The 57,671-nt window shown below is 46.7% G+C and carries 34 protein-coding genes and 1 rRNA gene (1 of these 35 running past the window's edge); 9 read left to right on the top strand and 26 right to left on the bottom strand.

Annotated features, from left to right (window positions below):
• The 15 genes from ACMA1I_RS11625 to ACMA1I_RS11555 all read right to left on the bottom strand — a co-directional run.
• Positions 1–1,091, bottom strand: partial view of a glycoside hydrolase family 32 protein gene (locus ACMA1I_RS11625; RefSeq protein ID WP_337068504.1) — the 5' portion only. It extends 568 nt beyond the left edge of the window; the window shows 1,091 of its 1,659 coding nt (coding positions 1–1,091); it begins with the start codon at positions 1,089–1,091; its stop codon lies off the left edge, out of view.
• Between the two features lie 245 nt (positions 1,092–1,336).
• On the bottom strand, positions 1,337–1,693 hold the full coding sequence (locus tag ACMA1I_RS11620; RefSeq protein ID WP_337068659.1) for a glycoside hydrolase domain-containing protein: 357 nt from the start codon (positions 1,691–1,693) through the stop codon (positions 1,337–1,339).
• Positions 1,690–3,021 carry a SusC/RagA family TonB-linked outer membrane protein gene (locus ACMA1I_RS11615; RefSeq protein ID WP_337068503.1) on the bottom strand — a complete coding sequence of 444 codons (1,332 nt, stop codon included), beginning with the start codon at positions 3,019–3,021 and terminating at the stop codon, positions 1,690–1,692. The genes ACMA1I_RS11620 and ACMA1I_RS11615 overlap by 4 nt, the downstream gene beginning before the upstream one ends.
• A 67-nt stretch (positions 3,022–3,088) precedes the next feature.
• Entirely contained in the window at positions 3,089–4,030 is a 942-nt protein-coding gene (locus tag ACMA1I_RS11610; protein WP_337068502.1) for a carbohydrate kinase, read from the bottom strand.
• 70 nt (positions 4,031–4,100) lie between these two features.
• Positions 4,101–5,468 carry a sugar porter family MFS transporter gene (locus ACMA1I_RS11605; protein WP_337068501.1) on the bottom strand — a complete coding sequence of 456 codons (1,368 nt, stop codon included), beginning with the start codon at positions 5,466–5,468 and terminating at the stop codon, positions 4,101–4,103.
• Between the two features lie 709 nt (positions 5,469–6,177).
• Complete coding sequence (locus ACMA1I_RS11600) at positions 6,178–8,943, bottom strand: substrate-binding domain-containing protein (protein ID WP_337068500.1); 2,766 nt, start codon at positions 8,941–8,943, stop codon at positions 6,178–6,180.
• Positions 8,944–9,168: 225 nt separating this feature from the next.
• Positions 9,169–12,006: an alpha-amylase family glycosyl hydrolase gene (locus ACMA1I_RS11595; protein ID WP_337068499.1), complete on the bottom strand. Its 2,838-nt coding sequence runs from the start codon at positions 12,004–12,006 to the stop codon at positions 9,169–9,171.
• 311 nt (positions 12,007–12,317) lie between these two features.
• Positions 12,318–13,697 (bottom strand): MFS transporter, encoded by a 1,380-nt coding sequence (locus ACMA1I_RS11590; RefSeq protein WP_337068498.1) that lies wholly within the window; start codon positions 13,695–13,697, stop codon positions 12,318–12,320.
• 55 nt (positions 13,698–13,752) lie between these two features.
• On the bottom strand, positions 13,753–15,339 hold the full coding sequence (locus ACMA1I_RS11585; RefSeq protein ID WP_337068497.1) for an alpha-amylase family glycosyl hydrolase: 1,587 nt from the start codon (positions 15,337–15,339) through the stop codon (positions 13,753–13,755).
• A gap of 266 nt (positions 15,340–15,605) precedes the next feature.
• Positions 15,606–16,697, bottom strand: coding sequence for a SusE domain-containing protein (locus ACMA1I_RS11580; protein ID WP_337068496.1), 1,092 nt, complete (start codon positions 16,695–16,697; stop codon positions 15,606–15,608).
• Between the two features lie 74 nt (positions 16,698–16,771).
• Entirely contained in the window at positions 16,772–18,367 is a 1,596-nt protein-coding gene (locus ACMA1I_RS11575; RefSeq protein WP_337068495.1) for a RagB/SusD family nutrient uptake outer membrane protein, read from the bottom strand.
• A 20-nt stretch (positions 18,368–18,387) separates the two neighbouring features.
• Positions 18,388–21,420 (bottom strand): TonB-dependent receptor, encoded by a 3,033-nt coding sequence (locus tag ACMA1I_RS11570; protein WP_337068494.1) that lies wholly within the window; start codon positions 21,418–21,420, stop codon positions 18,388–18,390.
• Between the two features lie 1,009 nt (positions 21,421–22,429).
• On the bottom strand, positions 22,430–24,037 hold the full coding sequence (locus ACMA1I_RS11565) for a DUF6377 domain-containing protein (RefSeq protein WP_337068493.1): 1,608 nt from the start codon (positions 24,035–24,037) through the stop codon (positions 22,430–22,432).
• Positions 24,038–24,418: 381 nt separating this feature from the next.
• Positions 24,419–24,859 carry a hypothetical protein gene (locus ACMA1I_RS11560; protein ID WP_337068492.1) on the bottom strand — a complete coding sequence of 147 codons (441 nt, stop codon included), beginning with the start codon at positions 24,857–24,859 and terminating at the stop codon, positions 24,419–24,421.
• Between the two features lie 36 nt (positions 24,860–24,895).
• Positions 24,896–25,210 (bottom strand): hypothetical protein, encoded by a 315-nt coding sequence (locus ACMA1I_RS11555; protein ID WP_337068491.1) that lies wholly within the window; start codon positions 25,208–25,210, stop codon positions 24,896–24,898.
• Positions 25,211–26,163: 953 nt separating this feature from the next.
• On the opposite strand from ACMA1I_RS11555, the gene ACMA1I_RS11550 reads away from it, so the two are divergent.
• From ACMA1I_RS11550 to ACMA1I_RS11530, 5 genes are all read left to right on the top strand, one after another.
• A complete protein-coding gene (locus tag ACMA1I_RS11550) occupies positions 26,164–27,468 on the top strand; it encodes a rhamnogalacturonan acetylesterase (RefSeq protein ID WP_337068490.1) in 1,305 nt (434 codons plus the stop codon).
• A 467-nt stretch (positions 27,469–27,935) separates the two neighbouring features.
• Entirely contained in the window at positions 27,936–31,310 is a 3,375-nt protein-coding gene (locus tag ACMA1I_RS11545; RefSeq protein WP_337068489.1) for a TonB-dependent receptor, read from the top strand.
• 27 nt (positions 31,311–31,337) lie between these two features.
• Positions 31,338–33,491, top strand: a complete 2,154-nt coding sequence (locus ACMA1I_RS11540; RefSeq protein ID WP_337068488.1) for a RagB/SusD family nutrient uptake outer membrane protein — start codon at positions 31,338–31,340, stop codon at positions 33,489–33,491.
• A 297-nt stretch (positions 33,492–33,788) separates the two neighbouring features.
• Positions 33,789–34,160 carry a hypothetical protein gene (locus ACMA1I_RS11535; protein WP_337068487.1) on the top strand — a complete coding sequence of 124 codons (372 nt, stop codon included), beginning with the start codon at positions 33,789–33,791 and terminating at the stop codon, positions 34,158–34,160.
• A 231-nt stretch (positions 34,161–34,391) separates the two neighbouring features.
• Complete coding sequence (locus ACMA1I_RS11530) at positions 34,392–36,053, top strand: FAD-binding protein (RefSeq protein WP_337068486.1); 1,662 nt, start codon at positions 34,392–34,394, stop codon at positions 36,051–36,053.
• A gap of 189 nt (positions 36,054–36,242) precedes the next feature.
• On the opposite strand, the gene ACMA1I_RS11525 is transcribed toward ACMA1I_RS11530, so the two are convergent.
• The gene (locus ACMA1I_RS11525; RefSeq protein ID WP_337068485.1) at positions 36,243–37,247 is read right to left on the bottom strand and encodes a transposase; all 1,005 of its coding nucleotides are present in this window, start codon (positions 37,245–37,247) and stop codon (positions 36,243–36,245) included.
• 315 nt (positions 37,248–37,562) lie between these two features.
• Between ACMA1I_RS11525 and ACMA1I_RS11520 the strand changes: the two genes are divergently transcribed.
• From ACMA1I_RS11520 to ACMA1I_RS11510, 3 genes are all read left to right on the top strand, one after another.
• Complete coding sequence (locus ACMA1I_RS11520; RefSeq protein ID WP_337068484.1) at positions 37,563–38,828, top strand: PAS domain-containing protein; 1,266 nt, start codon at positions 37,563–37,565, stop codon at positions 38,826–38,828.
• A gap of 46 nt (positions 38,829–38,874) precedes the next feature.
• The gene (locus ACMA1I_RS11515; protein WP_337068483.1) at positions 38,875–39,234 is read left to right on the top strand and encodes a histidine kinase; all 360 of its coding nucleotides are present in this window, start codon (positions 38,875–38,877) and stop codon (positions 39,232–39,234) included.
• A 185-nt stretch (positions 39,235–39,419) separates the two neighbouring features.
• Positions 39,420–39,830, top strand: coding sequence for a hypothetical protein (locus ACMA1I_RS11510; protein ID WP_337068482.1), 411 nt, complete (start codon positions 39,420–39,422; stop codon positions 39,828–39,830).
• A gap of 691 nt (positions 39,831–40,521) precedes the next feature.
• On the opposite strand, the gene ACMA1I_RS11505 is transcribed toward ACMA1I_RS11510, so the two are convergent.
• From ACMA1I_RS11505 to ACMA1I_RS11490, 4 genes are all read right to left on the bottom strand, one after another.
• Entirely contained in the window at positions 40,522–41,649 is a 1,128-nt protein-coding gene (locus tag ACMA1I_RS11505; RefSeq protein ID WP_337068481.1) for a Gfo/Idh/MocA family oxidoreductase, read from the bottom strand.
• A 30-nt stretch (positions 41,650–41,679) separates the two neighbouring features.
• The gene (locus tag ACMA1I_RS11500; RefSeq protein ID WP_337068480.1) at positions 41,680–42,585 is read right to left on the bottom strand and encodes a sugar phosphate isomerase/epimerase; all 906 of its coding nucleotides are present in this window, start codon (positions 42,583–42,585) and stop codon (positions 41,680–41,682) included.
• 15 nt (positions 42,586–42,600) lie between these two features.
• Positions 42,601–44,151, bottom strand: coding sequence for an MFS transporter (locus ACMA1I_RS11495; RefSeq protein ID WP_337068479.1), 1,551 nt, complete (start codon positions 44,149–44,151; stop codon positions 42,601–42,603).
• Between the two features lie 83 nt (positions 44,152–44,234).
• On the bottom strand, positions 44,235–47,852 hold the full coding sequence (locus ACMA1I_RS11490; RefSeq protein WP_337068478.1) for a PVC-type heme-binding CxxCH protein: 3,618 nt from the start codon (positions 47,850–47,852) through the stop codon (positions 44,235–44,237).
• A gap of 491 nt (positions 47,853–48,343) precedes the next feature.
• Between ACMA1I_RS11490 and ACMA1I_RS11485 the strand changes: the two genes are divergently transcribed.
• Positions 48,344–49,228 carry an AraC family transcriptional regulator gene (locus ACMA1I_RS11485; RefSeq protein ID WP_337068477.1) on the top strand — a complete coding sequence of 295 codons (885 nt, stop codon included), beginning with the start codon at positions 48,344–48,346 and terminating at the stop codon, positions 49,226–49,228.
• A 232-nt stretch (positions 49,229–49,460) separates the two neighbouring features.
• On the opposite strand, the gene ACMA1I_RS11480 is transcribed toward ACMA1I_RS11485, so the two are convergent.
• The 6 genes from ACMA1I_RS11480 to rrf form a co-directional block, all read right to left on the bottom strand.
• Positions 49,461–52,403 carry a DNA polymerase III subunit alpha gene (locus ACMA1I_RS11480; RefSeq protein ID WP_337068476.1) on the bottom strand — a complete coding sequence of 981 codons (2,943 nt, stop codon included), beginning with the start codon at positions 52,401–52,403 and terminating at the stop codon, positions 49,461–49,463.
• A gap of 326 nt (positions 52,404–52,729) precedes the next feature.
• A complete protein-coding gene (gene dinB / locus ACMA1I_RS11475) occupies positions 52,730–53,923 on the bottom strand; it encodes a DNA polymerase IV (RefSeq protein ID WP_337068475.1) in 1,194 nt (397 codons plus the stop codon).
• A gap of 825 nt (positions 53,924–54,748) precedes the next feature.
• Positions 54,749–55,018: a hypothetical protein gene (locus tag ACMA1I_RS11470; protein ID WP_337068474.1), complete on the bottom strand. Its 270-nt coding sequence runs from the start codon at positions 55,016–55,018 to the stop codon at positions 54,749–54,751.
• A 913-nt stretch (positions 55,019–55,931) separates the two neighbouring features.
• On the bottom strand, positions 55,932–56,723 hold the full coding sequence (locus ACMA1I_RS11465; RefSeq protein ID WP_337068658.1) for an alkaline phosphatase D family protein: 792 nt from the start codon (positions 56,721–56,723) through the stop codon (positions 55,932–55,934).
• The gene (locus tag ACMA1I_RS11460) at positions 56,724–56,960 is read right to left on the bottom strand and encodes a hypothetical protein (protein WP_337068473.1); all 237 of its coding nucleotides are present in this window, start codon (positions 56,958–56,960) and stop codon (positions 56,724–56,726) included.
• Positions 56,961–57,586: 626 nt separating this feature from the next.
• Positions 57,587–57,671, bottom strand: a 5S ribosomal RNA gene (gene rrf, locus ACMA1I_RS11455); the annotation flags it as partial.

Raw genomic sequence — 57,671 nt, 5'->3', positions numbered from 1 at the left:
ATGGCGCTGCGCCAGTTTTCGGTAGGTACTACGTTGGCATAATCCCAGTTGCTCATCCAGCCCATAAAGAGCCTTCGCCCATCCTGCTCCGGCACGTTTGCCCAGGTTACGCCGGCGTAATTATCGCGCCCAAAATCGAGCCAAATGCCTTCGTGCCCTTTTTTATCTCCGGTGGTAGCGGGCTTACTGCGCAGGCTGGCCTCGAACTGCTTGTCCATCACGAATTTGCTGCCGTCGAAGTCGCCGATAAAATATTGTGTAGCCGATCCGCCGTTCGGCCCGCCGGGGTTAATGCTTACCAGCAGCACCCACTTTTCCTGATCGGAGCCTTCCACCTTCAGCTTGAACAGGTCCGGGCATTCCCACACTCCACCGTGCGCACCTATGCCCTGCCCAAAATCACTCTCCAGCTTCCAGTCTTTCAGGTTTTTGGAGGAATAAAAGCTGATTTTATCGGCTACTGCCAGAGCCATGATCCATTTGTTGCCGGCCTCGTACCAGCTTACTTTGGGATCTCTGAAGTCGCGTATGCCCGGATTTTTCAGGACAGGATTAGCTTTGTATTTCTCCCAGGTGCGGCCATTGTCGAGGCTGTAGGCAATGCCCTGCGTCTGGTAATCTGTTCGGCCGGCCTTCTCTCCTTCCATGTCGTGGTAAGTATAAATGGCCACCATCGCGGGGTTTTCTTTAGTACCCAGCCCCGATGTATTGTTGATGTCTACTACAGCACTGCCTGAAAAGATCATGCCCAGGCTATCGGGGTACAGGGCAACAGGCAAGTGCTCCCACTGCACCAGGTCTTTGCTCACAGCATGGCCCCAGTGCATGGGCGCCCACACGGTGGTATCGGGGTTATGCTGATAAAACAGGTGGTATTCACCGTTGTGGTACACCATGCCATTCGGATCGTTCATCCATTTAGCCGGTGGCGTAAAATGGAACTGCGGCCGGTGCTGCTCCACTACTAAGTTCTCTTTTTGCTGTGTCTGCTCAGAGGCGGTGGTTTCGTTTTTGCTGGTGCCAGAGTTACAGCTAAAGGCTGTAGCAGTTAGTAGTGTCACCAGACCGTTTACTATTATTCTTCCTTTCATCTTAATGTAGTGTTTCTGTTGAAAATTTAATGATGCGCTGTCAGCTGTACCTCATAGTTTTTAGGCAAGCGAAAGCTCTACTCAAGGAGGTATAGAGGCAAGAATGCTGTTCCTCTTATCCGAATAGAAAATTTCAAATTAGCCTATACCTAAATTTTTAATAATTAGCTCCGGAAGGCAGTTTTCATTAAAAAAATTCTTCACTAGCTTAATTTCTTTGCCTATCGGGCTCTTCAAAAGTGATGCTACTCCGGCGCATGTATTTGCACTTCTTTGAATTCTGTTTGTGTTCCTTTAGCAAATATTCCCCATTCCTTGCCAGCCAAGCCGTAGATGCGGCTGCTCAATGCTGCCTTCCCATCAATATACACTACACATATTGTCCCATCTATTACTACTTCCACCTTATATTCCGAATCTGCCCTAAAACCGAAAGGTACACGGGTCACTTCCTGTTTATTACCTCCTGCAACCTGATAAGCGGCCACACGGTCGTGCTGTGGTTCAAATTCTATCCTAAAGGCTGGTTCCGCAGGGTTTTCAGCGTTAAAGATCAATCCAGTGGTTCCGGCAGTATGATCAAACGTGAAGGTAAAGTCTATTTTTCTGGAGCCATTAATTGGGTTAAAGGTTTGACTAGCTGCCTGTCATTCATTCCCCCCACAGGACCACCCCACCCTGTGCCGTCTACAGTGCGAACCGGGATAATCGGCAAGGCCTGCATCGCTTCATTCATTGGGCCTGCACCCACTTCTGCAGATTTGGTGAGGCTTAAGTTCTGGCCAATGGTGATTCTGCCTTTAAGAACTTTATAATCAGAATTTAAACGGGCAGTTAAGCGGTCGAACTCCGAAGTTTTGATCACCCCTCTATTATTGAAGTAGCCTACAGATAAAAGGTAGCTGCCGTTTTCGGTTCCATTTGACAATGATAAATCATAATTCTGGATTACTCCGATACGCGAAATCTCATCAAACCAATCAGTATTAGAAGATTTCATGGTTCTGTTGGCATCCAGATACTCCGGAACCATGACTTTGTTTAAAACAGGACTCCCTGTCTGCGGGTTAACTCCCCAATCGAATAGGTACTGCACGCTGTTAGCGTTTGGGTCTGTACCATTGTTAATGTTTGCCTGCCACAGCGCTCTACCATACCCTTCGGTATCTAACATCCTGGTGCGTGTAGTAAAGGAAGAGATGGAGGTATATACATTCGCATTGAGTTGAGTTTTTCCCGCCTTCCCCCGCTTGGTCGTAATAATAATGACACCATTTGCGGCTCTGGAACCATAAATACTGGTTGCAGATGCGTCTTTAAGTACCTGCAGCGACTCTATGTCGGCAGGGTTTAGCTCGTGCATGCCAGCTTTGGTTGGCACTCCATCTATTATGTAAAGCGGGTCGTTGTTGTTAAGTGTTCCGATACCTCTGATGCGAACAGTAGCAGGAGCACTTGGCGATCCGTTGCCAGTGATGTACATGCCAGCTACCCGCCCTTGCACCCCTTTAATCGAGTTAGCAACGGCCTGCCGGTTCATGTCTTCCACATCGACTACACTTACAGCACCGGTCAGGTCTTTTTTCCGTTCGGTCTGGTAACCTGTCACGACCACCTGCTCAAGTGTTACCCGGTTTTCTTCGAGGGTAATGGTAATGTTAGCTTGGTTCCCAACAGCTACTTCTTTGGTAATATACCCTAAATAGGAAACAACCAACACATCGGCGGGGCTTGCCTGAAGACTATAGTTACCGTCTATATCTGTGGCAGTCCCCCTATATGATCCTTTAACACCTATGTTTACACCTGGCAAGGCCTCGTTGGTTTTTGCATCTACCACCTTACCACCAACTGTACCTTGCTGGGCAAAGCTTACAAACGATTGTAAAAGAAAAATGCAAAGCAAAAAAAGAAAAATATGTTTTTTCATGGTTTAAGCGATTTAGGTAAGCTTTTACTATTTTGCATCAGTGCGATCATCAGTTGTATTCTTTGCCTCATTTTCTTCCTCCTTCCGAGCTATTTTCCTCCATAAAAACTTCCTGCTCATTTTTTAGAAACACAGCTTTCTTCTCCTCCACCTCCACTGGTTTGTAGGCAGGTGTGGCACCATGTTGTGTGGCTACAAAAGCACCCAACAGACAGGCTTTTTCCAATGCCTCTGCCATAGGCCTTTGCTGCAGGTAGTGTGTCAGGAATGTGGCAAGAAAGGCATCCCCGCTGCCAATAGTATCTTCCACCTCGACCTGGTAGCCGGCATGTTCATAAAATCCATTGTCGTCGAGCACGGCAGCGCCTTGTGCACCTCTTGTTACAATAATTAATTTTAAGTTAAACTGCTGCCTTACGTGCTCCATCTGCTCCTGCTGGCTTCCGGAAATTTGAAGCCATCCTGCAATTTCTTCCAGTTCCTGGTGGTTCATCTTTACGATGTCCGACTGCTGCAGCAGTTCAGAGAGCAACCGCTGGTTGTAGTGGGGCGGGCGGAGGTTTACATCAAACACTTTGAGCTTGGCCAGCGGCAGGTACCGTAGCAAAGTAGCGCAAGTGGTGATGCTCCGAGCGGCCAAGCTCCCGAAGATGAATACATCGCTCTGGCGCACCAGCTCTGCCGTTTGCTCGTCATACTGAATGTAATCCCAGGCGACAGGCTCCACAATTTTGTAGGTAACCTCGTTTTTGTCAGAAATATTGGCTTTTACTACACCAGTCAGGTGCGTTTCTCCCTGCTGTATCCAATCTGTAGGGATCGCTTTTGAATGTAAAAACTGTAATAATTCCTTTCCTAAGTCATCGTTCCCAACCCTGCTGATGACGCTGGTTCTGAAACCGTTGTACGACAGGTGAATAGCCACATTCATGGGAGCGCCACCAGGCATTTTTCCGGTCGGGAGGATGTCCCATAAAGTTTCTCCAAAACAAATTATATGCTGTGTCATGTGTATGTTAAATGTTTGAGTTAGTTCAACAATTTAGAAGTGGTAATGGCCATAGGTGGCTTTTTAGATTTTAGTACACTTTAGTTGCTTTGATCAGGTCGCCACTTTCTTTTGATTCGGTCTGCTGCCCGATTTCCTCCAGCGATACGCCTTTTGTTTCGGGCATCAGGCGCCAAACAAATAGCAGCTGCAATACCATCATGATAGTGAAAATGAGGAAGGTAGTGCCACCGCCGAGTGTGGACGTAATGTAAGGGAAGGTAAAAGCAATAACGGCTGCCATAAACCAGTGTGTAAAACTGCCAAGGGCTTGTCCGCTGGCTCGCACGCTATTAGGAAAAATTTCAGAAATGAACACCCAGATGACGGCTCCCTGCGAGAAAGCAAAAAACGCAATGTAAGCAAACAGGCAAAGAGGCACCATCAGGCTACCGAACTGAGCAGTGTAAAAAGCCCAGGACACTAATCCTAGTGTCAGGATGAGTCCCATTGAGCCAACTATCATCAGAATTCTGCGCCCTATTTTATCGATCAGGCTCAGGCCTATAAGGGTAAAAATAAGGTTTATTACTCCGACGCCTGTAGTAGAAAGCAGGGCTGCGTCTTTGCCCAGACCAGTCATTTCGAAAATACGGGGTGCGTAATAGATAATGGCGTTTATGCCTGACACCTGGTTAAAAATTGCGAACAGTACCGCCAGCATCACGGGGAAGCGGTGCTGCTTTGAAAAAAGACGAGCTGCGGAAGGGCTACGCTGCTCCTGCAGGCTAGCCTCACTAATGGTTTTTAATTCCTGATCTGCTGTGGCAGGATTAATCAGCATCAGCACTGCTCTGGCTTTCTCCAGGGCTCCTTTCTTTACGATCAGCCAACGAGGGCTCTCCGGCACCAGTACAACCAAGGCCACAAACAAAGCAGCTGGAAGGCCTTCTATGCCCAGCATCCAGCGCCACGCATTGGGGCCGCTGTTCTGCAACAGGTAATTAGAGAAATACGCTATCACAATGCCAAGCACCACATTAAACTGAAACATGGCCACCATGCGACCTCTTTGTTTGGCAGGCGCTATTTCGCTTATATACATAGGAGCCGCCACAGAAGAAGCACCAACACCCAGACCGCCAATAAAGCGAAAGAACAGGAAGGAGTACCAATCTGTAGCCAATGCGGAGCCTAAGGCAGAGATCAAGTAAAGCACACCTATCCAGAACAGTGTGTTCTTGCGGCCAAACCTGTCGGAAGGAATACCTCCAAAGAGGGCGCCTAACACAGTCCCGATTAAGGCAATAGAAACTGTGAGACCATGCTGAAACACGTCCAATTGCCAGACTGTTTGTATGGATTGTTCAGCCCCTGAAATTACAGCAGTGTCGAAACCAAACAGGAAACCGCCCAGTGCTACTGTTACAGACCAAAATAGAATTCTTCTCTCGTTCATCGCAACTTGTTATTTTTTATCAAAACTAGCGGCATGAGGCAAAAAGACCTTTCAGATTTGTATCAATAAGTTTTGGAAATGAATCTTTCCTGAATTTGGCTCTGCAGAAGCCCTAAACAGTATTTTTAGCAACTTTTTGAGTAGAAAAGTTTTGAAACGCACTTTTAAAATTGTTTCCTGTTTTCAATTTTTGATCACTTTTAACTTACAACTGTTCGTGATTCGCAGAATAAGTCTTTCTAAATAACATTCGTACCACAGAAGCCGGTGCCTATAAGTCTTCTGGTTTTGAAGATGGACTGGCTACAGGTAAACCTGCAGGCAATAATCTGCTAAAGGAAACATGTCGAAGGTGCTACTTTAGGTGGCAGATGTAGAAGAAGTGAATATTTATTGCCACACAACAGGAATATTTAGCTTAAAAAATGAGCTGAGCCCTAAGCCTGTTTTCAATAGATTTGGCTCTGGAAGGCTTATTTCATTGAAATAATTGGTAGTAGTAATGGCTCACGCGAGTTGAACATTCGCATTGTTTAAAACTATTAGCTGAATGCTCGTAGCAAAATCTTAAAGGGCCGCTCAATTACCATGAACCAATTAAAATAGGGCCCATTTCTAACAGGTAATTATCAATGATCAGCTACAAATTCTTCTAATGAAAATGCCCCTCAGGAGGTTAAAATAGGTTAAACAGCGAAGGGCTTGCAGTTTAGGATTGGGGAACGTGGCTACCTTGGCCGGAGGAACGAGCTGCCTTAAAATCAGAAGGGCTCATGTCGAAATGGTTTCTGAAGGCCGTAGAGAAATAAGCAGGCGAGGAAAAACCCACTTCATAAGCTATTTCAGAAATGTTACGATCGGTATGCAGCAAAAGGTGCCGCGCTTTTTTAAGGCGCATGTTGTTTACGTAGTCGTTGACCGTGAATCCAAGAAGCGCTTTCATTTTGCGGTATACCTGCACTTTAGACATGCCGAGGCTGGCGGCTATGCTGTTGGCATTTAACTCGGGGTTCGAAAGGTTCTTTTCTACCACCGCCATCACCTCATTCATAAATTTCTTATCAAGTTGCTTAGGTGGGGAAACTGTTTTGGTTTCAACGGAAATCTCGCTGCTGTAATGCTCCTTTAGCAGTGCCCGGTTTTTGAGCAGTCCTTTTATTCTTTCGAGCAGGTAGAGGTAACTAAAGGGTTTGGTTACATAAAGATCGGCCCCTGATTGTATGCCTTCTATTTTATATTCGACCGTATCTTTAGCGGTAAGCAATATGACCGGGATATGGGATGTGCGCAGGTCGTTTTTTAGGGTGGCGGTTACCTCCAAACCATTCTGTTTTGGTAGCATTACATCACAAATCACCAGATCCGGCACTTTACCGAAGGCTTGCTGCAGCCCTACTCCCCCATTTGGTGCCTCTATTACATTAAAGCTTTTATCCAGCCTCATTTTCAGATACTCTCTTAGCTCCTTGTTATCTTCTATCAGGAGAATGGTATGCTCCTTGTGCGCGGATTGATCGGCCGATGGTGCAGCATCAATAACGGTTACCTGCTGCTCCGCCTCCATAACACCCGGAACAAGCTGAATAGCATTTTTGCCTACATCCGTCAGCAGCTCCTCTGTTTTTAGATGGTCTTGGCCCAATGGCAAACTTATTACAAATTTGGTTCCTTTCCACTCCTCGCTCACCACCGTTATCTCCCCGTGGTGTAGCTTCACAAATTCTTTAGACAGTGCCAGCCCAAGGCCTGTGCCCAGGTTACTGCTGTCTTCGCCGGTATGGAACCTGTCGAAGGCACGTTCGGCATGCTGCAACGACATGCCCTTGCCATTGTCTTCCACAGTAATCACAACCTTGTCGTGCTGCTCGTTCACCTGCAACCCTACCATAATCACTCCCCCATCGCTGGTAAACTTAAAGGAGTTAGAGAGGAGGTTAAACAGAACTTTATCCAGTTTATCTGTATCGAAAAATACGGGCAGTTCCGGCATGGAGGTTTGGAGCCTGAACCGAATGTTCCGCTTTTGAGCCAGGCGTTCAAAAGAAGCGGTAATATCTTTTATAAAGGATACTATGTCGCCTTCCGCAGCCTGCAGCTTCATCTTTTTGTTGTCAATCTTGCTGAAGTCCATCAACTGGTTCACCAGCCGGAGCAACCTGATGGCGTTTTTCTTCACCAATTGCATGTCCTTCTTCAGATCTGCCGATATGGGGCTGTGCAAGGCATCTTCCACGGGACCTAATATAAGGGTAAGCGGAGTACGAAACTCGTGCGAAACATTCGTAAAGAACTTTAGCTTAGCCTCTGTTGCCTTGTCTGCTTTTTTAGCCATGCGGGCAATCTCGTTTCGTTGCTGCATCACCTCGTTATTTCTGGCGAGCAACTCTTTATTGGCTTCTTTCTTGGCGTGCAACGAGAGCAGGGCCAGAGCTCCCATAATAATACTGCCAACCAGGCTGGCCAGCAAAAAATAAGAAAGTGTGCGTTGGCTATTAAACAACTGAATTTGCTCGTAAAGCAAGTGCTGCTGCCGCTCAATGTTTTTCTCCTGCGCCAGAATTTTGTCCGACTGCTGTTTCATGATGTGCACATTGCGCTCATCAATGACAGTTGTGCTAAGAATATTTTCTTTTTTATAAGGTTTGCCGTGCAAAATGTCGTAAGCCAGCTGCATTATTTCTTCCCCGCCAGTTGGGTACAAAAAAGTGGCGTCCAGGATACCATCCTGCACAAACTGCAAGCCGCCGTTAGGGCCCCCTAGTCCATCGAACCCGATAAACTTTAGGCGCTTTTGCTCCTGCGGGTTTCTGATGCTTTCGTAGGCACCTAAAGCCATTACATCATTATGAGCAAAAACCAGGTCTACCTCCTGTTGCTGTTCATATATGGCCGGAAACTTCCGTTTGGCAACTTCCTTTTCCCATTCTCCATTAACTTCCGCCACTATCTGGATGTCCGGGTAAGCAGCAATGGCAGCGGCAAAACTGTTGTGGCGCTCAATGGCCGGCGAGGAGCCCCGTAGCCCCCACACCTCCACAATACGCCCCTTCCCATTCAGCAGTTTGGCAACATATTCTCCTGCCAGCTTACCGATCTGGTAATTATTGGCTCCTACATAGGCCGTGTACATAGAAGAGCTGGTTTTGCGATCGACTACAATGACCGGAATTCCTCTATGAAAAGCTTCTTCTACCACAGGGGTAATAGGATCGGCCTCGTTGGGAGAAACAATAAGCAGGTCCACTCCCTGTTTCATAAAATCCCGGATATGCTCCACCTGCACCTGGCTGCTGTTTTTGGCATCTCTTATTTGCAGCTTGAGCTCCGGATAAAAAGAGGCCTCCCGCTCCATTTCCTCGTGCATGGCTTTGCGCCAGGCATCGCCCTCCGTGCATTGTGAAAAACCGATAGTAAACGACTTATCTTCTTCTGTCTGTTGACAGCCCGTCAGCACCGCCACAAACAGCAGTAGCACAGATGTCAGAAGTTTAGTTGCCGAATACATTTGCAATTTAAGATCAGGAAGTTGAGATTCTCTAAATTCGAATCTAACCTAAATTAGTTAAATATCAAAACAAGCGTTAGTCATTTTAAACGATTAAGCAACTTCCCTGTAAATAAGTATACCTGCCGTAGTAGCTTGTGGAGCCGCTACGGCAGGTATTCAAAGGGTTTCAAAACTAATTACTATTATAAATATTTATTCCACTTTTAATAGCTTTAACACCGTCCGCTCAGTTCCTTTTTCGATCTGGAGGTAATAAAGCCCTCCGGCTAAAGAGTGCAGGTGGAGCTGGTGCTGGAGCATCTGGCCCTGTTTGGTTGCCTTAGCTGTCCGGAGCACCCGCCCTGCGGTGTCGGTTACTTTCAGGTGCACAGCTCCACGGTAGGCACCGCTTACTTCTACCAAGGCGTTGTTCTGGGCCGGGTTCGGATACAGCAGCACTTCTTCTCTGGATAGTTGCGGCTCTTTTTCTGAGAGCACCAGTCCTTGCCACGGCAGTAGCTCCGGTATTGGTGCCGGCAGTTTAACGGTCGTAAACAAGCGGAACTCACCAGGCTGCAGCGTCAGCTTTTCGGCTGTATTGGCAAATACTACTTCTGCTCCTCCTGCAAAGTAGTCGTACCAGCTGCTTGTTTTAGGAAAGTTTGCACTAACACTTTGCGATTTGGTATCGAAGTTTCCGATAAGGTGTACATCCATGGTTTCGTGGCGAAGGGTAATCCTTTTCACCAGAGCACTAAAATCGAGTGTAAAGTCGGAGGTCTGGAAGGCGGGTTGGTTAAGTTTGAGGTTAATAAGAGCGGCGTACACCTGGTATAGCTTTTGCCGCTCCGGGTCCTGCTGGTACTCCCACCGAATGGGCTTTTCGCCAGTGCGACCGTTAAAGTCGATGGACACATCGTAGCCTAACTCTCCGAATTGCCAGATAAGCTTTGGCCCCGGAACTGGTAAAAAAAAGGCGGCTGCGAGTTTAGCTCTGTTCAACGCAGTGGTAAGGGTACGGGTATTATAGCTTCCCTCCGACCGACCCGCCTGCAGCACATCGTAAAGCAAGCGCTCCTCATCGTGGCTTTCGAGGTAACCAACTACATGCGGTTTCTGCCAGTTGCGCTGCTTAAACGAAATCCAGGTTGGGCTGGCCTGCACCCCTTTGGCTATGTTCCGGTAGTCGTGGTTATGGTTGCCCCAGAAAAGCATGCCATAGTCCGCTAGTTCTTTTTCTTCCTGGTTGTCGGCAAAATGCTCCAGCATCACATAGGCGGTGGCATCGTAGGCACGAATCTCATCGTAGATTCTTTTCCAGGTGGCTATGCGGCCAGCATCGTAGGCACTCCAGGAACCAACATTGCTCCCACTGTTTTTCTGCGTAAACCCTTTCGAAAGGTCAAACCGGTAGCCATCTATGTTGTACTCCTCGAGCCAATACCGGTTTACCCGCTGTACCAGCGCCTTGGTCGCTTCGCTTTCGTGGTTAAAATCAAAAAATACATTAAAGGGGTGCGTGGCTTCCTGATTGAAATAGGGGCTGTTGGCAGCAGGTTTTGATCCATCCCAATAAAGCTTTACATATGGAAATTCATAATCGGCCTGGTTCAGCACCATATCCAGGATAACGGCCATACCGTACTCATGGCATTTGTCTATAAAAGCTTTAAGATCGTTTTTGGTGCCATAGGCTTTGTCTGGGGCAAAATAGAAGATAGGATTATAGCCCCAGGAGTTGTTGCCGGAGAACTCATTTACCGGCATCAGTTCAATAGCATTTACGCCAAGTCGCTTCAGGTATGAGAGTGTATCGGCCAGGGTTTTGAAGTTCTGGGTACCTACAAAGTCACGCACCAGCAGTTCGTACACCACCATGTTGGCAGGGTCTGGCCGCTGAAAATTTTGTATGCGCCAGGTATAGGGTTGCTGGTTGGTTTGCAGCACCGACACAATGCCGGTTGCACCAGCTGGGTAAGCTTTCAGGTTTGGGTACGTAGCAGCCGGAATATACTGGTCGTTGTTAGGGTCCAGCAGTTTGTCGGCATACGGATCGGCCACGGCTATGGTGCCATCTACCAGGTACTGGAAAGCTACTTCCTGCCCTGCTGGTAGAGCGCTTACTTCCAGCCAATAGCGGGTGCCATCGGGAGTTTGTTTCATCAGGTAGTCCGGAGAAGGTGTCCAGTTATTAAATTCACCGATGGCATACACAAAGCTCTTATCCGGTGCAAAAAGCGACAACAGTACTTTGTCGGCACTCATGTAGTTAATACCATCCTGCATTCCGGCTGGCAGCTGCGCAATTATAGGTTGTGGCTGCACTGTAAAGTAGAACGTTTGAGTAGCTGTTTCGGTGGCAGTTTTAGCTTCTATCTCTACTTTTCTGCGTACACCAGCCTGCGTTCCAGTGTTCAGGTTGTATGCTATAGTTGTATTTTGCTGTACCGAATGCACCACCACATTATCCACCCTTATTATTATATCGGCAGTTGCAGAGGCAGTAGCCTTAACAGGAATGACAGCATTGGCCTGCACAAAAAAAGAAGCCTGGGCTGGTGCCTGAATAGCCACTTGTAATCCACTGGAATAAATAGGTAGAATAAAGTCTTCGGTCTGGGCCGAGCCATTGCCGTTTTTTAACAGTAATCCCAGCTTTACAATAGGTTTATCTGCCGGTACGCCAAAATAGGTTCTAGGCACCAGCTTAATCTCCCAGCGGTCGTTGCCGAGCGAGGTCATGCGGCCTGGCTCGAAAGGAGCCGCCCAGGTGGTTTGGCCGGACGGTGTATACTCATATGCTGCTCCGGAAGTTGTAGTGCCTGCTCCTGACCAGAGGTACACATCCTTTGTTTTACCCAGCAATGCCGCCGCCCTTGTGTCCTTTGCCTGCTTCAGGTCAAAAACGATAGTTACCTCCTGATCTGCGGTAGGAAATGCAGGAATTGTTGTTACTGCCTGGGCAAGTAGGTTGGCCTGGGCCATTGTTAGCACCAGTAGCAGGAGGAACAGGTTGCGCAACGTGAATTTTAGTAGAGGTGTAGGTTCCATAGAAATAGATTTTATACTGTTAGTATAATTTGTTTTGCTCTCTTGATTTAGGAAGCTTTTTTATATTAGTTCTAATACTCTTTGCAACAGTTTCATCCTGTGCCCTCATACAGAATTGTTGCATTGCTCAAGCTCCGAGTGCTCCAGGCTGGGGAAAGGGATCAACCCAAGAACTGGGTTAAGTACTGCGAGCCAGCTATAGTATCCTGTTTAATTATGGAATCAGTAACCAGCAATTATTCTAATGAAAAAGGTCTTCCGGAGAAGTTTTAGCAAAAAAGAGTTTAGGGTATACCGGCTGGCAATGGCCATTATAGGTTGTCTTTTTTGCTCCAGGGGAACATCAGGCTATAGGGTCTGTCCTCATCTTTAACAAACATGACGGCCACTGCCGCTAACACCATAAAAACCCCAGCTATAACAATGGCATAAATGGCTTCACCGCCAAAAACCCGCGTTACCAGCACTCCGCCAAAAAGGCCATTTACTATTTGCGGGAAGGTGATGAAGAAATTAAAGATGCCCATGTACACCCCCATTTTTTTAGGGGGCAGCGAACCGGATAGAATGGCATAAGGCATGGCCAGAATGCTGCCCCAGGCAAGGCCGATGCCGATCATGGACAGCACCAGGTACAGAGGATCCGTAATGAAGAAAATCGACAATAAGCCTGCTCCGCCGCAAACCAACGAGAATGCATGAGTTATTTTGCGAGTAGTGGCTCTGGCAATGGCTGGCAAAAAAAGAGCATAAATGGCCGATACACCGTTATATATCCCAAATAAAATACCAACCCAATTACCAGCATCTGCATAAAGCTCTGAGGAGGTATCGCCGGGTTGCACTTTGTAAATTTGTTGGGCAATGGCTGGCGTCGTAAACACCCACATCGAGAACAAGGCGAACCAGGAAAAAAACTGCACCAGCCCCAGCTGCTTCATGGTGGAAGGCATATTTTTAAAGTCTTTGAAAATAGCTGTTAGGCCTTTGCCTTCTTCTTCCAGTATTTCGGGAGGGTAAAACCGGTCGTATTCTTCGGGCGCATACTCTTTTGTGGTGAAAACAGTCCAGGTTACTGTGCCAAGCAGAAAAAATGCGCCAACGTAAAAGGAGTATATCACATTGTCGGGCACCTGGCCGGCAGCAGCCGTTTTAGAAGCACCTAAATACTCGGCAAAAACATAGGGCAGCCAAGACCCGATTACGGCACCTGCTCCAATCAAAAAGGTCTGGATAGAGAATCCGAAACTGCGCTGCCTGTCCGGGAGGGTTTCGGCCACCAGCGCCCTAAAGGGTTCCATGGCTACATTAAATGAAGCATCCATGATCATAAGCATACCGGCACCCACCAAAATGGGGGGCAACAGGTAAGCCAGCACTTCTGCATTAGGCAGAAACAACAAGGCCAGTCCTGCCAATACGGCTCCAGCCAGAATATAAGGTCTTCGCCTGCCCAATCCAGACCAGGTGCGGTCGCTGTAATGGCCAATAATGGGCTGCACCACCATACCTGTTATGGGAGCAGCCAGCCAGAACAACGATAAACTTTCTACATCTGCTCCAAAAGTTTGCAGAATACGGGAAGCATTGCTGTTTTGCAGTGCAAAGCCGAACTGAATTCCCAGAAAACCAAAGCTCATGTTCCAGATCTGGAAAAACGACAGCTTTGGTTTGTGTAATAATTTTGGCATGGTGGTATCTGAAAACTGGGTGATGCATTTAGAAGCAGTAGCTAGTAATAGACAGCTACTGCTTCTGGCTTTGCTTTTGTAAAATGAGGGTACTATAGCCTGGCAGCTGCACAGTGCCCTTTTTAGTAGCCGCCAAGTTATGCCCGAACCTTGTCTTTGTAAACTCTTTGTAGGCAGCAGGCAAAGGCACCGTGGCCGCTGTTCCGCCTAAATTGTGCAGGACCAGCAAAGCTTCGTCTTCATGGATTCTTATGAAGGCTGCCACCGCGTTATTCTCCAGTTGCACGGGCTCCACATTTCCAAAGGTTAAAGCTTTGCTGTTGTTTCTGAGCCTGATCAGGTTTTTATAGTGGTTCAGCAAAGAATTTTGGTCGATAGCCTGCACGGCAGCTGGCGCTACCGTTTGCTCTGTAGAATATTCGGGGTTTACCCATTTGGTGCGGCAGTTGTCTTTGCTGGCTACATCCCATAGAAAAGGCTCTCGAATAAGTTCGTCTGGTTTTTTGCCTTGCATGCCAATCTCTTCGCCGTAGTAGATGTAGGGCGACCCCGGGAGTGTCAGGAGAAGGCTCGCCGCCATTTTAGCCTTGGATTGGTCGCCGCTGAGTTCGCTCATGATGCGGTTCTGGTCGTGGTTACTCAGAATGGTGGCATCAATAAAATCCGGATTTATGTTGCTGTAGTACTTTTGGATGCGCGCATGCTTTATGGCAAGAGAATCGCCTCTGCCCTCCTTCAACGCCTTTAGCATAGCCCAGCTCATCTCAAAATTAAACAAGGCAGGCAAGCCTTTTGTATAGGGAGCCACAATCTCAGCTTCGGCCCAAACCTCTCCTACCAGGTACACATCCGGCTTTATCTTCTGCATCTCCTGCTTAAATTCAATCCACCAGTTGTGATTGTCTTCGGGTCTGTCGTCGGTAAAAATATGGCGGGCTGCATCGAGCCTGAAACCGTCTACCCCCATGTCCTCCAGCCAGTATCTTCCAATTTTAAACACCTCCTGCCGCAGCTTGGGGTTGTCGAAGTTAAGGTCGGGCATGCCACCGTAAAAGTAACCGTAGTAGAGCGAGTCGCTACCTTCTACAGCATGCCAGCGGTTTACATTATCAGAATCACCGGCTATTATCTTGCCTTCGCCTTTGGTTTCCGGATCGTCTTTGTGCGCCCATACATAAAAGTTGCGGTATGGGCTTTTTGGGTCGTTTTTAGACGCCTGGAACCAGGGGTGATCCACGCCAGAATGGTTCAATACCATGTCGATGACCACGCGGATGTTCCGTTTGTGCGCCTCCCGCACAAATTCCTGAAAGTCTTCTTTGGTGCCGTAATCGGGGTGAATGCCATAGTAGTCGGTTACGTCGTATTTGTGGTAAGACGGCGACGGGCTTATAGGCATCAGCCACACCCCTTCCACCCCCAGGTCCTGCAGGTAATCCAGTTTGGAAGTCATGCCTTTGATGTCGCCAATGCTGTCGCCATCGGAGTCGCAGAAAGACTGCACAAAGATTTCGTACGTAACGCCCCTGGGCCATTCGCTGGCTTTTGTTTGTTGTGTACTCAGTTTATCGGTGCTGCTGCAGGCGGCAGTAAGGCAAATGGTGCCAGCAATAAAGAGGTTGCGTAAGGTGTTTTTCTTCATATCGGTTTTATCTGGTCAGAAGCTATGCTTGCAGGTTTCTCATTTAGCCAAAGCGAATTATGCTAATGAAATAACCCTTCCGGGGCAAAATTCTCCTGTTTTGATCCAAGGGTAACTTTTCGGCTTACCTTCTTTTAGTTTTTTATTTGAAAAGCGTAAACAGTAACTCAGGCTATAGCAGCCATCTTTGTTGGAAACATCAGCAGCAACCCTTGTGATGCCGGCTGCCGCTGATATTCCAGGTTGAATTAGTGTGTATTTTTTAATTACTTTTCGAGGAAAAGGTACTCGCCTGTCAGGTCGTTGAACAGGATGAGATAGGTACCTGCAGTAACCTGCAGGTTCGGTTTATCCTGCCCGCCGGTGCCATACAAGGAGGTTGGCTCTCCATTAGCGCCCCAGTTCACGGTCCAGCCCGACTGAATTCTAAATTTCATTTCTGTGTCCGCGTTGAAAGTATGTTCTTTCGTCCAGAAGTGTGGATTAAAAGCAGATTTAGTCATCAGGGGGAGGTTGTCGCTCCAGCCATTGAATTCACCAATAATGCCGATGGCGGGATAGGTTGGCGATCCTGCTTCATTATAAGGCTCTATGGTTACGCTGTTGCTACGGAGGCTCAGGGTAATTTTGTAATATCCGGCTGTCGGAATAGTGAATGCGGCGGGATCGGGGTCTGACTCTGTTTCTCGGAACTGCAGTCCGTCGCTGCCATTATTACCGTATTGGGGTGCCCATTTGCCAGGCTCGCCTAAAAATTTTAGTTCTCCGGCTTTAAACCGTCCGGTAAAGGTGTAAATAAATACATCCTCTTCTGACCGGAACATGGGAGTTGGTTTATTTTCATCCCACTCAAACTCAGTGGCGCTACCAACCATATACAAAGTAGCAAAGGGAGGTTCCGACAAGTAAGCCGTCACGTTCAGGGTCATAGGGTCAGAGTAAACGGCTTCGAATTTATCGGAGACATCTGCCTTTACCCGCACCTTCATAACAGAGGGTGAAAAGGTTGCCAGCCCGATTTCGTTGGCGATGGCATTCAACTCCCCTACGGTAAAAGTTCTCACCGCACGGTTGGCGATTGCCACGGTTCTGGCAGCCTCAAAATTGGTATCCTCCTCCAGCGCAAACTGAAGTGAGTATCGAACAGCCGCCGCATAGCCAAAGCTGGACGGAGTCCAGGTAAAGGTTACGGCATCCCGGCCGGCTTGCGCCTCCTCCAGCACCAGGTTTGTTTGCGTGGCTGTGAGGGTCGGAATTGTGCCCGGTTGCGCTATTGTCATATCTTCGTCTTTGTCGCAAGCCCACAAGGTGAGCGAGCAAAACAGGAGATAGCATAATTGATGTATCTTCTTTTTCATATAAAATGCTTTTTCAGGTTAAGGGTAGAGCAGCCCGGAGTGCTGCCAAAGGCTTTTCCGGGCTGGTTTACAATTTATCTTCTGTAGCCGGGGTTTTGTACCAGGTTCGGGTTGGCTGTAAGGTCTGTTGAAGGAATAGAGTAAAGGTTACGGAAGCTTTCTACTCCTCTTCCTTCTTTCACGCCACCTTTCCAGGCCCAGAGGTAGGTATCGGTGGTAAACCTGTTAAAGCGGATGAGGTCGGTGCGGCGGTGTGCCTCCCACTTCAGCTCTCGGGCTCTCTCATCCAGTATAAAGTTTAGTGTTAACTGGTTGTTACTTATGTTGCCGGAAGCATTTCCATAGGCTCTGGTGCGGAGCTGGTTAATGTACTGCAAAGCTTCTGTGGCACTGCCTCCTGTGCCACCCCGCAACACTGCCTCCGCATACATCAGGTACACATCCGCTAACCGGAACATCGGGAAGTCAGTATCCGGATGGTCTCCTACCTTATCAGAACCAGCCTGCCCGGTGGAGGTGATGTTTCTGAATTTGATGATCGGGTACCCTTCTGTAAAAGAGAACACATCCTCAATGTCTAGATTGTGGCCATCAGTATAGAAGTTCGCCCTGGAGTCGGTGTTGCCGGTAATGTCTGGGAAGAGCTCTACAATGGAACGTGTCGTGCGTAAACCACCCCATCCACCGTTTATGCCAAAATCAGCAGGAGGCATGGTTCCTCCCACCGGCGCATGTACCAGATACGTCATGCCCCCGAACGTAATGGTGCGGGTGCCATCGAAGGTGATAGGAAAAATGATTTCAGGGGATTTATGGTTATCGGCCAGGAACAGGTGCTCGTACACCGGATCTAAGGTAAAACCAGCTTCTATTACACGTTTAGCATACGTAACCGCTTCGGTGTAGCGGGGCTGCCCGGTATATACTTCGGCGTTCAGATAGAGCTTTGTCAGCAGAGTCCAGGCGGCAGCCTGATCGGCTCTTCCGTACTCGTTTGCCTTGGCAGCAACCAGTTGAGACTCTATGGCAAGCAGTTCAGACTCAACATAAGCAAAAAGGTCGGCCCGCGAAATCTGCTGCGGAAAGAAATTGCCAACCGCATCGTTTTCTGTTACGAAGGGCACATTTCCGAACAAGTCGATGGCATGCCAGTAGCTTAAAGCCCTCAGGAAACGAGCCTCTGCTCTGAAAATCTTAGCTTGCTCCAGGTTATTTCCTGTAATGCCGCGGCTGCTCAATTTATCGTCTGATGTTTCGCGGATAAATTCGTTGGTGAGGGCCACCTGGTAATAAATCCGGTTGTAGATTACCCGTATAAATTCGTTCGCCGGTGTCCAGTCCATTTCGTGGAGGTCGCGCAGGTTTCCGTCGTTCCAGGCTATAACGGCCTCATCGGTAGGCAGCTGCTGTGCCTGCCAGTACTGCCTTAGGTAATTCGAGAAGTTTTCATCGATGCCCAGAATATCAGGTCGACCGGTTGGCCCTTGTTGCCCGTTGGTAGCGTAGCCGGCGTATAGTTTAGCCAGAATAGGCTTATAGTTGTTAAAGTCGGTGTACACGATAGAAGACACAACTCCTACCTTCGGCTCAATATCGAGGTTATGGTCGCAGGCAGTTGTTAAGGTTAGAAATCCGGCCAGAGCGAGGTTTCTTATCAATTTAGTATTCATGGTGGTTCAGGTTAAAAAGATTAGAGTTCGAAGTTCAAGCCAAGTGCGAACACCCGTGGTCTGGGGTAAAAATTATTGTCTATGCCACTTGGAATCTCCGGATCGAGCCCTCTGTACTTCGTAATAACAAAGGCATTCTGGATATTAGCTGATAAGCGCAAGCCTGCTTTGTCGTTAAAGATGCGGCCAAAGTTGTAGCCAAAGCTGATGTTTTCCATACGCAGGAAAGATGCATTCTCCATATAGTAATCGGAGAACAGTTGGAAATCCTGGAACTGGGTTTCCTCTACGTTTCTGGAAACGTTGGTGAGGTAGTTAGAGAAAGAGAAGGCCCGGTAAGCAGCGTTATTCGAATACACGTTGTTGTAGAGGTAGTTGCCTACGTTACCGCGCATCACAAAACTGAAGTTGAAGTTGCCATACGTCAGTTGTGAGTTGAAACCAAAGTACGCAGCTGGGTTTGGTGCCTTGTAGCGGTATTTGTCGCTTTCTGTAATGACGCCATCCCCGTTCAAGTCAGCATAAACTCCCTCCAGTGGTTTGCCTGCTTCATCGTAAACTTGCTTGTACACATAAAAGCTAAAAGGTGCGTAGCCTACAGAATGAACCTGAATGTTGTTACCCACACCACCTGCAATACCACCTACAAAGTAACCTTCAAAGTCAGGGTCTTCTACTCTGCTCAAGTTCGTGATTTCGATCTTATTATAAGTCCCGTTTATACCGATATCCCAGGTTAGCTTACTGGTGCTGATGGCAGTAAAATTGATAGATGCCTCCAATCCTTTTGTCTCAATGTTCCCAACGTTTGTGATTAGCTCGTTTGTAAGATTGGTACCGGCCGGAACGGCCACCTGCGCCAGCAGGTCTTTTGTCTTTTTATGAAAATAATCAATGGTACCTGTAATGCGGTTGGCCATAAAACCATAATCTAAGCCAACATTGTACGTTTCAGTTTCTTCCCACTTAATACCGGTATCGTATCCTTCCGGTCGCAAGGTGTTATACCAGGTGTTTCCGAACTGATATCCTGCTCTACTGTCGCTTGGGGTGTAGTTGGGCAGGTACGGGAATACATTACGCTCGCCTATGTCCTGCTGGCCTGTAATACCATAACCTGCACGCAGTTTTAGGTCCGAAATAGTTTTCGATTCTCTAAGAAAAGCCTCTTCACTAACTCTCCAGGCAAAGGCCAGCGATGGGAATGTGCCCCATCTGTTCTCAGGACTAAACCTTGAGGAACCATCACGGCGAATAGTGGCTGTAAAAATGTAGCGGTCCATAAGGGCATAATTCACTCTGCCGAAGAAAGACTTCAGCCGGAAGTAAGGCAATACAGGGTTTCCAGCTTCAGCCAGCACCGTGTCTGCAAGGTTTACGACCGGGTAAGCAGGCTCATTAATGGAAAACTCCTGGAAAGAATATCCTGCCGTTACATCTACACGGCTGCTGATGGCTGAAATGTCTTTTACATAATTGAGGTAAAAATCTACCAGGTCGTTTGTCTTCTCCTGCGAGTATCTAGTAATTCGACCGCCTTCGAAGGCATTCGGAGCAAAGTTGGCTGCATAGCGAGTAAATCCTTCTGCGTTAGTGCGGTCGAAACCTACGTTTAAGTTGGCTCTCAGGTCCGGCAGGAAGTGGAAACGGTAGTCGAGCTGCAGGTTTCCAATGGCTCTTTTTACTTCCCCCTCATCGTCTCGTTGGTTCAGCATGCTGAGCGGGTTGCGGGTAGCCAGTGTGTTAAAATTGCCGCTCGGCTCTGTCCACTGAAAGTAGCCGCCAAAACGATTGTCAGCATAGGCTGGTTTGGTCGGGTCGAAGGCCACAGCAGCACCGATGGCACCATGGTCGGCGAAGTGGCTCTTGGTCTGAGCACCTTTCAGGTTCAGGTTCACGCGCAGGTGATCGTCAAAAAACGAAGGGTTCAGGTTCAGGGTGGCAGAACCGCGCTGAAAATTATCGCGCAGCAATACGCCCTGCTGGTTCAGGTACCCCAGCGACACGCGGTACGGCAGGTCTATTTCTTTTATAGAGCCACTGAACCCAATGTTGTTGTCGGTGGTGTAGGCTTTGCGGTAAATCAGGTCCTGCCAATCGGTGTTGGCTGTTCCTAACAGGGCTTTCTGCGCTTCGCTGCCACGCTCATTTACTACTGCTCTGAACTCATCGGCCGACAGTACATCTACTTTATCTCCTACCACAGAGAGGGTGTGCATGGTACTGAAGTTAAGTTTTAGTTTCTGCCCCGACTGCCCTTTTTTAGTGGTGATAATAATAACTCCGTTAGATGCCCTGGAACCATAAATAGCTGTGGCAGAAGCATCTTTCAGGATATTGAAGGTTTCAATATCGTTCGGGTTCAGGAAGCTCAGCGGGTTAGCCGTGCCAGACACTTTGGAATTATCGAGCGGTACCCCATCTATTACAATCAGAGGCTCGTTGTTGGCGTTAAGAGAGGCTCCTCCTCTGATCCGAATGGTGCTACCAGCGCCTGGCGCACCACCATTGGAGGTAATCTGAACGCCGGCCACTTTGCCTGTAATTAACTGTTCCGGCGTAGTGATCTGGCCCTGCACAAAATCTTCTTCAGAAATAGCAGTAACAGAGCCTGTTATATCGCTTTTGCGTTGGGTACCATACCCGACCACTACTACCTCTCCGAGTGTTTTGGAGTCTGGAACCAGGACAACCGGTATAGTAGAGCGATTGTTGATGGCAACCTCCTGCGATTGAAATCCGACATAAGAAATAACCAGGGTGGCGCTGCCATCGGGTACGGCCAGTGTAAAATTACCATCCATGTCAGTTGGTACAGCTTTTGTTGTACCTTTTACTAAAACGGTTACACCTGGCAGGCCAAAACCGTTTTCGTCCTGCACCTTTCCGGTTACTGTATGCCCGTCCTGGGCTAGCGCTGGCACCGAAAGGAGTAAGAAAACAAAGAGCAAAGGGAATAGCAGCAGCTTCTCGCCCCTGCCTAACTCTTTATACAGAGCGGCCTGAAAGCCAGAAAATGCCTGCTGCAGCCGGTATGTTATACTTCTATTCATTTTTATTCTTGTTAGAGTGAATTTACTTTCAATAATACTGTGAAGAGGGAAATAACTGCTCTCCGAAGAGGATTGACCTTAAGGAGCTAAGACTGTTGGCTCCGAAGGTTTAAATTTGCAACACCTGCTGTTATAGCCTTGCCGATATATATAGCAAAGGTGAAGCACCTTCGCTATAAACTCCAGAAGAGCCTGCTATTTTGATTGGCTGAATCTCCCTGGCCTAGTGTTAACTTCCGATTTAAAAGCTGTTGCCGTGTAGAATATATCATAAAGTAATGTTTTGGTTGTGATACATATATGTCTAAATAAAGCTGCTCAAAAAGGTACTACCGATACCTTGCTTCTAGATTCAGATTTTAATTAAAGTCGTGAATACTATAATGCATATTGAACTAACGGTAGTACGATTTATACAAATTTGTCGGACTTAAAATGTATTTTCAATAAGTGTATAAAAAGTGTAGAAAATAATTCTGTATAACAAGGTGTAAAATGCTGTATTTCAATTAGTTGACTGCTTTATTTTTTCTTAAAAAAGTAGCTCTAGAGTAGGGTTGTTTTTCTGTAAAAACGAACGATAATTAGGTGGAAACTATAATGAGGGAGAGGATGTCATGGCTGTGCTAGGTGCACAATGATCCGAAAAGCACAGCCAACAGGAGCAGCAGGAAGATTGGTGACATCTGACGCCTCTCATACGGTGGACGGGTACAAATGCAATAGTAGATTAAGTTTGTTGCTGAAAGTAAAACAAATATTAATTGCCTTTCGGCCAAATGATAGAGCACTGGCAACAACAGGAAGTATTCATATGCTTTATGACCAAGGCAGACAATTACCAAGGCTTAACCTTTTATCGAGCACCTATAGGTCAGGTAATGACCAAACCATTACCTGGAGAGGCCTGGTGTAATGTTCTAATAAATAGCATCTGGAAGGCCATTTTCATTAGAAGAATTGCAAGCGATCAGGTTCCCTCATAAAAAACCGAGCCTCTACTCCTCCATCAGAAGGCTTTTATTTCCATGATCCTTTTCTCAAACTCCTCATTCGGCAGAATAGACCGGTTGCGCACTCTGGTTTTATAGTTGTAAATCGTGCTTACAGAGTACTCCAAGATTCGGGCAATTTGCTCATGGTCGTGAATGCCAATGCGTAGAAGCGCAAAGATCCGAAGCTCGATGTTGAGCGATTGATTGTCTTTCACTACTATTTTGTCTTCTTCAAGAAATAAGGAATTAAACACAGGCACAAAATTCGGGAAGAGCTTCATAAAAATCCTGTCGAAACTCAAGTACAGTGCCTCCCGCTCCTTTTTGAGGTTAATGGACTTCATAACGTGGTTTATCTCGTCATACTTGCGAGCCATCAGCTTCTTGTCGATCGATTTCTTAAACTTCTCGATTTTATCCAGATAATCAGAGTAAAGGTTAAAGGAGTGGCCAATATATTCCTCTTTTATTCTATTGGCCTCCATCAAACGCTCGTTCAGCTCCTGCAGGTTGTTATTGGCTTCTGTTACCGTACGTTTTGCTTCGCGAAGCTGCTTAAGCTGCCTGAAGATGATAATGGCAAATAAAATGACCATTAACGAAAGGATGGTAACGGCCACTGCATAGATAAACAAGGTTCGGCGTTGCCCCTCTACTGTCGCCAGCCTCTCTCCTTCTATAATGGGCAAGATAGCCGCCACCTGTATTTTCCGTTGCCGGGCGCCATAAAAGGTAGCATCGTTGAGGGCTTGTTTTATATAGTCGTAGGCGCGGCTTTCATCGCCGGTACTATAAAGGTACTCAGCCAGCTTCATCAGGGCAACAGCCTCTGTGGTAGAAGACCGGAGATCGGCGATAGATGCTCTTGCCATAAATTCTATGGCCTTTTCTGTATTGCCTGTCTCGTCGTAAGCAATGGCCAGCGAGGAAGCCGCAATCGCATACTCATGCTCCGACACCTCAAACCTGTCTAGGATCAGCTGAAAATTTGTTTTCGCTTTTTCATAGTTCTGTTCTTTAAGGCTTTTAAGACCAACTAAAGAATGATACTGTAAACTGTTCTGCTCGGTTAGCACAATGGCGGAGTCCAGGAGCATGTTGCCCGTTTTTATGTATTTATCGGCAAAAAAATGATCCATGTTATACGCTGCCAAATCGTAATAGGCGCGGGCCTTTAAGGCATAGTAATCAACTTTCATGCTGTCCGGGGTAGCATGCAGGTGCACAGCATTTAAAGAATCGAGTGTTTCTTTAAACATCCCGGACGAGAGCATTGTAAAACTCAGTTTAAGCCGGGCATAAGTTACACGGGTAGGATCCTGTAGTTTGTGCGCTGTTTCCTGTAGGTTGAGGGCATACGTAAAAGCAGAATCGAACTTAAAGGACCGGTACTCGAAGTAGAGCTCGTTGTACAGGTTAAACTGTTGTTCCAGCGACTGGTCATCTGCGGGAAGCTGCTGCTTTAGTTTATTGATCCTATCATTGGTTTTGCTGATGTAGGCATCGCGGTTGCGAATTACTGTGCTTAACTCTGTGAGTAAACTGTCGGGAGCAGCCATCGAAAAAAGATCGGGAGTATATACCAGGATAAATAATATTAACAAGATACTCCACCTTTTCATAGCTCGATTTGAGTTTAAATTGTATAAATCTCTCTAAGATAATTTTACTTAGGGTCATCTCAAAGTTCTGCCAACATTCATTCTTCTTAATTGCCTAAAAGCCTTAATAACCGGCTCAAAATAAGGCAAAAGAATCTGAAAGGCTTTAGAAGTAACAGCTATGCCGGAACTATTGTTAGGAAGTTTAACAGAAAAATAAAACAGCAATTTGCTGCAGCAACAAGCCTAGGACTTCCAAAAGCCAATGTAGGTTCGGAAGCCTCTTCTTATTAGAATAATTCAATAATTAGGAGGGAGTATATTTTTTGGACAACCTGTGTTATAACAGCAATTATGGAGTGCTTCAGCAACCTAGCACATACAAAAATCATTTCTTTAAGCTTAATGCCCGGCATCAGAAATGCCTTCAATCCAGTCGGCGGCGTCGCGATACGACTTAAAGTGCCTTACTTCTATGTCTGACTGAAAAGGCTTAATCGACTGGTGAGCTAATTCCTTAAACTGTTCAATATTAGGCGTATGACAAGTAATGCGCGCTAGTTTGCGCAGTGCAGAGTGCGATGCAACGGGTATCAGTACATCCATTACCCACTTCATATCTTCCAGGGTTACAGCCCCAATGTTGCTAGTATCCTGGATCCAGTACAGAATTTTGCTCTCCTGCAGAAAAACTGCGAAAACAGAAGCGGCATCGCGGTACTCTTGACCGGTGGGCTGTCGGGTCCATTCTGAGTATAAAAGTTTGTTATCCTCATCTACAATAAGATGCAGGTAAGAGTTACTAAATTCATATACTCCTTCTTGTAAGGTATCCACTTCCATAGAGGTTTCTCATTAAGGTGGCAGTTTAAGTGGGTGTTAGGTATCGTGATCAAGAATAAAACCAAGATTCGATTTTAAATGCAAAAAGCATTCGTCGGTATCCCGGTACTTTGCCAGCAGTGCGTCATAACCGGTTTCTGTTACTCTAATGTACATCAGCAATTCCGGTTCTTTCATATTCTGATAATAATACGAGTATTTCTTTAAGTGAGGTAATTCGCTATAAGCTATTAGCTTAAAGTTAAGTTCGAAGAACCTAAGCGAAATACTTTTCTTACCATTATCCATAATGGAAAAATCGATATTACCGCTTTTTAAAAAAGGAAGGAGGTGCTCGCTTATTTTTCCCATAATTGTAGCTTGTAAACTCGCCCAATCAATAATAATTACTTGCCAAGGTAAGTAAATAATGAACTTTGCAATGATTATTTTTATCTAAACAAATAAAAATACTGTTCTAATTTTGTAAATACTTAAAAATCAAGCTTAAAAATTAATCACCTGCTATTGCCTACAAATCTAATTTTCATCTACAGGGAGGATCCTGCCAGTTGCTTAAAGCAAGGCTGTAAAGTTCTAGTTTTAAAAAATATTATTCACTGGAGCTCTATTCTTTTAGTCTCCAAACAAAAAATATCTATTTTATGCTATACGATGTTTTTGGAGCTAACTGTCATGATTTTAATAACTTTATCCTAAAATAACACCTTGTGCAGCTTGCCAATATTAAACTGAGAACAAGCTGTGGAATAAGCTACTGTTATGGAATACTTGTAGTTCTATTTTTGAAAAATTGATAAGAGCAGCAGTAATTATAAAAAGTTTAATTTTTACCTGCTGTTCAGCCTCAAACTGTAGCTGACTTGTAAAAATTTCACAATCGCTATCGCCAATAATAAAATTTGAACCATTCATAACCTGCCTTACCGGTCTTTCTAACAGCTATCCCTGCTGCTGACTCAGTTGCTTCTGTCTTAGATTTCTGCTTTTGTTTAATTATTTTATTTCCTGCTCCAACTAAATCGGCTTTACATCAACTTGCATAAACTGTAAAGGGAGCAGGACACGCCATGATAGAGAGTACACAAAGAGCTTTTACTTTTGCCAATAGGTTTAGCTTTCAACTTTCATGGCTGCATGCAAGGAATTTTCTGCCAATTCTTCTAATGAAAATGCCCTTCCGGAGGCATTTTGGACGCTGAATGCTTAGTGCCTTGCCTGAGGGTGAAATTTACTAGTGCCAGAAGTTGCCATAACCAAAGTCACATAAACAACTACCCTAGCTTAAAGGATACCAGAGAATTATGAAAAAAGGGAAATACCTCAAGCAATTTACTTTCGCTCTGTCCTTACTTTCTGGTGCGGCTAGTGCCCAACATACCGATTTTAAATTTGATTTCGGTAGTGGTAAAACAGCTAAAGGTTACCAGGCTGTGCCTGCCACTGTAACCTATACACCGGCAGTTGGCTATGGCTTCGACTTTGGAACAACAGTGAAGGCGGTGAACCGCAAAGGAAAAAACGCGCTTACAAGTGATTTCGTGACGAGCGAAACTCCTTTTTACTTTTCGGTAAAGGTGCCAGAAGGGAATTACAGAGTAACCCTGACAATGGGCGATAAGTTAAAGAAAACCGTCACAACGGTGAAAGCTGAATCGCGCCGGCTGATGCTGGAACAAGTGGAGGCAGCTCCTGGAGAATTTGCCACCGAAACCTTTATCGTGAATATTAAAGACAGAAATATTGACCAGAAAAACCAGGTGAGTCTGAAACCCCGCGAGTTAACTAAGCTGGATTGGGACAATAAACTGACGCTGGAGTTTACCTGCCAAACACCTTTAAATGGGATCGAAATTACAAAAGTTGAAGACCAGGTTACAGTATACTTGGCTGGTAACTCTACTGTGGTAAATCAGGACGAGGAACCCTGGGCCTCCTGGGGGCAAATGATTCCCCGCTTTTTTAAACCTGGCGTTGCTATAGCGAACCATGCCGAATCCGGCTTATCGTTGGGCAGTTTTATGAGCAGCAAACGCCTCGACAAAGTTTTAAGTGTATTGCAGCCGGGAGATTTTGTGTTTATTGAGTTTGGGCATAACGACGAAAAAGAAAAAGGACCTGAGGATGGACCCTATAAATCTTACTCAGACAGACTGCACCATTTTGCCACCGCCATAAAAGCCAAAGGGGCCACTCCAGTTATCCTGACCCCTACCGCCCGCCGCTCTTTTAACCAGCAAGGTGAAATGACCAACTCACATGGTGACTACCCTGATGCAGCTAAGAAAGTTGCCGCCGCTGAAAATGTAGCATTAATTGACCTTACCTCCCTTACAACAACCCTTTACGAAACGCTGGGGCCGGAAGGTTCTAAAAAGGCCTTTGTTATTTATCCGGAACAAGGTCTTAATGATAACACACATTTTAACCCTTATGGTGCTTATCAAATCGCCAAGCTGGTTGCCCAAAGCATCAAAGACCAAGGATTAGGGCTGGCACAGTACCTGCACTCTACTCCCTCCTATACCCCTACCCAACCAGATGACTTCGAAAAGTTCAATTGGCCTCCTAGTCCAAAAGTTAGCATGCTAAAACCTGATGGGAACTAAGGCAGGAGCCCTTTATTTTTTACAAGATTACAAGCGATGAATTAGAAGAGTATTTTATCGGAAACAATACCCTTACAAACACTTGTAAAGCAATTAAAACTCCGCAACAGCACTCCTCCTACTTTAAAAATTAATTGAGCATCCTTTTAAGGTCTTCCACTTTAATATAAGTAGGTTTCTGTATAAAAAAAACCAAAGAGCAAAATGGTGCAGATAATGAACAGTCCTATTATTTAAAATCATTAACCTGCTTTTTTGAAAATTTTATGGTTTGGACAAACATTTTTCTGCCATGTCAAACTATACTTAATTCATTTTCAATTATACTTCTTTTACACAAAAATCTTTCTGATATCATAACAAAATAGGATTAGTGGCAGGATACCGCAGGACAGAACGGATTTCTTAAATTAGTTAATTTATACTACGCTTTTATAAGACGAATTTAATTCACTAAAACCAACAACATGAAGAAAAACTTACATTATGGTAGGTATGTGTTCTGGGCAATGACCTCTTTAGGACTTAGCACAACTGTCGTTAAGGCTGAAGGGAAACAGCCGTTGAGTGTACCTACCGCTGAACTTTCAGTGGTAAAAGGCCACCTATCAGACGTAACATTACTAAATATAAATGCCGTAGAGGTATCCGTTACTGGACGGGTGGTTGACGACACCGGGGAAGGTTTACCGGGTGTAAGCGTAGTAGTAAAAGGAACCACTACAGGAACTGCTACTGACATTGATGGCCGTTTTAGCCTGACTGTGCCGGATGGCAACGCAACATTGGTATTTTCTTACATTGGCTTCAGAACTCAGGAAATTGCCTTGAATAACCGGGCAGTAGTAAACGTAACCATGGCATCTGACGCCAAAGCCCTGCAAGAGGTAGTGGTAGTAGGTTACGGAACGCAAAAGAAAAGTGATTTAACTGGTGCCATAACCAGTGTTTCGGCGGCGGTAATAGAGGAGCGCCCGGTGCAAAACGTACTGCAAGCCATACAAGGTAGAGCACCTGGTGTAAACGTATCTACTAACGTTCGGCCGGGTGAGACTCCAAATGTGAGTATCCGTGGTAACCGGTCCCTTACAGCAGATAATGGCCCCCTTTATGTAGTCGACGGTATACCAATTGTGGCTGCACTGGGTGTAACCTCCTTCTCTATTAACGACATTCATCCTAATGACATTGCCTCCGTTGAAGTGCTGAAAGATGCGTCGGCTACGGCCATTTACGGCTCCAGGGGAGCAAATGGCGTGATACTTATCACTACTAAAAAAGGTACTGTCGGCAAGGTATCTGTTAACTACAACCACACCACCTCCCTTGATTCCTATAAAACACTGACTGACTGGATGGATGGTGGCCAGTACATCGACAGATGGCGTGAGTCCTTAATCTATGGTCGCAACTATCAGCTAACTACAAATACCAACTTAAACCAAGCTCCTACTATATGGTACCCGGATCCATTTCTTGACCAGGAAAAGATGAACCTAGGTGTAGACCAGAGATCGCGGGACAATGTGTGGTCAGCCTATGAATGGGAAGAATATGGCGTTACGCCAAAGCTGAGGGGCACTACGCCGGAAGAACAAGCTATGGGATGGCCGGCACAGGTACCGGTGTATAACTCTCAAAACATTAAAAGCTTCGATTGGAGAGATGCAGCAACCCGTACGGGTGTGACTCAAAATCATCAGCTTTCCCTCTCTTCCGGTTCCGAAACATCCAGAGTATACCTATCGCTTGGTTATTATGACCAAAAAGGTGTACAGCGCGACCAGGATTTTAAACGTTTTAACGTGAATCTGAATGGCGATATCTCACCTAAAAAATGGATAACAGTAGGGACATCTGTTATGGGTTCGTTTTCGTTGCAGAACTACGGTGTTAACCCCCCTAATACGAGCAACACAGGTTCTAAAGATCTTTTCTCTAGGGCCAATGATCAATTTCCGTTTGCCTTCCCAAGAGATGAAAATGGCGATTTTATCAAGAACACCGGACCTAACATCAACATCTGGAATCCTCTGATCGACATAGACCAGACCAAGAACGAAAGACGTTCATCGGCTATTATGGCCAATATGTACACAGAACTTAAATTTACACCTTGGTTGAAGTACCGGTTAAACTTTGGTGGTCAAATGCGTAACTTCCGAAATGGCGCTTGGACTGGTCCTGGAGCAACAAGTCACCTGAACAACCGCCCTAACACCGCCGGTTATAATCGCGAGGAGAATTTTTCGTGGGTGGCGGAGAACCTGCTCTTCATAGATAAGACTTTTGCAGATATCCATACCATTGGAGTTACCTTACTACAGTCTCAGCAATCCTCGAGAAGAGAGAATATTGGAGCCAACGTTTCGGGCACCATTATTCCTTTAAGTATGTGGTACGACTTGGGATCTAACACAGTAGGTCGCCCTGATGGCTACGGTACTGGCTTTACTGAGAACACGCTGATGTCGTGGATGGGTCGTGTTAACTATACCCTAATGAACAAGTATTTGTTAACAGCATCAGGCCGATACGATGGTTCATCTGTGCTAGCTCCGGGTAATAAGTGGGATTTCTTCCCATCTTTTGCACTCGCCTGGAAAATGCAGGAAGAGAAGTTCCTGCAGGATGTAACCTGGTTAAATGAACTGAAGCCACGTATCGGCTATGGTGTAACAGGTAATTCTTCGGTAAATCCTTATACCTCCTCCGGCCCTCTTAGCAGAAACCCTTATGCCTTTGGCTCTGTAGCTGGTATTGGTTATTTGCCACAGCTGGTGCAGAACCCGAACTTGAGCTGGGAAAAAACAGCACAAACAAACATAGGTTTAGATTTTGGAGTGCTTAATAGCCGCATTACAGGTTCTGTTGAACTATACGATTCCAGGACCTCAGACCTGATCATGCGCAGATCCCTACCTGCTGTTACAGGTTATGTAGAGAAATTTGAAAACATTGGGAAAACAAGGAATAGAGGCTTAGAACTTACCTTGTCTACTATTAATATTGAAACTCAAGACTTTACCTGGAGCACAGATTTTAATTTTTCCTCTAACAGAGAAGAAATTGTGGAGCTGATAAATGGTAAAGAAGACATGTTGGCAAATAACTGGTATATCGGGTATCCGGTTAGTGGTGTTTATCGCCATTACGATAATGCTGGAATTTGGCAGAACACCCCGGAAGACTTAGCAGAAATGGCAAAGTTCAATGCCAATCGCCATAACTTCTTCCCAGGATCCATCAAAATTGTGGACCAAAACGGAGACTACAGGATTGATGGTGAAGATTATGTGATCAGGGGTCACGACCGCCCAAAATGGATAGGTGGCCTAAATACAAACTTCCGTTACAAGAACTTGACTTTGCAATCTTTCATTTATGCAAGAATTGGCCAAACTTATTTTGGAGGCTATCCTAACTCTTATGGTGGTATTTGGCCAAATGGTCGGGTTGAAAACGACGTATGGACATTCCAGAATCCAGGTGGTCGCTGGCCAATGCCTTATAACGGAACCCTTGCATATGACAACTTTACGCCAGCAATGCAATTCCACGATGGCTCTTTTGTTACTGTCAGAAACATCTCTCTTTCATATGACTTCCCTCAACAAGTATTGACCAGATTCCTCTTAAATAACCTGCAGCTGAATTTCCAGGTACTGAATCCTTTCATTTTTGGAGGCGATATCGTGAAAATGGGTCTGAACCCGGATGACGACACAAACTGGGGAAGACAATCGCAGGCTAACAGCAATAACACCGCGCCTTTAGGTGGTACCAACAACAATACCATCTTACCGCAGAGTGTAGTATTTGGGGTTAGAGTAGGTTTCTAAATAAAATTTCTAAAGAACACTTTTATTATGAAAAAATATATTGCCATACTACTGTTAGCCTCTTCCACCTTGTCTTGTAAGGACTTTCTGGAAGAAGAGCAGGTAGCGAACCTGACACAGAACTATTTTAATAACGAGAACGGGCTGGAGTCTTTAATTAAAGGCCTTTATGTATATGCCCGGGTTAAACATGAATGGGATGCCAATGGAGCCAGGCTAATAGAGCCTGAAACAGATGCTTACCGCACCGTAGCCGTTGGTTTCGCCAGAATGGGGGTTGCCGAATATGGCTCCGATGTGAGCAACATTGCGTCTAATGTGAACAACTACCTTGGCGCAGCCAATTCCGGCAACGCACCTATGGGTGCCTATCCGCACATCAACAACTGTAACATTGCGCTTGATGTTATAGACAACATCAAGCCAGGCAGGTTTGGTACAGATGAAGCCTACCGGAACACCAGAAGAGCTGAGATCCTGTTTTTGCGTTCTTGGGCATATTACCTGATATCAAACCAACTGGGCGATGTTCCCCTGTTACTGGAACCGAAAAGAGAAGATAACGGCATCTACCATTATCCCAAAGCCAAGCTGGAGGATATTTACAAGCAGATTATCTCTGACATGACTTTTGCCTACCAGCACCTTCCAGCCACGGTTAGTGAAAGTGGCCGAGTAACGAAATGGGCGGCCGGGCACTTCCTGTCGAAACTATACCTGAACCGTGCTCAGGCTGCCGGCTTCCAGAATAGTTCTGAAGAGCACCTGCGCATGCTGTACAAAGGTAATGTACCCACCGACCTTGACTCTGTGATTACGGTAGCATCTGAAGTAATTACAGGTACAGGCGGCGTTCTTGCCCCAGACTATTGGACCCTGTTCAACCCAGCGGTGTCTGAAACATCTCCACATCCGGAGGTGTTGTGGTCAGCTCAGTTCGATGCTAACACTGCCCTTAACGGTCGCTTTCAAAACAGATCGGTTAACTATCATATCGGCGATTATACCTTTCAATCGGGTGTAACACGAGCTATGGCGTATGGCCGCCCGTTTGGCACGTTCAGACCAACAGACTGGGGTTACGACAACTTCCGCGACAAAGTAAACGACTCTCGTTACTATAAAACTTTTCAGTACGAGTACATCAGCAACATGCCGGCAGCCACCACCTCCTCCTACAGCTGGACTTCAGCAGCGGCAGCCTGGTGGAACGCCAATAAACCCGCGGACCAACCTACTGTAACTGCTGGTGAGAAAAGGATTCAGAACGGTCGCAGAGCAATTATCTACTTAGAAAATCAAAGAGACGAAGCGCTCGATTCTGCCATGGTCATGAGTATGCCGTTCCAGTTCATGGTGCGTTGGGTAAGATCAGCCAAAACAGGCCGTTACTACTACAGGCTGTTTATTGATGGTTCAGATATGGGGCTTGCCACTAACCGCCAGGCACCTTACTTGTCATCTAAAAAATATGTGGATCCAATGCGTGGTGGTAGCGCCATCGAGGCCAACTTTAACAGCGAGTCTGGCACCCGCGATGCACTTTTAATGCGTCTGGCAGAAACCTATATGATTAGAGCGGAGGCTTATGGCCGCAAGGGCCTGTATGCTCAGGCTGTTGCTGATATAAACATTCTGCGCCAGAGAGCGGCCTACAAGCCAGGCGAAAACCGGCCAAATGTTCTGGCAGAGTTCGAGCCCAAAAGAACTACCCTCGATCCTGCTGAACTTGTGGCTCCCTACACCACTACCTCTAATGCTTTTGAGAAAATCCGTGTAACAGAAAACCATTTCACACCAGGTACTCCAGAGGCACAGGCCGAAGGTTATATTCCTACTGTAATGTCGAAAGAGGATATGTTCATCCACTTCATTTACAACGAAAAGGCGCGCGAATTTTTATCAGAAGGCATTGCCTGGGAAGACCTGCACAATGCTGGTATTCTGTATGAGCGGGTTGTTTACCTGAACCAGATGGCCTCTGACAGAACAGGCTTATGGCCAGTTGCTGCCAACCCGGCCAGCGGTAACGGTCAGGATGGCAACGGCAAAGGCTTAATGCAGAAACATTATACTTTCAGAGTTTGGCCAAATGCTTACCTGGTGCAGCTTACCGACGAAAATGGTGATGCACTTAGTGCAGAGGCAAGAAGAGCATATCAAAACCCTGGTTACAATTAAGGTGATAGCAGTATTTTAACTCTTAATAATTTGAAAAAGGCTGCCAAGTTGAGCAGCCTTTTTTTATATATATTTTTATTATCCTAAAATTCATGGATTTAAATCAACTTAACTTCGATTAATTTAGTATATCATTATTATAAGCTAATTAATTCTCAGCACTTTGCTTTCACTCCTAAATAGTGGTGATTTATTAATCAGCCCCCTAGCCTATACAGCAATATAATCTGGATATATAATTACTGAACAGAGACAACCTTTATATCTTCGCCCATAAACCTATTTGTACTGCCTGGCATGAATCCGAAAATACAACGACTCAAAATAAGCTTCCGGTCTATTGGGGTTAGCTTGCTGGTAGTGCTGTCTCTGGAATCCTGCGCTGTAACCGATACTGTTGTAAGCAGGCATACCTCTGACCAACCTGCCCGCTCCCGCACCCTCTCCCACGTTGGTCCTACTCATTGGTCCTACTTTTGGGGAATCTTAAAAGCAGCAGATTGGGACGCAGGCTGCCAATCAGGTAGCGACATGACCCGCGTGCGAGTCCGTACAAACCCGCTTTTTATAACTATTTCGTTTGTTAGCCTTGGTCTGGTAATTCCCCAGCGGTTGGAATGGGACTGTGCCCCACCCTCCAGAGACACCGGCACCATCGGCGGTGATTAGTGGCAGGCTATCAAAGGGAAAGACCTCAGCTAAATAGGAACTAAGATTTCTAATTGAGGAGTGAGAGTATTCGATGTTAACTGGCAGGAAGTCCTTCTGAGCCTCAGAAAGCATTACAACCCTTAGCAATAAATGGTTTTAAAGGGCTCCGGGAGACCAAATCCATTAGAATAATTTCAGGTTTGACATCTATAAACCAAATCACTAAGTTTCATTTCATACTTTGTCCTTATGTCAGTTCTACCACCAGGAATCGAGCTTTTTCATCCGGATGACCCATGGGAGAATGCCCACCAGAACTTCAAACACCGGTTTAAACCAGGCGCATCTTTTACGCTGCGGGTACAAAACAATCAGTCGCTGCTGCAGGACTACAATGCTACTACGGCCAATATACAGTGGCTCATCAGGAATGCCATTCAAACGAATACACCACTCCGAGCCATGGGGAACAACTGGTCATTTTCGCCGGTAGCCATGTGCAACGGAGGCATGGTCAACACAAAAGCGCTGAACCTGCGCTTTACGCTTGGCAACTCTTCTCTTTCGCAGAATTACAAACAAAGCGGCAAGAGTAAAGAAGACATATTCTTTGTGCAGTGTGGCATGAGTATACTAGAGCTGAACGAAGTGCTTGAAACTCAATACAGACGCTGCCTTATGGCTTCAGGCGGTAGCAACGGGCAATCGGTAGCAGGTGCTACGGCTACAGGCACACACGGCGGCGCTTTGTATACCGGTGCGGTTCACGATGCCATTGTAGGGCTGCACATAGTTACAGGACCAAATCGACATGTGTGGTTGGAACGCGCCTCTGCGCCAGTTGTTTCCGATGAGTTTACTAGGGCCTTGGGTGCCGAAGCTATTCGTGATGACGACATGTTTCAGGCTGCCGTTGTATCATTTGGGAGTTTTGGCATTATTCATGGCGTGTTGCTGCAGGTAGAGCCATTGTTTCTGCTGCAGGAATTCCGCTTCGACCACGTACCCTATACACCAGCACTTAAGCAGGCTATTGAGCATTTGGACATGGAGATGCTCCGCCACATACTCAACCAGCTGGCCAGCCAAAGTGGCCTGCCAGTAAACCAGCAGGTAAAAATGCCTGTGCAGTCTGATGCCATGAAGCTTTACCACCTGGAGATGGCGCTGAACCCTCATCACTTTGAGCCCGGCAACAAAGAAAAAGGCCTCTACATCCGCACCTTCTACAAAATACCTTGCCCTCCCTCTTACCAGCCAGTACACAACCGGCTAGAGAGTGGCAGAACCTTTAGCCCTGACCTGAATGGAATAATCTCGCGTGTGTTGGAGGCAGCAGGACCGACTTTGAATATGGTCACTATAAAACCCCTCATGAACGCTCTTTTTAACAGTACCCTTCGGGCTGCTCAGCCTCAGCCAATGACCATAGGCGAAACCTTTCGTCACACCCGCTTTAAGGGCCAGATAGCCAGTGCTGCCCTGGCCGTTGCCACTACGGATGTCTTTAAAGTAATAGATGTAATACTGGTCCTGAACAACAGGCAACCATTTGCAGGAGGCATTGCCTTACGTTTTGTCAAGGGCACTTCGGCTCTGCTCGGCTTTACAAAATTTGCCAAATCCTGCGTTCTTGAGATGGATGGTGTGGATGCGCCTTTTACCCGGCAGTTTTTTTCGGATGTATGGCACCGACTGGAGGCGCTCCACATTCCTTACACCCTGCATTGGGGCAAACTCAATTTCATTTTAAATGAGCAAAGGGTACGGCAAATGTATGGCAACCAGCAGGTAGAAAAATGGCTGCAGTGCCGGGCCGCTCTACTCGATGCGCCTACAAGAAAAGTGTTTACCAACGATTTTATGGTGCAATGCGGCCTGGATAAAACACCGGCAACACCCTTCTCATAGTAGGTTCAGCTGGCAATTCTTCTAATGAAAATGTGCTTCGGGAGCCTTTTTTTCAACTCTTCGCAGTAGTACTGCCTAGGCAAAACCACACAGCACCTCTTCTTCTACTTACAAACCTAAAATAAAGCAGGTAACACCGGTGGTATAGTATGCTGCTGCCCATATTACATTATTTAGGACTTTCGCACTTTAAGCATAAGCAATGTCAGGTTTTAGCAGTTGCTGACAGAGATAATTATCCAGTAGCCCCTTCTTGAGTTTATATGCCGTCTGTCCATAGTAGTATGCCAAGTTCTTGAGCCTTGTCCACACCAAGTTTGCTGCCAGGATGTGGTTTCGCTGCGCCCGAGCCAGGTGGCACTGCGCCTGTTCAATGCCTGTGAGCTGCTTTTCCTCGCGGTGAAGCTGCTCGATGCTCCATCTCAGGCTGCAGATCTCTTTTACAGCCTGAAGGTCATCTTGCTCCATATCGTTTGTGACGATGTAGTCCGTGCGGTGGGTGGACACCTCAACCCGGAATAGCTTCACTTTCACATCCATGGGAAACTTGTGGAGTTTGACAACTTTGCCCTTAGCAAGCTCCTGTTGGTTCCACTCTAACTTATCGACAGGCCGGTAAGGCTGTTGGCCTGAAGAATCGTCCACCTTCCTGTTGCTCTTGACAGGGCAGTAGAAGGTCTTCCCCTCCTTTATCAGGTACTTCATCACCTCTGTTGTGGCATACCAGCTGTCCATAAGCACCGTCTGGAACAGCACACCCCTCTCCTTGAGCTTCCCAAGCATGTCCAGCACGTGGTCTAGTTTGCTCTTGCCATCAGCATCAGGGGCAAAGATGCGGAAGTCTATGAGCCAGAACTGCTTGTTGATGGGGTCCAGGTAAAGGCAGTTGACAACGCCGATGCCCCTGATGATGCCGTGCGCGTTGCCCGAATATTGCCGCCTGACCAGCCCCATGACCCGCGAGTGCCGCTTGTCGAGCACCGTATCATCAAAAAGGATAAAGGCAAACGAGGACTGAGTGATCAGCGGGCTTACCTTCTCCCAAAGTAAACGTGGTGTGAGCTTCTCATCCCGCAGGAAACGGTGAACTGAATCATGACTAAGCCCCGCCAGATGGTCGGCAAAGTAGGTACAAGTATAGTTAAGTTGAGTACTCAATAGGTACTGGCAGTACATGTCAAGTTGCGTTTTCATAGCAATTTTACCTCCTACTGCTTTTATCGTTATTCAACCTCTTGGGTTATTTTGCGAAAGTCCTAATTATTCTTTCTCTACTTCACTGCTCCGTTACTGCTTCAAATCCGGCAAACGTATTCTTCTGCCAACCTGCTCTGGAAGAGGGCAAAGTAAACAGAGGAACTTCTTTGTGCGCCACCATTTTAGCAGTTACACTTTTGTTTATAACCCCTAATTATTAAAAATAACCCATTACAGCGAAACAACGTACGTCACTCATTATTGATACCTTAGCAAAAAATCGTCTGCCTTAGGCGTTACCTGAAGCCTCACATGAATTTATATAAGTTTTTAGTACATCTTCCTGATTCAGTTGTATTGTTGTCGCCTGACCTGAAGGTTTTGGAAGCGACAGATAAATATTTAGAGATTACAAGGCGAACCCGGGAAGAACTAATTGGACAAAGTTTCCTGGAATCTTTTCCTGATAACCCGGATGATCCTAACTCCCGAAATGGTTACTTACTGCGCCAGTCGCTGGAAACTGTACTGCAAACCAGGAAAACTGATTATCTGGAAGTGCTGCGTTATGATATTCCCAAGCCGGCATCAGAAGGTGGTGGCTACTATTTGCGTTACTGGGAAGCAATACATACTCCTGTGCTAGACGATGAAGGAGAAGTAAGCTTCATTATTCAAAAAACCTCCGATGTAACAGAGCGGGAATTAAGCAAACGTGCTTTGGCCATTGAAGAAAGTAAGTTTAAGTTTATGGCGGATGCCATGCCACAACTTATTTTTACTACAGACGCTACCGGCAATCTTACTTACCTGAACCAACGCTGGCAAACCTTTACCGGCATCTCACTGCAAGAGCTGCAAGCAAACAACTGGCATCAAGTTATTCACCCCAACGATCTGCCTTCCATTACGGCAAAGTGGCAGGAGGCCATGGAGCATGGCAAAGAGATGCAGGCCGAAATACGCAAACGCGATAAACTTGGCGTGTACCGCTGGCACCTCTGCAGAAGCCTGCCTATGCACGACGAGGAGGGGAACATTGTGATGTGGGTAGGCAGCTCCACCGATATTCACGAAACCCGCCAGCTGGTGTTAGAACTGCTGGAGTCGAACGAGCAAATGGTGGCGCTTTCGGACCAGGTGCAGCATTCTTTTCTAAAGGCAGAAGCAGAACGGAAAATAATGGAGCAGCTTATTCATAAGGCACCGTTTTTCTGCTGCACGTTAAAAGGCCCCGATCACCGGTATGAGCTCGTGAATGAGAATTACCAGAAACTTTTACCCAGCAAGGATATGTTAGGTAAATCTGTTGCAGAGGTTCTGCCAGAGGTAGTGGAGCAGGGCTTTCTTCAAATTCTGGACAAGGTGTACACCACAGGAGAAGATTTTGTAGCGGAAGGCGTGCCCATTAAGTTAGACCGGTACAACAACAACCAGCTCGAAGAGATGTACCTCACATTTATATACCAGGCCATGCGCAACGAGCACGGCGAGATAATAGGTATACTTGTTTTTGGCTACGATGTAACGGAGCAGGAACAGAACAAACAAAAGATAAGCAAACCGGAACTAAACTAAATTAAGGCGTGCAGAAAACACACTATAGAGGAATAGCAGGCAACGCATGGAATTAGCGAAGATAGACTTTCAACAGCTTCGGGTTAAGCATATTTTCTTCAAGACAAAGGTGCGGGCATTGCTATATGGAGGTACGTTCGACGAAAACTTTTTTTCGCCGAAAGGTCTTGTCAGTTCCTGGTTCGACTCCGTTGGCAGTGTCCGGTATGCCAAAGAGCCAGAAATTAGGGAATTAGCCAAAATACACCATAACCTGAACATAGCTGCCACAGCCTTGGTGCGACAATACAACAACGGACAAATAGATCAGGCTCACGAAGGTTTAAAAGGAATAGATTTACTTTCAGACCAATTTCTGACACTTCTCACCCAGGTAGAACAAAGGCTCTCCGCCAGCATCAGCTGACGTGGTACAGGCCAATGTAACCCTATCTATCCTAAAGTGTAAAGGGAGAATAACCTTAATATATTTACTTCAGGCATGGCAGAATGCCCAACCCACCTCCTTTATTTTCAACTGAACCAACTGCTTTTCAAGCTAAGACTAAATTTTTCTGCTTGAACAATCTTATCACTTAGTGCCATACTATCATGATCCTTTATCAAAATAGCTTAATCTGTTTAAATTACGATCCTTCTTCTGATATAATAGTAGTAGAATATAAAGAATTGCATAACGTTCTGATTCCGGAAATAAAGCACAGTATTCATATCCTGATTGAGACGGTAAAAAATTACGATATAAAACGAATATTGCTCGATTCTTCCCAAACCAAAAAGATTGTAAACGAGGACAATGCTTTTGAAATTACTATGTTCCTGGCCAAAGAGATGCTGAAGACAAGGATTCAGAAAGTGGCCCGTTTACAGTCTCCGAGCTCCGATGTAGAGAATTCTACACAAAGTAATTGGGCCCTCGTAAAAACTTTGTGGCCGATTCCTTTCGATCTTCAGGATTTTAGAAACAAACAGGAAGCACTGCTATGGCTGAAAGAAATATAAAAGTAGGCTCCTACGTTTTTACACTGTAAGTAGCTACTTCTCTTCTGCCTGTTAGGTGTTTTAAAAAGTGAATTAAAATGATGTCGAATGTTACTTAGAGTAACTGATGATACTGGGGAAGATATTGTTTGTGAATCAACCCAGATTCTTCCAATGCTCCTTTACCTTAAAAATGGCTCCGGAAGGGCTTTTTTATTAGAAGAATTTGATTAATTGCATGTGGTAGCTACAGCGCAGACACCTTTGCCAGGTGTACCACCTGAATCGCCACAGTTGGGAGTAGAGACCTTTCCAAAAAATCGTTCAGCGAGTTCCTGTTTTGTTGATTTTTCAGGATTCCCCTCCTTTTTTCAAGCAAAAGGGTGCTGCAGGCGGGGTAGTTGCTTGTACTAAGACATAAAATAACACCATCAAGGCAATGACATTACCCAGCTCTCACAACTAAATCAGGTACTGTACAAACTAAAACTACCAAACCAGTAGTTTTTGCTGCTGAACCCTGCTCAAAAAATCTCTACAAGATATCAGGTGAAGGTGAGGCAAAATTGTACGGAACTTGGTTGATACAATTTGTGAACACTTTCTGGTAATCCAGCCCACCTGCTAAGCAAAAACCACGAGCAACATGGCCTGCCAATTAACCCTATTGCTCGTGGTACTATTTAAAACAATTAAACTGTAAAGAATTGATTTATACGAGTACCGAGTCAGAGAGAGTGAACTCAGGTAAACGGATTATCTCGCCGCCATTCATGGCGGATTCGTGCGCCAGAATGCCCACGCAGGTGATGTTGGCAGACTGTCGCGCGTTAGGATATGGCTCACGCCCCTCCACCAGGGCACTTACAAATTCGTGTACCAGGTGCGGGTGTGAACCACCGTGGCCGGCACCCTGAATAAAGGATAGGTGCTGATTACTATCGGAGTCATAAACGCCGGCCTGAGTAAACGACTGGATCTCAGTTGGCAGCAGATGGGCATAATCCGGGATCTTTACGCGCTCCGGCTCCTCTCCAGTATGTATTACACTGTCTTCGTGCTCAATTTGTTTCCACTCAAACGATTTTTTGGAACCATACACATCAAAGCTTTCGCGGTACTGGCGGGCTGTGTTAAATAGTGAGCGGGTAACCTCAGCGGCCAGATCGGAGTCTTTAAACTTTATATGGCAGGTTTCTATGGCAAAAGGAGACCCATATTTGGGTATAAGTTCTTCGTCTATTCTACCAGAGCCAAAACACGATACATACTCTGCCTCTGCCCGTGGCAGCGCCAGCACAGGTCCTACACAATGTGTAGCGTAATGCATCGGTGGCAGTCCTTCCCAATAGCCGGGCCAACCAGCCATTTCCTGCTGGTGCGAAGCCCTTAAAAACTGAATTTTACCTAACTCTCCTTTTTCGTACATTTCTTTCACAAACAGAAACTCCCGGCTATAGACCACTGTCTCCATCATCATATAGGTCAGGCCGGTTTCCTGCACCAGCTCCACAATCTGACGGCATTCTTCAACGGTAGTAGCCATAGGCACAGTGCAAGCCACGTGTTTGCCCGCCCGCAAAGCGGCTATTGATTGCTCTGCATGGTTTTGAATGGGCGTGTTAATGTGCACCGCATCAATTGTAGGGTCTTTCAGCATTTCATCGAAATCGGTGTACCTGTTTGCAATGCCAAAAGCATCTCCGATTTCATCTACTTTGCTTTGGGTACGCTGGCAAATGGCGTACATGTTCGCGTATGGGTGTTTCTGGTAAATGGGAATAAATTCGGCTCCAAACCCAAGGCCTACAATGGCTATGTTTATTTGTTTCTCGCTCATGTGTGTTGCTTGTTTTGATTTATTTTGATTTTACAAAGTCTGGTAATTTATCGGGCTGGCGGGTGCTGCAGGCAGAGGCTCGGCTGCCCACTTTTTCAGGAACTGGAGCCCCTCCTGAGCAAAACCATCCTGGCTGGGCACCAGTGGGCGCCATATACAAACGGCTCCGGCCAACTCCTTCACCTCCGGCGTAAAACTTTCAATCGACACGGCACCCGTATAGCCAATCGTGGTCAGGCCTCGTTTGTACGCATCCCAGCGGGTTTGGCCGGTGCCAGGAGTGCCTCTGTAGTTCTCAGACACCTGCACATGTATGAGCTTTTCTCCTGCTAATAAAATGGCTTTCTCAATATCGGGTTCTTCAATGTTCATATGGAAGCCATCGAGTAGCACTTTAGCAGCCGGATGGTTAATGTCCTGCACCAGTTGCATCACATCCTGGGCCGTATTGATCAGGTCCGACTCAAAGCGGTTTAGTGGCTCCAGGGCAATCTCCAGGCCACGAGCATCTGCCTGCACGCAGACCTTTTGCAGGTTCGTAACGGCCCGCTCCCACTCCACCTGCTTCTGCTCTGCAGACACCAGCCGGGCTTTTCCTACTGCCGAGTACATGGGGCCTGCAAAAAACTTAGCGCCCAATCCTACGCAAATATCCAGACAGGCTTCTATATAATCCATGCTGGTTTTATGGTAGGCCGGATCATCGTGGGTGAGGTCGCGGCTCGTGCCAAATGCCCCGCAAATTACTGGTTCCAGCTCGTGCAGTGCCAGGGCAGCCTTTACTCTAACGATGTCCACAAGAGCAGGGTCCTCCACCGGTATCTCCACCAGATCGTAGCCCATGGCTTTTATTTTGGGAAACAAGGCGATTGTTTCAGTGCTGAAAGGTGAAGTCCAGAGCCAGGTGCTGACTCCAAATTTTAGGTCTAAGCTCATAAATTTTAAATAGCGTTATTTAATAGCCACTGCCTTATTCTCTTCCTGCAGCACCACTACTTTATAGCCTCCTTTGGAGCGGTAATAGAGCATCAGAAAAATAAAGGCGGCAAACATGATGATCGGGAAAATAGCCACCGTTTGCAGCGCCTCTTTTTTAGCCACATTTTGAATAGCTTCTACCCGGTTCTGCTCCTCCGGATTTGCCTGTGCCAGCTTAGCCGAGTTCAGCGCCTGGTAATCTCCGAAAATACTGCTCTTCTGCTCGGTGGCGTAGGTGCTGTGCAGCGTTGTATTATTGGTCGCATCGTAGGCACTTAGGTTCTGATCGATGGTTTTATCCTGCGCAAATCCAAGAATGACAGCCCCAATTACGCCTGCGGCAATCATACCTACACCACCAGTAATGTTCAGCGTTAAAGCGCCACCTTTCGGGAACCGTTCGGCCACCACACCCAGAATAGTAGGCCAGAAAAAGGTTTTGCCCAGTGCAAACACCGTGGCCGCCACCAGCACCATCATGCCGGTTGAAACCGAGAGTAGCAACAGTCCAGCACAAGCAACAGCTGAGCACACCGCCAGCAAACCTAGCGGCGAAATTCTATGAATAATAGAACCTGCAAAAAATCGTAGCACCGCCATAATAGCCGAGGTGTACACCAGGATCCAGCCTGCCTGAATGCCGATGTTGTTCATTTCGGGGGCCATTAAATCAGAGATCCAGCTGTCGGTTCCCAGTTCTGTGGTAGCAAGCGGAATCATGAGCAGGTTCAGGAAAATAAACACCGGCTGCCCCACACTGCGCACATAAAACCCGAAGATGGCTACTATGCCTAGTGTAATAACTATGTTCAAAAGCGTAGACCAGCCAAAGATGGAACCTAACTGAAACACGATCAGCGATGTAACAATGAGCGCTCCTCCTACACCCACTTCTTTCAGCATAGCCAGGTACGATACTCCTGCCTTTACCCGCTCGTTTACAGGAAATTTACGCGGGAACATCATGATGCCATAGAGCACCGTAGGCAGCATGATCAGGATCATCTTAAGTTTCCAACTGGTTTCGGCTCCTAACATGAGCGCCATAACGCCTCCTAGCACCAGTCCAGTTGGCCAACCCGCATGCAGCATGTTCAGCCACTTGCTTTTCTCGCGAGGGAACATAGTGGCCACTACAGGGTTAGTAACAGCCTCTACAGTACCGTTGCCAAGTGCCATTATAAAGGTGGCAATGTAGAGCGACCAGTAGCCAGTGGCAAAGAAAGTCAGCACAGCAGAGGCTGAGTGGCACACAAAAGCGAACACCATCGCGTTTTTGTATCCGATCCTGTCGATAATCAGGCTGAAGAGCACTATACTAATGGCAAAAGGCCAAAGCCCAACACCGGCAATCTCTCCAATCTGGGTATTGGTCAGGTTAAACTCCTCTCCCCACTGTGGCAGTGTGAGCGCGCGAAGAATAAACCCAAACGACGTCGTAACCAGAGCCACAAAACAGGCCCAGAAGAGTTTTTTATCGGGTGCCTCCTGCAGGGCAGCCGCTTGCACATTTGTAGCACTCATAGTTTACTGTGTTAAGTAGTGAGATAGAATTTCGTTTTTGTTCAACCGGTAGTAGAAGCAATAGTCTCTACAGCGCCTCTTGCTCATAAATTATTTGCTTCCACTTTCATAATGCCGTTCATCAGGCGCCAGTGGCCGGGCACAGTGCAAACAAAGGGATAATCGCCAGGCTTGTCTGGAACGGTAAATACCAGTGTTTCTCTGCCCTGCGGATCGATGAGGCGGGTTGCCACTATAATTTCTGTCATCTGAGGTACATACTGTTTATCGGCTCCCTTAGGGTCTCTTGCCAGAGCATCGGCTGCATTGCCCACCTTGTCGAGGGTGCCAGGCTTGGCAAGCAAAAAGTTGTGCTGCATAAAATCCGGGTTATCGAAATGAAGCGTCACCTTCTGCCCTGCCTTTACAGTGAAAGTTTTCTTGTCGAACTTCATTTCATGCTCTACCACCTTTATATGAATGGTGACGGCATTGGCAGCAGGGTTGGTAGCAGAGGTCAGTCGGGCAGGTGTTTTGGTGTTACCAGCAGGTTTTGCAGAAGTTCTGGCATGTGCTGTATGGTTTCTTGCTGCTGGGGCTGCTTTCTTAGTAGATGCTTTGGCGGCGGCTAGCGCCTCTGCTGTAGGCTTGCGGAGTTCCAGCACACCATCGTTCCGCATATCGCCCGTAAAGAAGAAGCGGTTCGGATAATCTCCCACTTTGTTTTCGTTGTCGTAATCGCGGCCTATACGAACTTCGTTGGGTGTTATGGCTTGAGCAAATAGGGCTGGAGCCTTGCCAGTGGCCACGGTTTTGTTGTTCACATCGATACTCATGGCGCCTCCGGCCGAAAGTTTGGCAACCACCGTAAAACGTTCCTCCGGCAAAGGGGCAGAAGTAATGGCCTGATAGGCTTTGCCTTGCTGCTTTACCATCCAATGGAGCCTATTGTCTTGCACGTAGAGGCTGTAACCTCCGTTTTTGTTCCCTTGGGCCACAATAACACCGTTTATGCCGTTGGCTGATGGCCCTATGGAAGTTTCTAGGCGAATCTCTTTGCCCACTACTTCTGGTGGGAACATGATCTGAGAGCGCCTGTTGATGGGATATAGTTCTTTGTCAAGGCTCTTTACGATACGCTCCGCCAGAGTGAGCACGGAGTCTGGTTTATGTGCAAGATGCGGATCTTTGGGAGCACTACTCATAAAGCCTTCCTGGTGGGTAAGTGCAGCCGCAAAAAAGGCCTGTGGCAGGTACTCATCCTTCGCTGCCTGGGCATCCAGACTGGCGGTATGAATAAGCTTGCCGACTTCGGCAGAGGCAGGCATATCGGCCATGGCTAACACAGCAGCCATCCGAGTTTTCAGATCAGGGTCCTGGAGTAGGTTTGCCTGAATCAGGTGGTTAAGAGTTTGCTGATTTTTCGGCAGCACCTGTACCGCATTTTTACGGACACCGGCAGCAGGGTGCGTTAAAGCTTTTGTTGCCACTGCCAACGCTTCTGCATTTGATCCGTCGAGGGCACCTAATCCATGTAGTGTCCAGAGGGCATGCACGGCGGGGCTGTTAAGCCCTATCTCGTCTACCTGCTGGTTGTTGATTAGCTTGTACAGTCCGGGAATAACGGCTATGTTCTGGCTTTCCACAATCAGGCGCTGTGCTGTGGTGCGCCAAAACATGTTGTCATTTTCCAGTGCGGCTAAAAGCGCTTCTGTATTGCCTGCTGCTAATTGCATAGGCTCGTAAGGTTTGGCTCCTTTGTACACCACCCGGTAAATGCGGCCGTGTCCACTGTCGCGCAAAGGGTTGATATAAGCATTGCCTTTGCCGTTTTCGAAGCCACGAGGCGTTGGGTTATGCTGAATAATAAAATTGTACCAGTCAGCTACCCAAACGGCACCATCCGGCCCAACTTCGGCATGCACCGGCGAGAACCACTCATCGGCGCTGGCTAGCAGGTTAAAGCCATTCTTTTCGGTATAGCCGGCCCCTTTTCGCTCCAGCACCGCCTTGTGCAGCACGCGGCCTGTAGGCTCGCACACCAGCCCCACCCTGTTCCAGTACGATTTAGGATAGTTACGCGCAGTGTACATGTTATGTCCGGCCGCTGCGGTAAAGCCGCCATGGTAATCTACCTGGCGCAAGTAAGGTGTTACGTGTGGCATATCGAAGTGCGAATCTGTTCTGAAAATGTTGTTGCCAGATCCTCCTGCCACTGTTCTTTTCAGGTACTCGCTCGGCATGGCAAAATAAGCGCTATGCAAGCCATTGGCAGTAGATATAAATACATCGAACTCCTCGGAGAAACCCAGGCCCCAGGTGTTGTTGGTGGTACGGCCGAGGTACTCCAGGCTTTCTCCTTTCGGGTCGAACCGGTAAACCCCCTGGCTGAAATTGTGCTGCTTTCCGCCAACGGTGCCATCAAAACCAGCATAGCCCAGCACACCCCATACTTTATTGTCGAGGCCGTACTTCAGGTTTGAGGGACCGGCATGTGTATCGCTCTTGCCCCAGCCGGAAATTATTTTCTGTTTAACATCGGCCTTATCGTCGCCATCAGTGTCTTTCATGAAAAAGAAATGTGGCGCCATGGCTACAATTACGCCTCCATTGGCAAAGGTCAGGCTGGTAGGAATATTGAGGCCATCTGCGAAAACAGTGAACTTATCGGCCTTACCGTCGCCATTTGTGTCTTCGCATATCTTAATGCGGTCGTTGCCTACACCTTCCTCATCGCGTACCTCGTTCGGGTAGTCAAGCGTTTCTATTACCCAAAGCCTGCCCTTCTCATCCCAGGCCATGGCAATGGGGTTGATGATATCTGGCTCGGAGGCGAAAAGCTGTAGCTCAAAATCTACAGGTACCTGCGTCAGTTTCTGCGACTCCTCCGGCGTGAGGGCATGCTGGAACTTGGGTGGTACTTCACGTCTCTCGTAGTTGGGAACGTCTGCTTCCGTAAATGTTGGTTGTGGCAGGTTCAGTCGGGCCGCCTGGTCTTTTGTCTTATCGCCCACCGCCCATAAAATACCGTTCTCCATCAGCTTATGAAAGCCGGGGTTGCCCCAGGTGCGCTCGTCGTGGCCGTAAGCAGTATAAAAAACGCGGCCTTTGCCCTGTGTTCTCACCCAGGTCCACGGCTCCCGGTGGTCACCCTCCACTCGCTCCATCAGCATGGTCATGTCGGGGTTCAGTTTGCTGTGCACATAGGTTTCGTCCCAGGTTTCGAACTCGCTTAAGCCTTTCATCACCTCATGCTCCGGCTGGGTAATAAGAGCCGTAAAGATACCTGCGCGGTGCGACTTAAACTGGCCGCCTACCGTGCTTACATACCAATCGGAATTACGGAAACAAAAGGAAGCACAGTGCACCGGAATCAGCCCTTTGCCACCTTCCACAAAAGCTTTTACAGATGCCTCCACCTCCGGCGTTACCTCATCGTGGTTGGCATAGATCATGAGCCCGTCATACTTGTTGAGGTTCTCAGGCGTGAGGTCGGCCAGGTCTGCTGTGTACGTTATATTAATCCCTTTCTGAAACAATGGCAGGCCCAGCATCGGAGCAAATTTCTCAGAGTTGTGGTGCTTGCTATTATGGCCTAGAAAAAGTATTTCAACGCGTTTAGCAGGTGCCTGGATTTGAGCACCTTTATCTGTTTGTGCCTTTCTGGCGCAACTGCTGAAAACGGTGGTACTGATAATAGCTATGAAAAGTAACTTCCGCATATAATTAAAGTGCTTAGGTTTAAAGGCGATAACGTTAGCCCCATTTATATAATGAATCGGATGCCGGCAGATTGTGTGCAGTGGCTATGGTTTATGATGCACTGCAATGTGTTTGAAAAAACGTTTGCTTATTGAATAAAATAAACAATATCAATTTTTTAAGCTATGAAACAGGAGTATAAAACTAACTTACAATAGTTCATTTTAAGCATAATCTTGTTCTTGTATTTTGCTACTCCCCAAGGGGCTCTGCAGGCTCCTATATTTAAGGCCTTCGCCAAGACAGGCTTGGTTTGCGGGCTTCAGAATATTGACTTAACAATAATCCCTAAATTTATTTTAACAATCCTACTGTTTGTTAGCTAATTCTGACTGTTTTTTACCAAATTATAACCTGAATCTAGGAAAAGAGCACAAAATCGGCATAAGGGCTACATATACCTTTATGCGTCTAATTATTCTTTATTATTTTTTCTGAAAAGATACTCCTCATGAAAGTTGTAGTCCGAAAATCTGCTATTCCAGATAATAGAGCTTTTATCATAAAAGAATTGGTAGCTCCTTATTTTGACCCGAACTGGCATTTTCACCCGGAGTACCAGCTTTTTTTTGTGTTAGAGGGCAAAGGCACCCGTTTTATTGGCGATAACATCAAGCCCTTTAAAGAAAACGACATGGTGCTGATGGGCCCAGACCTCCCCCACCTGTGGCGTAGCAACAACGAATATTTCAACAAATGCAGCGGGTTGCAAACACGTGGTATTGTCGTTTATTTCAGAGAAGATTTTCTGGGACATTCTATTCAGCAGAAAGAGGAGATGAAGGAAATTCTGCATCTGTTCCAGCGTTCGAAGCGTGGGCTTGATATTATGGGAAAGGCCAACAGCCAGGTTGGAGAGATGATGACAGAGCTAACGCAACAGAAGGGGGTAGAAAGTGTTATTCAGCTCTTAAAGATTCTGCACACGCTTGCCACCTCCCCCGACTGTTACCCAATTACCAATTCAGGTTATGTAAACCTCAACAAAGAGTCTGAGAAAGACCGCATGAACCGGGTATATGAGCACGTGATGAATAATTTTGAACAGAAAATTACTCTCGAAGAGGTAGCTGCCATCGCTAACATGTCATCCAGCTCTTTTAGCCGCTATTTCAAATCCCGGGTAAACAAATCGTTCTCCGATTTCTTGAGCGAGATCCGGATTGGCCACGCTTGCAAGCTACTCAACGACGAGGAAAGGAACATTAGCCAGGTTTGTTATGAAAGTGGCTTTAACACCCTCTCCAACTTTAACAAGCAGTTTCGCGACATAACAGGCAAAACTCCTCTTCAATACAAGAAAGAATGCCTGATTTCGCAGAAACTCTTTGAATAAATCACGGCAGCCTATCACCTCAAAGCCCTAAAATGCCTCCGGAAGAGCATTTTTATTAGTAGAATTTGATTGTATTTAGGTTCAATGGTCTGATTGCTAATTGGTTGACCCGAGGGTGCAGGAGGTTCTACGACTCTTGATTTTTTAACTAATCAAAGGGCTTGGAGCTTGTATCTCATTTTTACCTCTGGAAGGCCTTTTTCATTAGAAAAATTTGAGAGTCATTGCAGCTTTAGTAACGTGGATCTTTCCGGAAAGGCAGTTTTGCCATCTTCTCCACCTCCATGCTCGGGAAACCGAATTCTTCTACCACCTTACCATAGAGCAGGTACACGCCGTTGCCTCTGAATGGCCAGCCCTTGAGCGAAGGCGGGAAATGCACCGTATCGAAGAAGTCGCCTGCCGCATCCAGAAAAGTGCCAAACTGCATGAGTTCTCCGCGTACTGTGCGCACATGCTTGGTGGCGATCAGTACTCCCATCATGCGCACCTGCTGCCCCACGTGCTGCAGCAACTCTGCCGCTGGCACATCGCCACGTGCTGCGGTCTGCAGCAGGTCGAAGTACGAACAGCTTACAGGAAACCCCAGCAGTTCCATTTCATCATACGCGTCTTCTTCCAAGGTATTTTGCAAGGTAGGCAGGACAGGAGCTTTGGCAGCTACTTCAAACAGCAAGGGCGCGCTATCGTTGCCCGCCTTGTGGCCCAGCAGGAAATGTGCCTCCCAGAGCAAGGTTTTCTTGCCTTTGCCCGTAAACCGCAGCGCCTGTACCCGCACCAGCAGTAAGAGTTGCTCCAGCGAGACATGCGTGCGCCTGATGAGTTCTTCCAGGCTTGTATAAGGGCCGTGCTCCTCCCGCTCGGCCACCAGCTTTTGTGCCAGCTTTTGCTCCAGGTGCTGGATGTGCACCAGACCCAGGTAAATATCGGTGCCCCGGATGGTGGTATGGTAAAGGCTGTGGTTGAGGCAGGGCAAATGAATGGTGGCTCCCGCTTTGCCAGCCTGCTGCACGTACACCCACGTTTTATAGAACCCTCCAAAGTTGTTGATGACGGCCACCATAAACTCCAGCGGGTAATAGGTTTTCAGAAAAAGACTCTGATAGCTCTCCACCGCAAAGGAAGCCGAATGCGCTTTGGAGAAGGAGTATCCGGCAAAAGACTCCACCTGCCGCCATACCTCCTGTATAATGGCTTCGGGATAGCCTTTGCTGCGGCAGCTGGCAAAAAACTTATCGACCAGCTTCTGAAATTCGGCTTTAGAGCGGTACTTGCCGCTCATGCCCCGGCGCAGTACATCGGCATCGGCCAGGTCGAGCCCGGCAAAATGGTGGCATACCTTCAGCACATCCTCTTGGTACACCATTACGCCATATGTTTCCTTCAGCTGCTCCCCCATTACCGGGTGCAGGTGCTCGATTTTATCCGGATCGTGGAAGCGCTGAATGTAAGCACGCATCATTCCTGATTTTGCCACCCCCGGCCGGATAATAGAGCTGGCCGCCACCAACGACAGGTAATTGTCGCAGCGCAGCTTCTTGAGCAGCCCGCGCATGGCCGGGCTTTCGATGTAAAAACAGCCGATAGTGTCGCCAGACTTCAGCTGCTCCCGCACCTTTTCGTCCTGCTTAAAACGCGCCACATCGTGTGCATCTATTCTGATACTCTGGTTCTGTTGCACCAGCTGCACGCATTCTTTTATATGCCCAATGCCCCGCTGGCTCAGTATATCGAGCTTCTCGAACCCAATGTCTTCGGCAGTGTACATATCCCACTGGCTCGTAGGCATGCCTTTTGGCGGCAGGTCCAGAGCGGTATAATTGGTAATCGGCTCCTGCGATATCAGCACGCCACCGGCATGGATTGAGCGCACGTTCGGAAAATCGGTGAGCAACTGCCCGTACCGGAAAATCTCTTTGGTGAGGTAGTTGGCGTTGCTCGGTGCCTGCGGCTGCGCCACCAGCGCATCAAGTTCAGTTTTAGGCAATCCATACACTTTTCCCAGCTCCCGCAGAATAGAGTTTTGTTGAAAGGTGCTCATGGCTCCAAGTAGCGCTGTGTGCTCGCGCCCGTAGCGCTTAAAAATATAATCCAGCACTTCGTCGCGTTCGTCCCAGCTATAATCAATGTCAAAGTCGGGCGGACTAGTACGTTTTGGGTTCAGGAAACGCTCGAAATACAGGTCCAGCTCAATAGGATCTACGTCGGTAATATGGAGGCAATAAGCCACTACGCTGTTGGCCCCGCTGCCCCGCCCCACGTGGTAAAAGCCGCGGCTCATGGAATAGCGAATCACATCCCAGGTAATGAGAAAATAAGAGCAGAAGCCCAGCTTATCGATAATGGCCAGTTCATGCGCCACCCGCTGCCGGGCTACCTGGTACTGGGCTCCGTAACGTTTGCGCAGGCCGTCCCAGGCCAGCTTCTCCAGCAGCAGGCGATCGTCGTAGTCGGTACCGGTAAAGCTGAGCTTGTTTTTGCGGCTGCTGAAATCGAAGGTAAAGGCAGCCTGTTTCACCAGCTTCTCCGTGTTCCGAATCAGCTCCGAAAAACGCTGGTAATGTGCCAGAAAGTCGCTGGCGTCGCAGAAGCAGGCATCCTCTGCCAGACCATGCGCTGGTTGCAGCTGGCTGAGCAGAATGTTGTTATCGATGGCACGCAGGTGCCGGTGCAGGGCATATCCGGTTTCGTTTTTGCAGGTAAACAGGCCCCACATCAGCAGTCGTTCTGCATTTTTCCTGCTATCAGAAAACAGCAGCTTGTTGAGTTCGGCAGGCGCAACAGCTATGTACTCATTCTCGCGTAAAGGCTGCCGTGCATCTTTACCCGAAAAAGGATAAATAATGACTGCCTCCTGAAACACGGGCGGCACATCGGGCAGAGGCTTGTGCTGGAGCAAGTAGCGACTCAGAAAACTGTTCAGCTCTCGAAAGCCCTTTTGATTTTTAGCTATGCCAGTGTAGAGCCAGCGGTTGTCACGCCGGAACTCAATTCCAATCAACGGCTGCAACTGCTGCTTTATACAAGCTTCCACGAAAGGGAATATACCAGATGTGTTATTAATATCTGTAAGAGCCAGCGCCTTATAGCCTCTTGCTTTGGCTTCAGCTGCCAACTCCTCTACCGACATAGTGCCGTAGCGCAGGCTGTAATATGAATGGACGATAGCTAGCATGCTTTTAGAGACATAAGTATTAAGATGCAAGACACTGGATTTTCTTTGCGATGATAGTTATGTACTTTCTTCATTTGGCCTATTACATGTTATGGTTCCAACTGCTGCTTCTTGTGCTCTGCCTGTTATAGCCTATAATAATGGCGCGAGCGTCTTCTCCTGTGTTTACTCCGGCCGCTTCGCCATAAGTAATACTCGGTTCAAAGGCCCTTAATAATCCTTATCAATGAGGATATTAATGCTGTGAGAAGAGCCACAGCCACCAGACACTCGCAGGAGCTGCGGGTTTTTCTGGTGTTGCTGCAGCTGAACCGAGGTTTCCATTTTCAGAAAAGTCCTGTGTCCTGTGCCTTGGGACTAGTGTCTGGAAAGAGCCCCACCGCCCGCTTCACTGCCGCTTCGCCATAGCGGTGACGGATTTTATCCATGGCCTGATAAAGGGTTGCCATTTGAGCAGTATCCTCAAACAGATCAATCTGCTGGTAACCTTGCACCAGGTTACTCAGTCGTACCCCAAGCAGCCGAATGAGCAAACGCCGGTTGTAAAGCTTCTGGAAAAGTTCTTTTGCCTTGCCAATGAGAATATGGTCTGAAGCATTATAGGGAATGGTGAGCTGCTGCGTATGCGTATCGAAATTGGCATAGCGAAGCTTAACGGTAATGCAGCCGGCAAGCTTGCCTTGCTTCCGTAGTTCAAAGGCTAGGCCCTCCGTCATAGAAACCAGCAGGCTGTTCAGCATGGCAACATCGGTCGTATCAGTGGTAAAGGTTTGCTCCGTACTAATGGATTTCTGCTCGGTATAAGGAATTACCGGAGCGCGATCAATACCATGGGCTTTCTCCCAGATGTGGATACCATCTTTGCCCAGCACCTTCTGCATCATCTGCACAGGTATGGTGGTCAGCACCTCTATGGTTGGGATTCCCATGTTGCGCAGCAGCTGGTAGTTCTTCTGTCCCACTCCCGGAATTTTGCGGATAGAAAGTGGTGCCAGGAAATGCTTTACCTCCTCCTGACAAACCTGCTTGGCTCCGTTGGGCTTAGCCTGTCCGGTGGCAATTTTAGAAACCGTTTTGTTTACCGATAAACCAAAGGAAATTGGGAGGCCTGTTTCTTTTTTGATTGTATCACGCAATTCATTCGTCCACTTCCAGGTGCCGAAAAACTTGTCCATACCGCTCACATCCAGATAGTGCTCATCTATGGAGGCCTTTTCATAAACCGGAGCCCTATCGGCTATAACCTGAGTGACAAGATTAGAATAGTTGCTATAAGCCTCCATATCGCCACGCATTATGATAGCCTCATTGCAAAGTTGTCGGGCCATTTTGATAGGCATACCAGCATGCACTCCAAAGTAGCGGGTTTCATAACTGCAGCTGGCAACCACTCCCCTGTCGGAGAGTCCCCCAATAATAATCGGTTTGTTCTTGAGCTTCGCGTCCCGTAGGCGCTCCACCGAAACAAAGAAAGTATCAAGGTCAAGATGTGCAATTATACGACTATCAGATGGTATCATACTCTCAGATGTTAGCTAAAAATATTAGCACATTACATGCTATTTATTTTAGCAATTACGAGAGTAATATATATAAAAGCTACATATATGAGATTTATTTATACACATTTTGCTAACCATGTTAGTATCCATTAAGATTAGCATCAGGAGTTAAGAGAAAAGCTAGCTGAATGAGATTAAATAATAGAGGTAGTTCCTTTGAAGAAGAGAATAAATAGTGCAATTATCAAAGGAGAATAATGTAAAATATAGAGCCAGCAAACTTTAGCTATATGAATATTATTTACTGAAATTACGCTCTTATTCGGCAGGGTAAGCTAAAAACATTAATGAAATTTGATATCGACTAAGGTCTTAGTTGCTAGTTGGGAAGGTAGTTAGGTATGTTATTATATGAAGTGATAATTAGATATTGTTTCCGCTAATGCGTAGCTTAAGTTTACATTGTGTTTACCTCACCCTGGTTCTCCTGCTAGGTTCTCACTAAATGTATTAAAAAGAGCGACATGCCTTGTTCTAGTTAGTAATAGAATGTAAAAGGATATAGCTAACGCACAAGGGGAGATTTATGATATAAGGTGTCTAAGAGGATTAAGAAGAACATTGATAAGTAATAGTACTAACCAAACGAATATAGCTTATACAAAATATGAAAGTCACTCTCGAGGGGCCGCCCCAAAGCCTTATGCTGCATTTTAAATGAAAGTCTCAAGAAATAGTTACCCATGATACATTCTATGCTGCTGCCTCTAAGTGCAGTAAACTAATCAAAAGAGCCTGTCGAGCGGCCACTTGACAGGCTCCTGATTAAAAGGGCATGCCCCTCTAAGGCTGGCTTGGCGGTGTTGCAGGTGCCAAAGGCCCCTTCTGCTCTGGCTTGTAAATTGCCCCAGTGGCAAAGTCAACGACTGCTCCAGGCCAGAAGAGGAGAATGTCAGCAATCAAGGCTCCTGCACGCACCTGCCTTTGCGGTTGACCTGCTAAAGGCTTTGTTCTTTGGTAATCGGTGACAGGCCCTCCGAACACAGTTGCACAGCCGGAAACCGATGCCGCAAGAAGCACGAAGGCCACAGTTTTTGTAAGTTGTTTCTTCATAACGGTAATTTTGAGTGATTTTAAAATGTCAAGCAATATACATATTTCTATATATATATATTAAAATAATGCAATGCGATTTCTCCTTCGCCTACCTGTACGGTGCCTACTGTCACTCTTTTGTTGCGAATGGCACCCTAAATACTGCATTCTGCACTCGGCCACTTTTCCTTTCGAATAGTAATTCCCTTAGAAGCCGCCCCTATTGAACGTAACAGCAGATCATAATGTCCCTCCAGAAGCTGAAATCGCAGGAGGGGAAGCAGCTTCTGGAGGCTGTTCTAAATTAATAAGGATGTATAATATATTTGGCAGTCCAGTTCCGTCTATAGAACACCGGTTGAATTACTGGAGGAAATTGTAACTTGAAAAACTAACTAGATTGTTATCAGTGCGGAGGCCAAGTGTTTCTTCTACCTCCGAGTTGTACTCACCTACATTCAAATAACTGGTTACATTCCAGCGCAGGCCAAAAGTAGAATCCAGGTTCTTGAGCAGTCAAATTGTACCCGCCTAAACAAAGAGCTGTTGCACTAATATTATGACAAAGGCAAAAAGTTTATTACTACTTAATAAAGTATAGAAAGCCAAAATGTGATACTAAGAAACAGCTTGTTATGCCTGTATTACCACTTTATTACCCCACAAAAAAGGCTACATGTATAGCCCTTTTTTGTGGGAACGTAGCTTACATTATCTACTGCTGTTCCACAACCTGAAGCCGTGATATATACTTTAGTTTTGAGGACCTGCAGCAACCGGTGACACAAATTAGGGTTTTGTGCTCTGGAAAACCATCTTACTTCTAATAATTTGAGAGCAGCTTCTTGCACTTTTCCACTCCTCTTCCTGCTGCCCATAAAAAATAATGGTACATGTTTATAAACTGATGTAACTTGTGCCGCAGGTGTTCTTACAGATTCTTTTTCTTTTCTTTTGTCAGGAGAATAGTCTCGGTATGGAATGGCTGCCCATTCTCACCTTTTAGCTGCACCTGAACACTTAGTTCTTTTTTATTTTCGGTGAAGCGGAAAAGCCCGTAGTGCTTCTGATTAACAAGTGGCCCAACTCGGTAAGGGTTATACTCGGAAGTATTGTTGATGGAAGAATGCGTGAGGCCACTGGAGGTAATATCGTATACAGGATAACTTAAGCCCGGAATTTCTATTTTGGAAAATTCTCCAATATGCCTATCGCCGCTTACCAGCATCACTCCTTTTGCTTGTGTTTTTGCAAGCAACTCAAAAAGGCGCTGCCTTGCTACCGGAAAATTAGCCCATTTTTCATAAGGATGCTTATCTGAGACAAATTGAATACCGGAGCCAATAATATGGGCATCAGCTTTGCTATCCTTTAATTCCTTTTCCAGCCAGGTCCACTGCTCCTCCCCAAGTATGTCACCTGTAGTGTTAGGCACGTACGCCTTTAGGCTATCTTTCTCCAACGCATCCTGGTGGTAGCGAATATCTAATAGAATAACCTTTACTGTTTTTTTGTTCAACTTATAATTATATGCTGCATAAATACCTTCCTGCTTTCTACGGTCGCTGTTGGCTGGCTCATTCAGAAAATCTAATGCCAATTGTTGGCTCTCTTTCTTATAAGGAAATTCTTTCCCGGCATCGTTACGTCCGTAGTCATGGTCGTCCCAGGTACCGATTACAGCTACCTTTTCTCTTAACTTTTTGTACTCCTCCTGGTTCAGCTACATGTCGTACTTTCCTTTCAGAAAAGCCATATCATCCGAGTCGCCATAAATATTGTCGCCCAGCCAGATCCAGAGGTTTGGTTTATCATTCATTATAGCACTCCACATTGGCTGTGGCAGGTTCTGGCGATTGCATGACCCAAAGGCTATTACCATTTCTTTCTTTTTTTGCGCCTGCACCAGTAGCGGGAAACATGTACAGGTAAGTAAAAAACAGAAAATAAACTTTTTCATGAGTTTTTGTGAGTAGAAGTTCAGGGAGCAAAAGTAAAGTATTTAGCTAAGGGAGATATTACCTTTACATCATGTTGCTGTTAACTTGGTGCAGCAATGAGCAGGCAAATCACCTCTAAAATACCACCTGCGCAATATGATTGTAGATTATTTACTCCTACCGAAACAAAAATGACAAAAGTTAATTGATAATCTTATATGCAGAAGTATTGCTAGAGTAAAAGTTGCCGCCAACTGATTGATAGCAAGCTTTTAAGTTTGTTTCAATTTCTGAGTTCACGTTAGATTAGGAATAGATAGGAAGCTATTACAGCCAACAGTTATTCTTTTGCACAGGGTGGTACAATTGGCTAAAAAACCTTACTTATTGGAAGGAAGCAAAACCTAAGGAGAGCCTCAGTAAAAGGGGGTAGTAAAGAGTGGCTTGTGAGAGATAACTTGGGTGCCCACTGACCTTTTCCTTTCCGAAACAAGGAAAAAGACGGGCAGCACCTGCAGTGTTACAAGAGGGCTTAAGAAAGAAGAACTAAAAACGTCAGGCGGTCAAAAAGCTTCCGGGCTGCGGGCTGGGTCTATAAAACGCAGGCGGCCCCCGTCCAATTGGAACGGGGGCCGCTGGTTGTTGGGGTTGGCGGCTACCTACTCTCCCACCTGTGACGGCAGTACCATCGGCGCGGCGGGGCTTAACTTCTCTGTTCGGGATGGGAAGAG

Origin of the sequence: Pontibacter sp. 13R65 (genome assembly GCF_047525655.1) — a bacterium.
Lineage (GTDB): Bacteria > Bacteroidota > Bacteroidia > Cytophagales > Hymenobacteraceae > Pontibacter.
The sequence above is the reverse complement of the archived record's forward strand: the minus strand, read 5'-3'. Positions and strand labels throughout refer to the sequence as shown.

What these genes read in the sequence shown, in the direction of transcription:
- ACMA1I_RS11615 (WP_337068503.1), bottom strand. Translation starts at nt 3,021, where the DNA reads ATGAAAAAACATATTTTTCTTTTTTTGCTTTGCATTTTTCTTTTACAA.
- ACMA1I_RS11610 (WP_337068502.1), bottom strand. Translation starts at nt 4,030, where the DNA reads ATGACACAGCATATAATTTGTTTTGGAGAAACTTTATGGGACATCCTC.
- ACMA1I_RS11605 (WP_337068501.1), bottom strand. Translation starts at nt 5,468, where the DNA reads ATGAACGAGAGAAGAATTCTATTTTGGTCTGTAACAGTAGCACTGGGC.
- ACMA1I_RS11595 (WP_337068499.1), bottom strand. Translation starts at nt 12,006, where the DNA reads ATGGAACCTACACCTCTACTAAAATTCACGTTGCGCAACCTGTTCCTC.
- ACMA1I_RS11590 (WP_337068498.1), bottom strand. Translation starts at nt 13,697, where the DNA reads ATGCCAAAATTATTACACAAACCAAAGCTGTCGTTTTTCCAGATCTGG.
- ACMA1I_RS11585 (WP_337068497.1), bottom strand. Translation starts at nt 15,339, where the DNA reads ATGAAGAAAAACACCTTACGCAACCTCTTTATTGCTGGCACCATTTGC.
- ACMA1I_RS11580 (WP_337068496.1), bottom strand. Translation starts at nt 16,697, where the DNA reads ATGAAAAAGAAGATACATCAATTATGCTATCTCCTGTTTTGCTCGCTC.
- ACMA1I_RS11575 (WP_337068495.1), bottom strand. Translation starts at nt 18,367, where the DNA reads ATGAATACTAAATTGATAAGAAACCTCGCTCTGGCCGGATTTCTAACC.
- ACMA1I_RS11570 (WP_337068494.1), bottom strand. Translation starts at nt 21,420, where the DNA reads ATGAATAGAAGTATAACATACCGGCTGCAGCAGGCATTTTCTGGCTTT.
- ACMA1I_RS11565 (WP_337068493.1), bottom strand. Translation starts at nt 24,037, where the DNA reads ATGAAAAGGTGGAGTATCTTGTTAATATTATTTATCCTGGTATATACT.
- ACMA1I_RS11560 (WP_337068492.1), bottom strand. Translation starts at nt 24,859, where the DNA reads ATGGAAGTGGATACCTTACAAGAAGGAGTATATGAATTTAGTAACTCT.
- ACMA1I_RS11555 (WP_337068491.1), bottom strand. Translation starts at nt 25,210, where the DNA reads ATGGGAAAAATAAGCGAGCACCTCCTTCCTTTTTTAAAAAGCGGTAAT.
- ACMA1I_RS11550 (WP_337068490.1), top strand. Translation starts at nt 26,164, where the DNA reads ATGAAAAAAGGGAAATACCTCAAGCAATTTACTTTCGCTCTGTCCTTA.
- ACMA1I_RS11545 (WP_337068489.1), top strand. Translation starts at nt 27,936, where the DNA reads ATGAAGAAAAACTTACATTATGGTAGGTATGTGTTCTGGGCAATGACC.
- ACMA1I_RS11540 (WP_337068488.1), top strand. Translation starts at nt 31,338, where the DNA reads ATGAAAAAATATATTGCCATACTACTGTTAGCCTCTTCCACCTTGTCT.
- ACMA1I_RS11535 (WP_337068487.1), top strand. Translation starts at nt 33,789, where the DNA reads ATGAATCCGAAAATACAACGACTCAAAATAAGCTTCCGGTCTATTGGG.
- ACMA1I_RS11530 (WP_337068486.1), top strand. Translation starts at nt 34,392, where the DNA reads ATGTCAGTTCTACCACCAGGAATCGAGCTTTTTCATCCGGATGACCCA.
- ACMA1I_RS11525 (WP_337068485.1), bottom strand. Translation starts at nt 37,247, where the DNA reads ATGAAAACGCAACTTGACATGTACTGCCAGTACCTATTGAGTACTCAA.
- ACMA1I_RS11520 (WP_337068484.1), top strand. Translation starts at nt 37,563, where the DNA reads ATGAATTTATATAAGTTTTTAGTACATCTTCCTGATTCAGTTGTATTG.
- ACMA1I_RS11515 (WP_337068483.1), top strand. Translation starts at nt 38,875, where the DNA reads ATGGAATTAGCGAAGATAGACTTTCAACAGCTTCGGGTTAAGCATATT.
- ACMA1I_RS11510 (WP_337068482.1), top strand. Translation starts at nt 39,420, where the DNA reads ATGATCCTTTATCAAAATAGCTTAATCTGTTTAAATTACGATCCTTCT.
- ACMA1I_RS11505 (WP_337068481.1), bottom strand. Translation starts at nt 41,649, where the DNA reads ATGAGCGAGAAACAAATAAACATAGCCATTGTAGGCCTTGGGTTTGGA.
- ACMA1I_RS11500 (WP_337068480.1), bottom strand. Translation starts at nt 42,585, where the DNA reads ATGAGCTTAGACCTAAAATTTGGAGTCAGCACCTGGCTCTGGACTTCA.
- ACMA1I_RS11495 (WP_337068479.1), bottom strand. Translation starts at nt 44,151, where the DNA reads ATGAGTGCTACAAATGTGCAAGCGGCTGCCCTGCAGGAGGCACCCGAT.
- ACMA1I_RS11490 (WP_337068478.1), bottom strand. Translation starts at nt 47,852, where the DNA reads ATGCGGAAGTTACTTTTCATAGCTATTATCAGTACCACCGTTTTCAGC.
- ACMA1I_RS11485 (WP_337068477.1), top strand. Translation starts at nt 48,344, where the DNA reads ATGAAAGTTGTAGTCCGAAAATCTGCTATTCCAGATAATAGAGCTTTT.
- ACMA1I_RS11480 (WP_337068476.1), bottom strand. Translation starts at nt 52,403, where the DNA reads ATGCTAGCTATCGTCCATTCATATTACAGCCTGCGCTACGGCACTATG.
- dinB (WP_337068475.1), bottom strand. Translation starts at nt 53,923, where the DNA reads ATGATACCATCTGATAGTCGTATAATTGCACATCTTGACCTTGATACT.
- ACMA1I_RS11470 (WP_337068474.1), bottom strand. Translation starts at nt 55,018, where the DNA reads ATGAAGAAACAACTTACAAAAACTGTGGCCTTCGTGCTTCTTGCGGCA.
- ACMA1I_RS11460 (WP_337068473.1), bottom strand. Translation starts at nt 56,960, where the DNA reads ATGAAAAAGTTTATTTTCTGTTTTTTACTTACCTGTACATGTTTCCCG.